This is a genomic window from Ancylobacter sp. Lp-2 (assembly GCF_020523795.1).
GTDB lineage: Bacteria > Pseudomonadota > Alphaproteobacteria > Rhizobiales > Xanthobacteraceae > Ancylobacter.
Genome location: NZ_JAJALI010000005.1, coordinates 1 through 55521, shown reverse-complemented (window position 1 = coordinate 55521; position 55521 = coordinate 1). Strand labels below are relative to the sequence as shown.

55 protein-coding genes (1 of these 55 only partly in view) are annotated in these 55521 nt (G+C 68.1%); 42 read left to right on the top strand and 13 right to left on the bottom strand.

Annotated elements, in window-relative coordinates; translation table 11 throughout:
- The 8 genes in view from LGR54_RS13845 to LGR54_RS13810 are tightly spaced (at most 29 nt apart) and all read left to right on the top strand, a layout consistent with a single transcriptional unit that may run on beyond the window.
- Window positions 1-1613: the 3' portion of an ABC transporter permease gene (locus LGR54_RS13845; RefSeq protein ID WP_230362567.1), read on the top strand. It extends 415 nt beyond the left edge of the window; the window shows 1613 of its 2028 coding nt (coding positions 416-2028); its start codon lies off the left edge, out of view; it ends in the stop codon at window positions 1611-1613.
- A complete protein-coding gene (locus tag LGR54_RS13840) occupies window positions 1610-2392 on the top strand; it encodes an ABC transporter ATP-binding protein (RefSeq protein WP_230362566.1) in 783 nt (260 codons plus the stop codon). The genes LGR54_RS13845 and LGR54_RS13840 overlap by 4 nt, the downstream gene beginning before the upstream one ends.
- A gap of 5 nt (window positions 2393-2397) precedes the next feature.
- Window positions 2398-3165, top strand: coding sequence for an ABC transporter ATP-binding protein (locus LGR54_RS13835; RefSeq protein ID WP_370638203.1), 768 nt, complete (start codon window positions 2398-2400; stop codon window positions 3163-3165).
- A 29-nt stretch (window positions 3166-3194) separates the two neighbouring features.
- Window positions 3195-4115: an arginase family protein gene (locus LGR54_RS13830; RefSeq protein ID WP_230362565.1), complete on the top strand. Its 921-nt coding sequence runs from the start codon at window positions 3195-3197 to the stop codon at window positions 4113-4115.
- 16 nt (window positions 4116-4131) lie between these two features.
- Window positions 4132-5280 carry an aromatic ring-hydroxylating dioxygenase subunit alpha gene (locus LGR54_RS13825; protein WP_230362564.1) on the top strand — a complete coding sequence of 383 codons (1149 nt, stop codon included), beginning with the start codon at window positions 4132-4134 and terminating at the stop codon, window positions 5278-5280.
- A gap of 1 nt (window position 5281) precedes the next feature.
- Entirely contained in the window at window positions 5282-6271 is a 990-nt protein-coding gene (locus tag LGR54_RS13820; protein ID WP_230362563.1) for a D-isomer specific 2-hydroxyacid dehydrogenase family protein, read from the top strand.
- A complete protein-coding gene (locus LGR54_RS13815) occupies window positions 6268-7131 on the top strand; it encodes an amidohydrolase (protein ID WP_230362562.1) in 864 nt (287 codons plus the stop codon). Before LGR54_RS13820 ends, LGR54_RS13815 begins: the two co-directional genes overlap by 4 nt.
- A 16-nt stretch (window positions 7132-7147) precedes the next feature.
- The gene (locus tag LGR54_RS13810; RefSeq protein WP_230362561.1) at window positions 7148-8752 is read left to right on the top strand and encodes a gamma-glutamyltransferase family protein; all 1605 of its coding nucleotides are present in this window, start codon (window positions 7148-7150) and stop codon (window positions 8750-8752) included.
- Window positions 8753-8777: 25 nt separating this feature from the next.
- Here LGR54_RS13810 and LGR54_RS25765 read toward each other — a convergent pair whose 3' ends face one another.
- A complete protein-coding gene (locus LGR54_RS25765; protein WP_255607622.1) occupies window positions 8778-8909 on the bottom strand; it encodes a hypothetical protein in 132 nt (43 codons plus the stop codon).
- A 345-nt stretch (window positions 8910-9254) separates the two neighbouring features.
- On the opposite strand from LGR54_RS25765, the gene LGR54_RS13805 reads away from it, so the two are divergent.
- The 9 genes from LGR54_RS13805 (at window position 9255) to LGR54_RS13765 (ending at window position 18710) form a co-directional block, all read left to right on the top strand.
- Window positions 9255-10229, top strand: a complete 975-nt coding sequence (locus LGR54_RS13805; protein WP_230362560.1) for an aliphatic sulfonate ABC transporter substrate-binding protein — start codon at window positions 9255-9257, stop codon at window positions 10227-10229.
- A gap of 1 nt (window position 10230) precedes the next feature.
- Window positions 10231-11079, top strand: a complete 849-nt coding sequence (locus LGR54_RS13800; RefSeq protein WP_230362559.1) for an ABC transporter permease — start codon at window positions 10231-10233, stop codon at window positions 11077-11079.
- A gap of 3 nt (window positions 11080-11082) precedes the next feature.
- Window positions 11083-11835 carry an ABC transporter ATP-binding protein gene (locus LGR54_RS13795; RefSeq protein ID WP_230362558.1) on the top strand — a complete coding sequence of 251 codons (753 nt, stop codon included), beginning with the start codon at window positions 11083-11085 and terminating at the stop codon, window positions 11833-11835.
- Window positions 11836-11852: 17 nt separating this feature from the next.
- Complete coding sequence (locus LGR54_RS13790) at window positions 11853-12191, top strand: LLM class flavin-dependent oxidoreductase (RefSeq protein WP_230362557.1); 339 nt, start codon at window positions 11853-11855, stop codon at window positions 12189-12191.
- A complete protein-coding gene (locus LGR54_RS13785) occupies window positions 12188-13600 on the top strand; it encodes an FAD/NAD(P)-binding protein (RefSeq protein ID WP_230362556.1) in 1413 nt (470 codons plus the stop codon). The genes LGR54_RS13790 and LGR54_RS13785 overlap by 4 nt, the downstream gene beginning before the upstream one ends.
- A 360-nt stretch (window positions 13601-13960) precedes the next feature.
- On the top strand, window positions 13961-15418 hold the full coding sequence (locus tag LGR54_RS13780; protein WP_230362555.1) for a DUF3300 domain-containing protein: 1458 nt from the start codon (window positions 13961-13963) through the stop codon (window positions 15416-15418).
- Window positions 15419-15439: 21 nt separating this feature from the next.
- A complete protein-coding gene (locus LGR54_RS13775) occupies window positions 15440-16390 on the top strand; it encodes a DUF2950 domain-containing protein (RefSeq protein ID WP_230362554.1) in 951 nt (316 codons plus the stop codon).
- A 47-nt stretch (window positions 16391-16437) separates the two neighbouring features.
- Window positions 16438-17301 carry a bile acid:sodium symporter family protein gene (locus LGR54_RS13770; protein WP_230362553.1) on the top strand — a complete coding sequence of 288 codons (864 nt, stop codon included), beginning with the start codon at window positions 16438-16440 and terminating at the stop codon, window positions 17299-17301.
- Window positions 17302-17438: 137 nt separating this feature from the next.
- Window positions 17439-18710: an alpha/beta hydrolase gene (locus tag LGR54_RS13765; RefSeq protein WP_230362552.1), complete on the top strand. Its 1272-nt coding sequence runs from the start codon at window positions 17439-17441 to the stop codon at window positions 18708-18710.
- A gap of 128 nt (window positions 18711-18838) precedes the next feature.
- On the opposite strand, the gene LGR54_RS13760 is transcribed toward LGR54_RS13765, so the two are convergent.
- From LGR54_RS13760 to LGR54_RS13740, 5 genes are all read right to left on the bottom strand, one after another.
- Complete coding sequence (locus LGR54_RS13760; RefSeq protein WP_230362551.1) at window positions 18839-19624, bottom strand: YbaY family lipoprotein; 786 nt, start codon at window positions 19622-19624, stop codon at window positions 18839-18841.
- Window positions 19625-19973: 349 nt separating this feature from the next.
- The gene (locus tag LGR54_RS13755) at window positions 19974-20519 is read right to left on the bottom strand and encodes a hypothetical protein (protein ID WP_230362550.1); all 546 of its coding nucleotides are present in this window, start codon (window positions 20517-20519) and stop codon (window positions 19974-19976) included.
- A gap of 11 nt (window positions 20520-20530) precedes the next feature.
- Window positions 20531-22576, bottom strand: a complete 2046-nt coding sequence (locus LGR54_RS13750; RefSeq protein ID WP_230362549.1) for an FAD-dependent oxidoreductase — start codon at window positions 22574-22576, stop codon at window positions 20531-20533.
- 79 nt (window positions 22577-22655) lie between these two features.
- Window positions 22656-23978 (bottom strand): FAD-binding oxidoreductase, encoded by a 1323-nt coding sequence (locus LGR54_RS13745; protein WP_230362548.1) that lies wholly within the window; start codon window positions 23976-23978, stop codon window positions 22656-22658.
- A gap of 28 nt (window positions 23979-24006) precedes the next feature.
- Complete coding sequence (locus LGR54_RS13740) at window positions 24007-24795, bottom strand: aspartate/glutamate racemase family protein (RefSeq protein WP_230362547.1); 789 nt, start codon at window positions 24793-24795, stop codon at window positions 24007-24009.
- A 186-nt stretch (window positions 24796-24981) separates the two neighbouring features.
- On the opposite strand from LGR54_RS13740, the gene LGR54_RS13735 reads away from it, so the two are divergent.
- The 9 genes from LGR54_RS13735 to LGR54_RS13695 all read left to right on the top strand — a co-directional run bounded on the left by LGR54_RS13735 (window position 24982) and on the right by LGR54_RS13695 (window position 33812).
- Window positions 24982-25662: a GntR family transcriptional regulator gene (locus LGR54_RS13735; protein WP_230362546.1), complete on the top strand. Its 681-nt coding sequence runs from the start codon at window positions 24982-24984 to the stop codon at window positions 25660-25662.
- A 219-nt stretch (window positions 25663-25881) separates the two neighbouring features.
- Window positions 25882-26634 (top strand): SDR family oxidoreductase, encoded by a 753-nt coding sequence (locus LGR54_RS13730; RefSeq protein ID WP_230362545.1) that lies wholly within the window; start codon window positions 25882-25884, stop codon window positions 26632-26634.
- Window positions 26635-26669: 35 nt separating this feature from the next.
- On the top strand, window positions 26670-27920 hold the full coding sequence (locus LGR54_RS13725; protein ID WP_230362544.1) for an FAD-binding oxidoreductase: 1251 nt from the start codon (window positions 26670-26672) through the stop codon (window positions 27918-27920).
- A gap of 8 nt (window positions 27921-27928) precedes the next feature.
- On the top strand, window positions 27929-28825 hold the full coding sequence (locus LGR54_RS13720) for an ornithine cyclodeaminase family protein (RefSeq protein ID WP_230362543.1): 897 nt from the start codon (window positions 27929-27931) through the stop codon (window positions 28823-28825).
- A gap of 91 nt (window positions 28826-28916) precedes the next feature.
- Window positions 28917-29888, top strand: a complete 972-nt coding sequence (locus LGR54_RS13715; protein WP_230362542.1) for a thiamine pyrophosphate-dependent dehydrogenase E1 component subunit alpha — start codon at window positions 28917-28919, stop codon at window positions 29886-29888.
- Between the two features lies 1 nt (window position 29889).
- The gene (locus LGR54_RS13710) at window positions 29890-30864 is read left to right on the top strand and encodes an alpha-ketoacid dehydrogenase subunit beta (RefSeq protein WP_230362541.1); all 975 of its coding nucleotides are present in this window, start codon (window positions 29890-29892) and stop codon (window positions 30862-30864) included.
- 10 nt (window positions 30865-30874) lie between these two features.
- Window positions 30875-32155: an acetoin dehydrogenase dihydrolipoyllysine-residue acetyltransferase subunit gene (locus LGR54_RS13705; protein WP_230362540.1), complete on the top strand. Its 1281-nt coding sequence runs from the start codon at window positions 30875-30877 to the stop codon at window positions 32153-32155.
- 33 nt (window positions 32156-32188) lie between these two features.
- A complete protein-coding gene (locus tag LGR54_RS13700) occupies window positions 32189-32902 on the top strand; it encodes an SDR family oxidoreductase (RefSeq protein ID WP_230362539.1) in 714 nt (237 codons plus the stop codon).
- A 22-nt stretch (window positions 32903-32924) separates the two neighbouring features.
- On the top strand, window positions 32925-33812 hold the full coding sequence (locus tag LGR54_RS13695) for a hypothetical protein (RefSeq protein ID WP_230362538.1): 888 nt from the start codon (window positions 32925-32927) through the stop codon (window positions 33810-33812).
- A 78-nt stretch (window positions 33813-33890) separates the two neighbouring features.
- Here LGR54_RS13695 and LGR54_RS13690 read toward each other — a convergent pair whose 3' ends face one another.
- The 3 genes from LGR54_RS13690 to LGR54_RS13680 all read right to left on the bottom strand — a co-directional run bounded on the left by LGR54_RS13690 (window position 33891) and on the right by LGR54_RS13680 (window position 35670).
- The gene (locus LGR54_RS13690) at window positions 33891-34412 is read right to left on the bottom strand and encodes a hypothetical protein (protein ID WP_230362537.1); all 522 of its coding nucleotides are present in this window, start codon (window positions 34410-34412) and stop codon (window positions 33891-33893) included.
- Between the two features lie 25 nt (window positions 34413-34437).
- Window positions 34438-34827, bottom strand: a complete 390-nt coding sequence (locus LGR54_RS13685; protein WP_230362536.1) for a Rid family hydrolase — start codon at window positions 34825-34827, stop codon at window positions 34438-34440.
- A 69-nt stretch (window positions 34828-34896) separates the two neighbouring features.
- Complete coding sequence (locus LGR54_RS13680; RefSeq protein WP_255607618.1) at window positions 34897-35670, bottom strand: SDR family NAD(P)-dependent oxidoreductase; 774 nt, start codon at window positions 35668-35670, stop codon at window positions 34897-34899.
- 310 nt (window positions 35671-35980) lie between these two features.
- Here LGR54_RS13680 and LGR54_RS13675 point away from each other — a divergent pair, with 310 nt between their 5' ends.
- The 4 genes from LGR54_RS13675 to LGR54_RS13660 all read left to right on the top strand — a co-directional run bounded on the left by LGR54_RS13675 (window position 35981) and on the right by LGR54_RS13660 (window position 39115).
- A complete protein-coding gene (locus LGR54_RS13675) occupies window positions 35981-36832 on the top strand; it encodes an ABC transporter substrate-binding protein (protein WP_230362534.1) in 852 nt (283 codons plus the stop codon).
- Between the two features lie 138 nt (window positions 36833-36970).
- Entirely contained in the window at window positions 36971-37747 is a 777-nt protein-coding gene (locus LGR54_RS13670) for an amino acid ABC transporter ATP-binding protein (protein ID WP_230362533.1), read from the top strand.
- Between the two features lie 10 nt (window positions 37748-37757).
- Window positions 37758-38429 carry an amino acid ABC transporter permease gene (locus tag LGR54_RS13665; RefSeq protein ID WP_230362532.1) on the top strand — a complete coding sequence of 224 codons (672 nt, stop codon included), beginning with the start codon at window positions 37758-37760 and terminating at the stop codon, window positions 38427-38429.
- Window positions 38430-38443: 14 nt separating this feature from the next.
- A complete protein-coding gene (locus LGR54_RS13660; protein ID WP_230362531.1) occupies window positions 38444-39115 on the top strand; it encodes an amino acid ABC transporter permease in 672 nt (223 codons plus the stop codon).
- Between the two features lie 59 nt (window positions 39116-39174).
- Here LGR54_RS13660 and LGR54_RS13655 read toward each other — a convergent pair whose 3' ends face one another.
- Complete coding sequence (locus LGR54_RS13655) at window positions 39175-40110, bottom strand: fumarylacetoacetate hydrolase family protein (RefSeq protein WP_230362530.1); 936 nt, start codon at window positions 40108-40110, stop codon at window positions 39175-39177.
- 113 nt (window positions 40111-40223) lie between these two features.
- On the opposite strand from LGR54_RS13655, the gene LGR54_RS13650 reads away from it, so the two are divergent.
- Window positions 40224-41069: a sugar phosphate isomerase/epimerase gene (locus LGR54_RS13650; RefSeq protein ID WP_230362529.1), complete on the top strand. Its 846-nt coding sequence runs from the start codon at window positions 40224-40226 to the stop codon at window positions 41067-41069.
- An 11-nt stretch (window positions 41070-41080) separates the two neighbouring features.
- Window positions 41081-41515 (top strand): heme-binding protein, encoded by a 435-nt coding sequence (locus LGR54_RS13645; RefSeq protein ID WP_230362528.1) that lies wholly within the window; start codon window positions 41081-41083, stop codon window positions 41513-41515.
- A 10-nt stretch (window positions 41516-41525) separates the two neighbouring features.
- On the opposite strand, the gene LGR54_RS13640 is transcribed toward LGR54_RS13645, so the two are convergent.
- Window positions 41526-42233: a FadR/GntR family transcriptional regulator gene (locus tag LGR54_RS13640; protein ID WP_230362527.1), complete on the bottom strand. Its 708-nt coding sequence runs from the start codon at window positions 42231-42233 to the stop codon at window positions 41526-41528.
- Window positions 42234-42386: 153 nt separating this feature from the next.
- Here LGR54_RS13640 and LGR54_RS13635 point away from each other — a divergent pair, with 153 nt between their 5' ends.
- Window positions 42387-43382: an ABC transporter substrate-binding protein gene (locus LGR54_RS13635; RefSeq protein ID WP_230362526.1), complete on the top strand. Its 996-nt coding sequence runs from the start codon at window positions 42387-42389 to the stop codon at window positions 43380-43382.
- A gap of 64 nt (window positions 43383-43446) precedes the next feature.
- On the opposite strand, the gene LGR54_RS13630 is transcribed toward LGR54_RS13635, so the two are convergent.
- Together LGR54_RS13630 and LGR54_RS13625 are read right to left on the bottom strand one after the other, a co-directional pair.
- Window positions 43447-44211, bottom strand: a complete 765-nt coding sequence (locus LGR54_RS13630) for a hypothetical protein (RefSeq protein WP_230362525.1) — start codon at window positions 44209-44211, stop codon at window positions 43447-43449.
- Between the two features lie 24 nt (window positions 44212-44235).
- Window positions 44236-45444 (bottom strand): LVIVD repeat-containing protein, encoded by a 1209-nt coding sequence (locus LGR54_RS13625; protein WP_230362524.1) that lies wholly within the window; start codon window positions 45442-45444, stop codon window positions 44236-44238.
- 219 nt (window positions 45445-45663) lie between these two features.
- On the opposite strand from LGR54_RS13625, the gene LGR54_RS13620 reads away from it, so the two are divergent.
- The 9 genes from LGR54_RS13620 (at window position 45664) to LGR54_RS13580 (ending at window position 55403) form a co-directional block, all read left to right on the top strand.
- Window positions 45664-46500: a GntR family transcriptional regulator gene (locus LGR54_RS13620; protein WP_230362523.1), complete on the top strand. Its 837-nt coding sequence runs from the start codon at window positions 45664-45666 to the stop codon at window positions 46498-46500.
- A 54-nt stretch (window positions 46501-46554) separates the two neighbouring features.
- The gene (locus tag LGR54_RS13615; protein WP_230362522.1) at window positions 46555-47928 is read left to right on the top strand and encodes an NAD-dependent succinate-semialdehyde dehydrogenase; all 1374 of its coding nucleotides are present in this window, start codon (window positions 46555-46557) and stop codon (window positions 47926-47928) included.
- A gap of 30 nt (window positions 47929-47958) precedes the next feature.
- Entirely contained in the window at window positions 47959-48381 is a 423-nt protein-coding gene (locus LGR54_RS13610) for a cupin domain-containing protein (RefSeq protein WP_230362521.1), read from the top strand.
- Entirely contained in the window at window positions 48381-49469 is a 1089-nt protein-coding gene (locus tag LGR54_RS13605; RefSeq protein WP_230362520.1) for an Ldh family oxidoreductase, read from the top strand. Before LGR54_RS13610 ends, LGR54_RS13605 begins: the two co-directional genes overlap by 1 nt.
- Window positions 49470-49683: 214 nt before the next feature.
- Window positions 49684-50670, top strand: coding sequence for a tripartite tricarboxylate transporter substrate binding protein (locus LGR54_RS13600; protein ID WP_230362519.1), 987 nt, complete (start codon window positions 49684-49686; stop codon window positions 50668-50670).
- 60 nt (window positions 50671-50730) lie between these two features.
- Complete coding sequence (locus tag LGR54_RS13595) at window positions 50731-51228, top strand: tripartite tricarboxylate transporter TctB family protein (RefSeq protein ID WP_230362518.1); 498 nt, start codon at window positions 50731-50733, stop codon at window positions 51226-51228.
- Between the two features lie 21 nt (window positions 51229-51249).
- Window positions 51250-52755 carry a tripartite tricarboxylate transporter permease gene (locus LGR54_RS13590; protein WP_230362517.1) on the top strand — a complete coding sequence of 502 codons (1506 nt, stop codon included), beginning with the start codon at window positions 51250-51252 and terminating at the stop codon, window positions 52753-52755.
- Between the two features lie 37 nt (window positions 52756-52792).
- Window positions 52793-53872: a GTP-binding protein gene (locus LGR54_RS13585; protein WP_230362516.1), complete on the top strand. Its 1080-nt coding sequence runs from the start codon at window positions 52793-52795 to the stop codon at window positions 53870-53872.
- 61 nt (window positions 53873-53933) lie between these two features.
- The gene (locus LGR54_RS13580) at window positions 53934-55403 is read left to right on the top strand and encodes an MFS transporter (protein ID WP_230362515.1); all 1470 of its coding nucleotides are present in this window, start codon (window positions 53934-53936) and stop codon (window positions 55401-55403) included.
- The last annotated feature ends 118 nt before the right edge of the window (window positions 55404-55521 follow it).

Here is a 55521-nt window from a genome sequence, read left to right as displayed (position 1 = left end):
CCACCCTCGAGCCGGTGGTGCTGTTCGATTCCATCTATCTCTCGGTGATGGACCTGGTGGTGATGGCCACCGCCGTCGTCGCCATGCTCGGCCTGTCGCTGTTCATCGCCCGCTCCTCGCTCGGCCGCGCCATGCGCGCCAGCGCCGAGGACCAGACGGCGGCGATGCTGGTCGGCATCCCCGTCAATCGGGTGGTGGCGGCGGCCTTCGCCATCGGCTCCGGCTTCGCCGCGCTGGCCGGCCTGCTCTATGCGCAGACCTATGGCTTCGCCCATTCCAGCATGGGCTTCCTGCCCGGGCTGAAGGCGCTCACCGCCGCCGTGCTCGGTGGCATCGGCTCGGTGCCCGGCGCGGCGCTGGGCGGGCTGATCCTCGGCCTCGTCGAGGCGCTGGGCGCCGGCTATCTGCCCAACGGCACCGCCTGGAAGGACGCCATCAGCTTCGTGCTGCTGGTCGGTCTGCTCTATATGCGCCCGCAGGGCCTGCTCGGCCGTCCGGAACTGAACTCGGCCGGGCGCGGCAGCCTGCTCGGCGGCGCCTCGGCGGCCGGCGCCGGCTGGCTGCAGGCGATCTTCGCCCGCGGCGACGCGCTGCTCGCCCGCGGCGCGGCGGCCGGCACCCCGGCGGCATTCGGCCTGCTGGCTGTCGCGGTGATCGTCGGGCTCATGGTGCCGTCGGACTACTGGCTGCGCATCCTCACCATGGTGGTGATCTACGGCATGCTGGCGAGCGGGCTCAACGTCATCGTCGGCTTCGCCGGCCTGCTCGACCTCGGCTTCGTCGCCTTCTGGGCGGTCGGCTCCTACCTCACCTCCATCCTGTTCGTGCTGGTGCTGAAGGACGGCTACGGCGTCGCCCCGCAGGAGGTGTGGTGGCTGCTCTATCTCAACCTGCCGCTCGCCGGCCTGCTGGCCGCCGGCTTCGCGGTGCTGCTGGGCACGCCGACGCTGAAGCTACGCGGCGACTACCTCGCCATCATGACGCTGGGCTTTGGCGAGATCGTCCGCGTGGTCGCCATCAACTGGATGGACCTGACCAACGGCCCGATGGGCATTCGCGGCATCCCGGCGCCGAACCTGTTCGGCATCGCGCTCGGCTCGCCGCGCGCGCAGTTCTTCTTCGCTCTCGCTTTAGCGGTGGTGGTGGTGTTTGCGGTCGCCCGGCTGGTGCGCTCCTATGTCGGCCGCGCCTGGGTGGCGATCCGCGAGGACGAGGAGGCGGCCGAGGCGATGGGCGTGCCCACCGCACGCTACAAGCTCTACGCCTATGCCACCAGCGGCTTCGTCGGCGGCTTCGTCGGCGTGTTCTACGCCCACTCGCAGCAATATATCAGCCCGCTGAACTTCAGCCTGTTCGAGAACATCCTGCTGCTGATGCTGGTGGTGCTCGGCGGCCTCGGCACCTTCCTCGGGCCGTTCGTCGGTGCGCTGATCTGGATCGTGTTCCTGCAGCTCGCCCTCGACCTGCCCTTCGTGCAGGCCTATCCCGAGACCCGCTTCGCGCTGCTCGGCGTAGTACTCATCGTGCTGATGGTATTCCGTCCGCAGGGCCTCGCCGCCAGCGCCCGCGTCGGCCTCACCATGCCCGGCGCGCGGGCGAAGGAGGCCGCATGATGGGAGCAGAGACCGGCGCGCTCCTCGAAGCCCGGCAGGTGATCGTCCGCTTCGGCGGGCTGGAAGCCGTCGGCGGCCTCGACATGGCGGTCGCGCGCGGCGCGATCCATGGTCTTATCGGGCCGAACGGCGCCGGCAAGACCACGGTGCTGAACGTGCTCACCGGCTTCATCCGGCCGACCGCCGGGCGCCTCGTCTTCGACGGCGAGGAGATCGGCGGGCTGAACGTCAACGGCTTCGCCCGGCGCGGCCTCGCCCGCACCTTTCAGAACATCCGCCTGTTCGGCGCCATGACGGTGCTGGAGAGCGTGCTGGTGGGGGCGCATCAGCGGTTCTCCGCCTCGGCGCCGGCGCTGATCTTCGGTGCCCGCACGGCCCGCGCCGCCGAGCGGGCGATGATCGCCCGCGCCCATGAGTTGCTCGCCTTCGTCGGGCTGGGGCGCGACGTCGCCGACCGCGTCGCCACCACCCTCTCCTATGGCCACCAGCGCCGGGTCGAGATCGCCCGCGCGCTGATGTCCTCGCCCAAGCTGCTCCTGCTCGACGAGCCGCTCGCCGGCATGAACGCGCTGGAGAAACAGGAGATCGCCGACCTCGTCCGGCAGGTGCGGGCGCAGGGCATTACCGTGTTGCTGATCGAGCACGACATGCAGATCGTCCGCAGTCTGTGCGATCACCTGACGGTGCTCGAATACGGAAAACTGCTCGCCGACGGGGAGCCGGAGCAGGTGCTGGCCGATCCGGCGGTGCAGGCCGCCTATCTCGGCCGGGCGAGGTGATCGACATGGCGGAGATCGTTCCCATCATCCACCCCACTGCACACGCCGAGCGGCCGGTCGAGCCGCTGCTGAAGGTCTCCGGCCTGTCGGTCGCCTATGGCCGCATCCGCGCCATTGACGGGGTCGACCTCACGGTCGAGCCGGGCCGCATCGTCTCGCTGGTGGGCTCCAACGGCGCCGGCAAAACCACGACGCTGATGGCGCTGTCCGGCCTTTTGCCGCTGGCGGCCGGCAAGATCGTGTTCGCCGGCGAGGACATCACCGGGCTGGCGCCAGAGCTGCGCGTCGGGCGCGGCATCGCCCATGTGCCTGAACGGCGTAGGGTTTTCGCTGGCATGAGCGTGCGCGAGAACCTGGTGCTCGGCGCCTATTCGCGCGGCGACGCCATGGAGATCGCCGGCGACATCGAGCGGCTCACCAGCCTGTTCCCCATCCTCGGCAAGCGGATGAACCAGGCGGCGGGCACGCTGTCGGGCGGCGAGCAGCAGATGCTCGCCATCGCCCGCGGGCTGATGTCGCGCCCGCAATTGCTGATCATGGACGAGCCCACCATGGGCCTCGCCCCGCAGATGATCGACCTGATCCTCGACACGGTGCTGGAGATCCGCAAGCTCGGCACCACCGTGCTGCTGGTCGAGCAGAACGCCATCGAGGCCATCCGCCTCTCCGACCACGTCTATGTCATGCGTCTCGGCCGCGTCGTCCACGAGGACAGCGGCGCCGGCATCGATCCCGAGCGTGTGAAAGCCTTCTACATGGGAGTCGACGCATGACGGAATTCTCTGGCGCATCAAAGCCTAAGATGCGCCTGGGCACCTTTCTCGGCGTGCCGCCGGCCACGACGGCCAGCGCCGGACAGATCGCGGTGATCGGCCTGCCCTTCGATTGCGGCACCCATGCCACCCGCATCGGCTCGCGCCAGGGGCCGGCGTCGTTCCGCGCCATGTCGAGCGAGGTGCGGCCCTATTATCCGCCGCTCGCCGACGTCGATCCGCGCGCCGGCGGCAAGGTCGTCGACCTCGGCGACGTCGACGTGGTCGCCTCCGACATCGGCCCCTCGCTCGCCACCATGGAAGCGGCGGTGCTTGAGGTGGTGCAGGCGGACGCGGTGCCGCTCTGCGTCGGCGGCGACGGCACGGTGACGCTGCCGGTGCTGCGCGCACTGGCGCGGCGCTATCCCGAGCTGGTGCTGGTGCACATCGACGCCCATACCGACGCCTATCCGGGCGAGGAGGTCAACACCGGCACCACCTTCACCCAGGCGGCGCGCGAGGGGCTGATCGACACCAGGCGCTCCTTCCACATCGGCGCGCGCGGCACCATGCCGGTGCCCGGCGCCTATGACCACACGCGCGGGCTCGGCTTCCGGTTGGTCAGCGGCGAGGAGGTGCGCCAGCGCGGCGCCGCCGCCATCGCCGCCGAGGTGCGCGAGGTGGTCGGCACGCGCCCGGTGCACCTGTCCTTCGACATGGATTACTTCGATCCCTCCGCCGCCCCCGGCGTCGCGACTCCCACCTGGGGCGGCCCCCCGGTGGCGGAGGTGTTCGACCTGCTGCACGGGCTCAAGGGGCTCGACCTCGTCGGGGTCGACATCAACACGCTGAGCCCGCCGCACGACGTACAGGGCATGGCGGCCATGCTGGCCGGCCATGTGGCGGTCATCGCCCTTCATCTCGTCCAGCTCGGCCAGGCGGAGCACCGCCTGAATGCCGGGCACCGCTGAACGGAGGCACACGGTCATGAGCATCGAGACCACTCTGGTCCCCGAACCCTATGTCTGGAGCGAGCCGCCGCTCGGCGACGCCAAGAGCGCGCCGACGCGCTTCTACACCGACCCCGCGGTGTTCGCGGCCGAGGTGAAGCACATTCATCTGAAGCAGTGGTTCTTCGCCGGGCGCGTCGAGGAGGTGCAGAACCCCGGCGACTACAAGGCGCTCGACAGCGTCGGCGGCCCGGTGCTGCTGGTGCGCGGCGAGGACGGCGTGCTGCGCGCCTTCGCCAATGTGTGCCGGCACCGCGCCTCGATCCTGCTGGAAGGCTGCGGGCACGCCAAGAACATCATCTGCCCCTACCACGCCTGGAACTACCGGCTCGACGGCACGCTGGCCGGCGCGCCGGGCATGCGCGAGGTGCCGAAGTTCGAGAAGCCCCCGCACGGGCTGATCCCGATCCGGCTGGAGGTGTGGGAAGGCTCGATCTTCCTCAATTACGACGACGACGCCGCGAGTCTGATGACGCATCTCGGCAACATGCCCGAGCTGATCGGCAGTCATAAGCTCGGCGAAATGGTCCGCACCTGGCACATGGAGATCGAGACCAGGTGCAACTGGAAGCTCCTGCTCGAAAACGCCATGGAGACCTACCACACCGGCGTCGTGCATGCCGCGACGGTGGGCGCCCAGCGCTCGGTGAGCTTCCCGACGCAGGGCGAGTGGCACGTCATCCAGGTGCAGGCGAACCGCTCCATCGCCGTGCTCGGCCAGGAGCCGCCTTTCCCGGTCATCGACGGGCTGTCGGAGCAGTCGCGCAAGGGCACCTATTTCACCGTCATCGAGCCGACCGTGCAGTTCGCCTGCGCGCAGGACTGCATGTGGTGGCTGGCGGTGCGGCCGATCAGCGTCGACCGCTCGGTGCTCTCGGTCGGTGGCTGTTTCCCCAAGGCCTATACCGAGCTGCCCGATTTCGAGGAGCGCGCCGCGCCCTATTACAAGCGCTGGGAGGCGGTGGCGCTGGAGGATGTCGGCATCCTCGAGAAGCAGCAGATCGGCCTGTCCTCCTGCCTCGCGCGGCCCGGCCCGCTCTCCTGGCGCGACGACATGGTGCTGGCGATGAACCGCTGGGTGATGGCGCACCTGCCGGCCCACATCGTCGACGGGATGGCTGACTGAGATGCGCGTTCTGCTGACCCATAATCGCGACCTGCTCAAGCATTTCTACGGCTTTCGCGCCGTGGAGGCGTTGAAGGCGCTGCCGATCGACCTCGTGATGAACGACAGCGACACGCCGCTCTTCGGCGATGCGCTGGTGAAGGCGGCGGAGGGCTGCGCGGTGGTCATTTCCGACCGCCTCGCCGCCGGGCCGCGCGAGGTGCTGGAGCGGCTGAAGGACGTGAAGCTGTTCACCCGCTGCGCCGTCGACATGCGTAACATCGACGTCGCCGCCGCCTCCGATGCCGGCATCCTCGTCTGCAACTGCTCGTCGGGCTATGCGGATGCGGTGGGCGAGCACGCGCTCGCCTTGATGCTCGATCTCGCCCGCAACATCTCCCGCGACGCCGCGCGCTACCATGCCGACGATGCCGGCCATCCCATGGTGTTCGGCCGGCAGATGGCCGGCGCCCATGTCGGGGTGATCGGCTACGGGTCGATCGGCCGGCGCATTGTCGAGCTGGCGCTCGCCTTCAAGATGAAGGTGTCGGTCTACGATCCCTATGCGTGGATGGACAATGGCGCGGTGAACAAGGTCGGCCTCGACGAGGTGCTGTCGCAGCCGGATTTCGTGGTCTGCGCCGCCTATGCGACCCCCGAGACCGAGCGCATGATGAACGCCTCGGCCTTCGCGAAGATGCGCCGCGACGCCTTCTTCATCAACATCTCGCGCGGCATCCTCGTCGACGAGACGGCACTTGAGGAAGCCTTGGTGTCGGGCGCCATCGCCGGTGCCGGGCTCGATGTCGGCGACGGGCCCGACCAGCAGCCCTCGCTGCGGCTGGCGCGGCTGTCCAACGTCGTCGCCACGCCGCATTCGGCGGCGCTGATGATCGAGCCGTCCGAGTTCCAGGCCATGGAGACGGTCGAGCAGGTCAAGGCTGTGCTGGCCGGACGCCTGCCGATCCACGCCAAGAACCCCGATCGCGTGCCGGGATGGCGGACCCGATGAGCGCGCTCCTTTCGGCGCAGCGCCCCGGCTTTCGCCCGCCCCCCGGCGCGTGCGACTGCCACATGCACATCTATGGCCCGGCGGATGTCTATCCGCCGGCGCCGAACTCGCCATTCCCGCCGGTCGCCGGCGGCGACATCGCCGCCTATCTCCAGCTGAGGGAGATGCTCGGCCTCACCCGCGCGGTGGTGGTGCAGCCTTCCGTCTACGGCTTCGACAACCGGGCGACGCTGCACGCCATGGCGGTGCTCGGCGAGGACGCGCGCGGCGTCGCCGTCGTGCCGCCCGATGCGAGCGAGCGCGAGCTCGACTGGCTCACGCAGCAGGGCGTGCGCGGCATCCGCTTCTTCATGATCGGCGGCGGCCTCTTGGGCTGGGACGATCTGGAGACGCTGGCGGCGAAGACCGCCGAATTCGGCTGGCATGTGCAGCTGCAGATGGACGGGCGGCTGCTGCACGAGGCCGAGGCGCGCCTCGCCAAGCTGCCGGGCCGGCTGGTCATCGACCATAACGGCAAGTTCCTGGAGCCGGTCGGCCTCGACCATCCCGGATTTGCCGCGCTGCGCCGCCTGCTCGACAACGGCCGCACCTGGGTGAAGACCTCCGGCGTCTACGAGACCTCGCGCATCGGCGCGCCCGACTACCCGGACGTCGCCGCGCTCGCCCGCGCGCTGATCGCCCACGCCCCCGAGCGCTGCCTGTTCGCGACCAATTGGCCGCATCCTTCCAAACCCGGCCAGCCGCCGGACGATGCGCGGCTCGTCGACCTGTTCCGTGACTGGTGCGGCAGCGATGCCGTGGCGGGCCGCATCATGGTCGACAATGCCGCGGAAGTGTACGACTTTCCGTCCCCCACCTGAACAGGGCGTCCGACACGTGATCTCGACCCGCCGCACCGATTTCTTCGGCCCCTCCCGCCCGACCGTGTTCGCGCGCGATGCCGCCATCGCCACCTCCCATCCGCTTGCCACGGCGGCGGGGCTGGAGATCCTCCAGGCGGGCGGCAACGCCATGGATGCGGCGCTGGCGGCGGTGGCGGCGCAGTGCGTGGTGGAGCCGGCCATGACCGGAATCGGCGGCGACTGCTTCGTGCTCTACGCGCCGAAGGGCAAGCCGACCGTCGCGATGAATGGCAGCGGCCGTGCCCCGGCGGCTGCCAGCGTGGAGGCGCTGAAGGCCGCCGGCCTCACGGGCGAGATTCCGCGCACCAGCGCCCATGCCGTCACCATCCCCGGCGCCATCTCGGCCTGGACGAAGCTGCATGCCGATTACGGCAGCCTGCCGCTCGACCGGCTGTTCGCCCGCGCCGTCGATTATGCCGAGAACGGCTATCCGATCGCCCAGCGCGTCGCCTTCGACTGGGCGGACGAGGCGCCGCTGCTGGCGCAGGACGAGAACGCCAGCGCCTTCTTCCTGCCGGGCGGCAAACCGCTGCTGGCCGGCCAGCGCCATGCCCAGCCGCTGCTCGGCCGGCGCCTGCGCGACATTGCCAGCCGGGGCGCGGCTGCCTTCTACGAGGGCGAGACCGCCGCCTCGCTGGTGGCCTACCTCAATGGGCTCGGCGGATTGCACACGCTAGAGGATTTCGCGGCGATGAAGGACGGCGCGTTCTACACGACGCCGATCTCCACCGAGTATCGCGGCTACACCGTCGAGGAGTGCCCGCCCAACGGCCAGGGCCTCGCGGCGTTGATGCTGCTCAACATCCTGCGGGAATTCGACCTCGGCGAGGGGCTGTCGCTGGCCGACCGCGTCCACCTCCATGCCGAGGCGACCAAGCTCGTCTACCACAACCGCGACGCGCTGCTGGGCGATCCCTCGGCGATGACCGTGCCGGTGGAGACGCTGCTGGCGCCGGAGACCGCCCGGCGCCTCGCCGCTCATATCGACATGGGCCGCGCACAGCCTCCGGTCTACTGGGACGAGCCGGAGCACGCCGATACGGTGTATCTCTGCGTCGTCGACCGCGACGGCAACATGGTGTCGTTCATCAATTCGATCTTCCACGCCTTCGGCTCGACGCGGATCGACCCGGCGACCGGCGTGCTCTTGCATTCGCGCGGCAGCTCGTTCCGGCTGATCGAGGGCCATCCCAATGCCATCGCGCCCGGCAAGCGGCCGATGCACACCATCATTCCCGGCCTGCTGCGGCGCGACGGTGAGGCGGTCGGCGTGTTCGGCGTCATGGGCGGCCAGTACCAGGCGGCCGGCCAGGCGGCGCTGCTCTCCGGCCTGTTCGATCGCGGCCTCGATCCGCAGACCGCCATCGACGCGCCGCGCTCCTTCGCCTTCGACGGTGAGCTGGAGCTGGAGCCGGCCTATCCCGAGGCGGTGCTGGCCGACCTCGCCGGGCGCGGCCACCGGCTGAAGGTCGCCGTCGAGCCGATCGGCGGCGCGCAGCTGATCGTCCGGGATCCGACGAGCGACCTGCTGCTCGCCGCTTCCGACCCCCGCAAGGATGGTTGCGCGCTCGGCGTCTGATCGGTCCGGGGCCTTCGCCCCGGCCTCAGTCGTTGCCCTTCAGCGCCCACCAGACGCCGCTGATGCCGACGACCAGCAGATAGAGCAGCACCGCCGTCAGCGCGATGAGCGGGGCGGACAACGCCGCGATCAACATCAAAGAGATGGTCTCGATCATCGAATTTAGCGGCTCGTTCAAGGCACGGAAGGGACGTTCGCGGCGACGGCCGCCAGCGGATTAAACCCCGAAACGGCAGTAAAACCAATGGCGAACGGGCGCGAAGGGGCGGCCCGTCCTCGCTTTCCCACGCCCGGTATGGGGCGCGTGGACGGTGCCGGCGCGGGGCGGCTGCGTGTGCCGACGCGGTTCATCCCCCACGTTTCCTGCTCGGGGCTCTGCCCGCCGCACCGGATTCCCAGCGATCGCGGACATCGGAGGCGCCCCCGCGCGGCGCCGATTCCCCCTTGCATCGATTAGTCTGTTAATCTACCGATATTATATAAAATAACGATGGATCCTTCGATGCCCTTGCTCGTCAATCGCCGCGCCGCCCTGGCGGCTTTCGCCGCCGGCTCGCTGCTGGCCTCCATGGGGGCGGTCAAGGCCGCGCCTGCCGAGATCCGCGTCGACTGGGCCACCTACAACCCGGTCTCCATCGTCCTCAAGGACAAGAAGTTCCTCGAGGAGGAGCTCGCCAAGGACGGCATCGCGGTGCGCTGGGTGCAGTCGGCCGGCTCCAACAAGGCGCTGGAATTCCTCAATGCCGGCTCGCTGGATTTCGGCTCGACGGCCGGGGCGGCGGCGTTGATCGGCCGCATCAACGGCAACCCGATCAAGTCCGTCTATGTCTATTCGCGTCCGGAATGGACGGCGCTGGTGACGCGCAAGGATAGCGGCATCGCCAAGGTTGCCGATCTCAAGGGCAAGAGCGTCGCGGTGACGCGCGGCACCGATCCGCACATCTTCCTCATCCGCGCGCTGGCGGCGAACGGCCTCACCGACAAGGACGTGCGCTTCGTGCTGCTGCAGCACGCCGACGGCCGCCTCGCGCTCACCCGCGGCGACGTCGATGCCTGGGCGGGGCTCGACCCGATCATGGCTTCCGCCGAGATCGACGACGGCGCGGTGCTGTTCTATCGCAACCCCGCCGCCAATAGCTGGGGCGTGCTGAACGTGCGCGAGGCCTTTGCGCAGGAAAATCCGGAGATCGTCCGCCGGGTGCTGGCGGCCTATGAGAAGGCGCGCCTGTGGTCGGTTGAGCATCCCAAGGAGCTCGCCGAGCTGCTGGAGGCCGCCACCAAGCTGCCGCCGGCGGTGATCGCCCGCCAGCTGGAGCGCACCGAGCTGACCCACGGCCCGATCGGCGCGGCGCAGAAGACCACGCTGGTGGAGGCCGGCAAGGCGCTGCAACAGGCCGGCGTGGTGGCGGCCGAGGTCGACGTGCCCGGCACGGTGGAGGTGCTGATCGATCCGGCCTATCTCAAGCCGGGTCTGTGAGATGAGCGCCGTCGAGGGCGTGGCGGCGGTCGCGGGCGAGGCGTCGTCCGCCCGGCGCCCGCGCTTCAGCGCGCTGCGCCTCGTGCTGCTCGGGGCGGTGCTGCCCGTCGGGGCGGCGCTGCTGTGGGAACTGGCGGTGCGGGCGGGCCTGGTCTCCGGCCGGCTGATGCCGCCGCCGAGCATCATTCTGGCCACGCTCGCCGAACTGGCGCGCAGCGGCGATCTCGGCCTGCATGTGCAGGCGACGCTGGCGCGCGTAGCCGCCGGGTTCGCCCTCGGAGTCCTCGCCGGCACGGTGCTGGGCGTGCTGGCCGGCGCCTCGGCGCGAGCGCGGGCGCTGATCGACCCGACGCTTCAGGGGTTGCGCGCCATTCCCTCCATCGCCTGGGTGCCGCTGTTCATCCTCTGGCTGGGCATTTTCGAGGCCTCGAAGGTGACGCTGATCGCGGTCGGCGTTGCCTTCCCGATCTATCTCGGCACGCTCGGCGCGATCCTCTCGGTGGATCGCAAGATCATCGAGGTGGGCCGCAGCTTCCGGCTGACCCGGCTGGAGCTCGCCACCCGCATCCTGCTGCCGGCGGTGCTGCCGCAATATGTGGTGGCGCTGCGCGCCGGTCTCGGGCTTGGCTGGATGTTCGTGGTGGCGGCCGAGTTCATGGGGGCGTCGGAAGGGCTCGGCTACCTGCTGGTCGACGGCCAGCAACTCGGCAAGCCGGCGCAGATCGTCGCCGCCATCGTGGTGTTCGCGGTGCTCGGTAAGCTCACCGATGCGCTGCTGGTCGCCGCCAGCGCGCCGCTGCTGCGCTGGGAGGACACCGACACCCACGCCGCGGCGACGCGGGAGGGCTGAGCCATGCTGCGCCTCGAAGGCCTCGCCAAGACCTATCCGACCGGTACCAAGGCGCTCGCCGGCCTCTCCCTCGATATCGGCGCGGCGGAGATCGTCGCGGTGGTGGGTGGCTCCGGCTGCGGCAAGAGCACGCTGCTGCGCCTCGTTGCCGGCCTCGACCGGCCGAGCGCCGGCCGGGTGCTGGTGGATGGCGAACCGATTTCCGCGCCGCATCCCTCGGTCGGCATCGTGTTCCAGGAGGCGCGGCTGCTGCCCTGGCGCAGCGTGGCGCAGAATATCGCCTTCGGCATCGCCCACCTGCCGCGCGAGGAGCGCGAGGCCCGCGTCACGACGGCCCTGGCCCGCATCGGCCTGGCCGAGCACGCCCGCCGCTGGCCGCGCGAGCTCTCCGGCGGGCAGGCGCAGCGCGTGGCGCTGGCCCGCGCCCTCGTCGCACGGCCGCGTGTGCTGCTGCTGGACGAGCCGTTCTCCGCCCTCGACGCCTTCACCCGCGCCGATCTGCAGGAGCATCTGCTGGCGCTGTGGGCCGACACCCGCCCGACGCTGCTGCTGGTGACGCATGACATCGAGGAAGCGCTGGTGCTGGCCGACCGGGTGGTGGTGATGCAGCCGCATCCCGGCCGCATCGCCACGGTGCGCGCCGTGGACCTGCCGCGTCCGCGCGCGCCGGGTACGCCGGCCTTCGACGCGCTGAAACGCGATATATTGGATGTTCTCGGCCCGACCCGGCGTATCATGTCCACCGCTGCCGAATGAGCGGGGGAGGGCCACCCATGAGCGAAGCTGCCGATGCCGCCGCTTCCGGCGGTTCGGACGTCTCGTGGTTCCTGCCGGCGCATGGCGACGGTCGCTATCCGGCGGCGGTGCGTCCGAGGTCGGCCTCGCCCATCCTCCATGCCGGCACAACCGCCGCCCTCTACCCTATCTCCGAGGACCGGCTTTTTATCGACCTCGTCACCGGCGGGCCCCCGGTGGGGAATGCCGGTGCTGGCATCTTCCGCGATCATGACGCTCGTCACGAGGTGACGCGCGCCTTCCTCGACATCTGCCGGCCGTTCGGCGAGACGGCCGCCAATGACCGTCGTCCGGCAGAGCAGGCGGCGCAATCATGAGCGGAGCGGAGATCGCGGTGCCGGTCGCCATTCTCGGCGGCGGCTTTTCCGGAGCGGCGGTAGCCTTCCATCTGCTGCGGCTGCGGCCGGAGCTCGACCGGGTGGCGATCGTCGAGCCGCGCGGCGAGATCGGTCGCGGCCTCGCCTACAGCGCCGCCGATCCGTCGCACCGCATCAACGTGCCGGCGAGCCGCATGTCGCTGGATCCGCAACAACCGGACCAGTTCAACGACTGGCTGGAGGCGCTGGGCCGGCTCGACGCCGATCCGGCGGCGCGGATGGCGGATGGCCGCAATTTTCCGGCGCGGGCGGTGTTCGGCGCCTATGTGGCGGAAGCGATGGCGGCGCAGGGGGCGCGCCTCGTCCATGTCCGGGCGCGCGCCTTGCGCGTCGAGCCGCTGCCGGCGGGCGGTTATCGCATCCACACCTCCGATGGCGGCAGCGTGCGCGCGCAGATCGTGGTGCTGGCGGTGGCGCATGCGCCGCCGAGCCCGCCGGCGCCGTTGCAGGCGCTGGCCGGCCATCCCGGCTTCATCGCCGATCCGTGGGCGACGGAGGCGCTGGCCGCGCTCGCTCCCGACAGCCGGGTGCTGATCGTCGGCACCGGGCTTTCCATGGCCGACATCGTCGCGAGCCTCGACCGGCTCGGCCATCGCGGCGAGATCGTCGCCGTCTCGCGGCGCGGCCTGCGCTCGCGCGGCCATCCCGCCACCGTCGACGATCCCTATGGCGATTTCGCCACCGATCCGGCGCGCACGACGCGCGAACTGGTGCGGCGGGTGCGCGCCACGGTCCGCGCCGCCGGGGCGGAGGGGAAGAGCTGGCATTGCGTGCTTGATCAGGTGCGGCTGCAGGGTTCGGCGATCTGGCAGGCTCTGCCGCTCGGCGAGCGGGCGCGGCTGCTGCGCCATCTGCGTCCGTTCTGGGATGTGCATCGTTTCCGTATCGCGCCGCAGGTGGAGGCCGCGCTCGACCGGCGCTTCGCCGCCGGCACGCTGACGCTGCGCGCCGCTTCGCTGCGGGCGGTGGAGGCGCGGGAGGGCGACATCCGCATCCGCCTGCGTGACCGCCGCAGCGGCGCGGAGGATGTGCGGGAGGTCGATGCCGTCGTGGTGGCGACCGGACCGGCGCATGGACGGGTGTTCGCCGACAATCCGCTGCTTGCCGCGCTGGCGGCGGACGGGCTGGCGCGACCGGACCCGCTGCGGCTCGGGATAGACGTCGACCGGCAGGGGCGGGCCTTCGGCGCCGATGGAAGGGCGCGGCCCGACCTCTTCGTCGCCGGGCCGCTGGCGCGTGGCACCGTCGGTGAGCTGATGGGTCTGCCGGACGTGACCAATTACGCGATCCGCATCGCCGGCGAGGTGGCGGCGCAACTGGCGCGCGGGGACGCCGACCACGCCGCCTAGCCGCGACGCGAGGCCTGCCCTCCGCATCCATGCGCCGGCCCATGGTATCCCAGTGTCGTGACCGGGCCGGGTCGGTTCTCGGATGGAAAGAAAAGGCGTCTCCTGCGGCCAAGAGTCGGGCGAGCCAAAGAACTACGAAAACTCCCCGAATATTTCCGTGTGGCAATAATCGCAAAACGAATTATTTTGGCGTGCGCCGGGCCGCAAGGTTCGAGGTGGCGACGGCCACGGGGGAGTAGCATGAGCGTTCAAGCTTGCCGCAGCGTTTCAACCGAGGTTCCTCGCGCGCTTTCCGCGCCATTACCCCGCAGGACCAAGGATCGCTTGTCGTTCCGACGCGGATGGCGGGCCCTGCTCAGCATGGTCCTTGCCGCCGTCCTGATGCTCGGTCCGGCAGCCATCGACCTGTCGCGGGCGCAGGGCCAGGCGGCGCAGCCGGCACCGGCCGCCGCGCCCACAACTCCTGCCGACGCGGCGCCCGAGCCGCTCAGCGAGCAGGAGCTGGAGGTGCTGGTCGCCCGCATCGCGCTCTATCCGGATGAGCTGGTGGCGGTGATCTCCGCCGCCTCGCTCTATCCGCTGCAGATCGTCGAGGCCCAGCGCTTCCTCGATGCGCGCCAGAAGGATTCGAAGCTGCAACCCAAGACGAGCTGGGACGACAGCGTGATCGCGCTGCTCAACTACCCGCAGATCGTCAAGATGATGAGCGACGACCTCGACTGGACGCAGCAGCTCGGCGACGCGCTGGCCAACCAGCAGAAGGATGTGCTGGTCGCCATCCAGCAGTTGCGCGACCAGGCGGTCGCCACCGGCATCATCAAGTCGGACGACAAGGTCAAGGTGACGACGGAGAATGACAATGTCATCATCCAGGCCGCCAATCCCGAGAAGATCTACATCCCGCAATACCCGCCGGAGATGCTCTACGAGCCCGGCTACGCCCCGGCGCCGGTGACCTATTACGCCGATCCCTATCCGTCCTATTTCTGGCCGACAGCGACCTTCTTCACCGCCGCCGTCACCGGCGCGATCTGGGCGGCGACGGTCGACTGGAACGATTGGGGCGTGTGGGGCGGGCGCTGGCGCGGCGACGCCGACTTCGACTGCAACAACTGCTTCAACAACCGCAACTTTAACGGCCGGGTCAACATCAAGGATGTCGACTGGCGCAATGTCGATCGCAGCAAGCTGAATTTCGACCGCAACCAGCTCAACAAGATCGACCGCACCAATATCCGCAAGGGCCTCGAAGGCGATCGCGGCAACAATCTCAAGAACAAGGCCGGTGACATCCGTCGCAACAATCCCGGCGGCGGGCAGCGCCCCGGCGGCGGCCCGGGCCCGGTCGGCGACGTGCGCAAGAGCACGCTGGACGGGCTGAAGGCCGGCGGCGGCAACCGGCCGGGCGGCGGTGGTCCGGGCGGCGGCGCGGGCATCGCCCAGCGCCCGAATGTCGGCGATCGCCCCGGCGGCGGCGACCGACCCGGCGCCGGCCAGATCAACCGCCCCTCCGGCGGCCAGGCCAACCGCCCGGCGGGTGGTCAGGTCAACCGGCCTGCGGGTGGCCAGGGCAATCGCCCCGGCGGCGGTCAGGTCAACCGTCCGTCCGGCGCTCCCAAGCCCGGCGGCCGGGTCGATAATCGCCCGCGCACCCCCTCGGGGCTCGGCGAGGTGCGCTCGGGACGCAGTGCGCAGATGCACTCCAGCCGTGGCGCGGCGGTGCGAGGCGGCGGCCAGCGCGCCATGCCGCCGCGTGGCATGGGCGGCGGCGGCGGACGCGGCGGTGGCGGCGGCCATCGTGGCGGCGGTCGGCGTTGAGACGGAGGGAGGGACATGATCATGCTGAACACTCTTCGTCGCGGATTGATCTGCGGTCTTGCCGTCCTGGCCGTCTCGGCGGGCGTCGCCTCGCTTGGCGCGCCGGCGGCGCTGGCACAGGGGGCGCCAAATGTCGTCGCCAGCCAGCCGGCGCCCGGCTTCGACGACCCGGCCAAGGCGGTCGAGGCGTTCAAGGCCGCGCTGGCCGCCAATGACTTCGACGCCGTCGCCAAGCTGCTCGGCCTCGATGCCGTCAAGCTGCGCGCCAGCGACAGCGCCAGCGACACCTTCGACAAGATCCGGCAGGGCGCAACGGAGCGGCTGGAGGTCGAGGACGTCGCGCCCGACCGCAAGATCCTCGACATCGGTCGGGAGATCTGGCCGTTTCCCTTCCCGCTGGTGAAGTCGGCCAAGGGCAGCTGGGCGTTCGACACCGCCGCCGGGCTCGACGAGATCGAGAACCGGCGCATCGGCGAGAATGAGATCGAGGCCATCGCCACGCTGCGCGCCTATGTCGATGCCCAGAAGACCTATGCCACGGTGGATCACGACGGCGACGGCGTGCTGGAGTTCGCCCAGAAGCTGATCAGCACGGCGGGCGAGACCGACGGTCTCTACTGGCCGTCCGAGCAGGGTGATGGCGACAGCCCGGCCGGCGCTTCCATCGATACCGGCGCGCTGGAGAAGGCCAAGCAGGGCAAGGGCTATTTCGGCTACCGCTTCCGCATCCTGCGCGGGCAGGGCGACAATGTCGCCGGCGGGCGCTACGACTACGTTATCAACGGCAACATGATCGCCGGCTTCGGGCTGGTCGCCTGGCCGGTCGTCTATGGCGAGACCGGAGTGCACACCTTCGTCGTCAATCAGGCCGGCATCGTCTACGAGAAGGACCTCGGCGCCGACACCGAGGCTCTGGCCGCGAAGATCCGCCGCTTCAACCCGGACAAGAGCTGGGAGGTCTCGGGCGACTAGCCCGGACTGGCTGGCGCTCCGGTCGCAAGCCGTGCGGAGAGGCGTCGATGCTGGCTGTGCTGCCGATCGTGATCAAGGCGGCCATGGTCGCCCTGATCATGGCCATCGGTATGGGGGCGTCGATCGCCGACGTCACCCATCTGCTGCGACGTCCGGGGCTGCTGCTGCGCTCGCTGCTGGCGATGTATGTCGTCGTGCCGGCGATCGCCATGCTGCTGGTCTGGCTGCTGCCGCTCACGCCGGGCGTCAAGGCGACGCTGCTGGTGCTCGCCGTCTCGGCGGGCGCGCCGCTGCTGCCGCGCAAGCTGAAGGGCATCGGCCGCAATGCCTACGGTTTCAGCCTGGTGGCGCTCTCCTCGCTGCTGGCGATGATCGTCACGCCGGCATGGGTGGCGGTGCTCGCCCGGCATTTCGGCGTGGCGGCCGAACTGGCATGGCTCGACGTGGCCCGCGCCATCGGCCTGGCGTTCTTCGTGCCGCTGGTCGCCGGCATGGGGCTCGGGCGCGTGCTCGCCCGCCTGCTGCCGACGCGCGCCGACCGGATCGCCGACGTGCTGGGCGCCACGGCCATGCTGGTGTTGACGCTGTCGGCGGTGGTCCTGCTGGCCAGCCAGTGGGCCATCCTGTTCGACGTCCGGCTGGTCGGGCTGCTGGCGCTGACGCTGTTCATGGCGCTGGCGCTCGGCATCGGCCATTACTGCGGCGGCCCGGGAGAGGATGAGCGCACCACGCTCGCCGTCGCCTGCTGCACGCGGCATATCGGCATCGCGATCATCGTCGCCACGCTGTTCCACGGGCCGGGAACGCTGGTGTTGCTGGCCGTCTACATCCTGGTGTCGACGGTGGTGACGGTGCCGTATCTGCGGTGGCGGCGTAAAAAGCGGCTGTCCTCGCCGCAGGCACCTGTCTAGCGGCGGCATAGCCGAGGCATTTTTCCAGCCGAGCGACTGTTCTCGTAAACCAACACCACAAAAGATTCGGGCCCGGAACCCTTGCCAATCCGGACGTTCTCGGGGATGAGAGATCGGCAGTTGGGACAGAGGCCCGGATGATACTCCTGTCGAGAAGCATCGTTTTCGCCGTGCTGGGGTTGACGCTGGCTGCCTGTGCCGGGCCGCCGGAAGGTGTGCTGGCGCCGGTGGCGGAGACCACCGTGACCAGCGCCGGCACCTCCAAGGTCGACATGGTGGTGGCGACCACGCGCCTGCCCTCCGACAATCCCGGCAACATGTATACCGGCGAGCGCGGCCGCCCGACGCTGTCCTTCGCCCGCATCACCGTCTCCATCCCGCCGGAAACCGTCCGCAAGGTCGGCGAGGTGCAATGGCCGAAGCGGGTGCCGGGCAACCCGCAGACCGATTTCGTCACCACCCGCGCCGAGATGATCGACCGCGACCAGGCGCTGTCCTGGTTCAGCGACCGGCTCAAGGCGACGCCGAAGCGTCGGGTGATGGTGTTCATCCACGGCTTCAACAACCGCTTCGAAGACGCGGTGTTCCGCTTCGCGCAGATCATCCACGATTCCAACGCGCCGGTGGTGCCGATCCTGTTTACCTGGCCCTCGCGCGCCAGCGTGCTGGCCTATGGCTATGACCGCGAGAGCACCAACTATTCGCGTGACGCGCTGGAGCGGTTGCTCGGCTACATCGCCGCCGATCCGGATGTCGGCGAGATCACCGTGCTGGCCCATTCGATGGGCAACTGGCTGACGATCGAGGCGCTCAGGCAGATGGCGATCCGCGACAAGCGCATCGCGCCGAAGATCCAGAACGTCATCCTCGCCGCGCCCGACGTCGACGTCGACGTGTTCCGCACCCAGCTCTACGACATGGGCCAACCGCGGCCGAACATCACCGTCTTCGTCTCCCGCGACGACCGGGCGCTGTCGCTGTCGCGCCGGGTGTGGGGCAGCACCGACCGCCTCGGCGCCATCGACCCCGACAAGGAGCCGTACAAGACCGAATTCGAGCGCGACAAGATCACCGTGGTCGACCTCACCAAGCTGCGCACCGGCGATCCGCTCAACCACGGCAAGTTCGCCGAGAGTCCGGAAGTGGTGCAGATGATCGGCCAGCGCCTCGCCGAGGGGCAGAGCATCAACGATTCCCGCGTCGGGCTCGGCGACCATATCATCGAGATGTCGGCTGGCGCGGCGGCGGCGGTCGGCACCGCCGCCGGCGTCATCGTCGCCGCCCCGGTCGCGGTGGTGGATGCCAATACCCGCAAGAACTACGACGCTCAGCTCAAGAACCTCAGCCACAGCGTCACCGGCGTCACCGACGAGCAGAAGCCGCTGGCGCCGCCTCCCGCGCCGGAATGAGGCCTCTCCGGCCGGCTGCGGAGTGAGATCGCAAGGTCGCGGCCGGCCGCATGGTGTGCGCGCGGCCGGCGCGGGACATCCTTCGGCGCACCGCGTTCCCGATGCCTCGTCCCCGGTAGCTTGCGCCGCTACATCCGCGCCAGCACGATGACGGGGCGGCCCGCCGCGTCGAGAAGCACCAGCTTGCCCCGGGCGGCATCCAGCCGCCAGCCGCGCGCCTCGGCGAGCCCGGCGAAGAATTTGCGCTCCTGATCCATCGCCGCCGGCGTGCAGGCCATGTTGGTGCTCGCCAATTGTCCGAAATCGATGTGCTCGTCGTCGATGCGGGCCTTGCCGGTCATCCGGTTGCAGCCGCCGGAACCGCTGATCGCGCCGTCGTCGGCGATCTCCAGCACGCTCTGCAGGCGATCGATCACGCCGCCGCCGCCGATGTCTTCCGCCAGCCAGCGTCCGGCCGGGGAGGTGGCGGGCTTCGACTGTGCGTGCCCGGCGGCAGTGCCGACCCGCTGGACCAGAATGTCGGTCCGGTCGGGGCCGCCCGCGAAGACGGGATGGTGCGTGGTCGAGGTGAACCAGATCCTGCCGCCGACGAGAATGCTGGCCCGCAGCGCATAGCGATGGCCGGGCAGGATCCGCGCGGCATTGACACTCAGCTCATAGGGGATCGGTACCTGCCCCTGCGGGCGTATCCGCGTCCGGGCGAGGGTGCGCGCGGGCGCGTCGGCCTTGGAGACATCGAGCAGGCGCACCTCGACGATCGCCCCCGGCGGCAGGGCTATCCGTTCGCGATAATAGACCGTGCCGCTCAATGTTTGCCGCGCCGCCACGTGGATGACGAGGCTGCCCGGCCGCTCCCCCAGGGTGGGCGTGACCAGGAAGCCGGCCTCCGACGACGCGACGAGGGCGAGCAGCATCACCATCGCGCCGGAGAGGGAGCGCTTCCATCGAACATGACTCATTCCGCGACTCCCTCCGAGGCAACTGGCTACATCGCCAGAAAACCCTGTCGCGAAGGATTATGCCAGTCCCTGCCGATGCCATGGCTGTCCGCCCCGGGGAGCCACCGTGGCGACCCACTCGGAAGCCGCGCTGTTGACGGCTCCGGGTGGCCGCAGTCGATGGACGGTGGCACCGTCTCCACCGGTGAGGTCCGCGCGGGTCGCCTTCAGAGGTCCACCGGCCGTGCCGCCGTGATGGACGTCAAGCCGCGATGCCGCCGCCCCCCGCCAGCACCCTGCCGTCATGCGCCGGCGGCGGCCGGTCTCAGCCCGTCGCCGTCCTGGCTGCGAGATTGCGGAAATACATCACCTCGATCTCGCGCAGCACCGCCTTCGGCTCGTCGTGGTAGCTCTCCGAGAAGGTGCCGGCGTCGCTCTCCACCGTCAGCGCCCAGTGGCCGCGATGCGGATTGAGCGCGCAGTCGGGAAAGTTCATGTGGTGGTGCCAGTGCACGCCCTGCGCATCGATCTCGCGCAGCCGCTTCAGCAGCGCCGAGCCGGCGACCGCCGCCGGATCTTCCGCTGCCGCGGCGGTCGCGTCGAGGATGTCGTCGCCATGCAGCATCTTCACGAACTGCTTGTCGACCTCCGGGAAGCCGTCGGACGGGGCGATATAGGCGACGTGCTCGGCATCGTCCTCGACGACGATGGCGTAGAGCGTCGGGTAGGGATTGAAGGCGCAGCCCGGCGAGAGCACGTGCGAGTGCCACTTCTTGCCCGCCGCGATGAAGCCCTCGACGAGGCCGAGGCAGTCTTCCAGCGCGATCGTCCGGTAGGTGACGTCGCCCTGGGCGAGGGTGGTTGCGGTCATGAGCGTTCCTGTCAGAGCGGGTGGGTAAGGCGCGCGGCGTCGAGCATGGCGGCGTGCAGATTGCGCGAGGACCAGGCGTCGCCGACCTTGTAGAGCGCGAAGCGCCCCTCCGGGTTGCTGACGATGGTTTGCTCGCGGGCATCGGCCAGCGCGCGCAGATCCACCTCGCCGAGATTGCGCGACAGCGGCTTCAGCGCGAAATAGACGTCGTCGTTCGGCAGCGTGCCATTGTCGCCGATCACCTGGTCGACGGTGAGCTCGCGGCGCTTCTCGCTGTAGGTGTTCTCCACCGTGGCGACCAGCTTGTTGCCGTCGCGGCGGATGGCGACGAGGCGGGTATCGGTCTCGATGGCGACGTCGTGCTTGTAGAGCTCGCTCATATGCGCGCCGAGATTGGTGCCGCCGATCTCGCGGCCGAATTCGCGGTCGGGGGTGACGATGTGCACCTTGCCGCCCTTCGCCGCGGCGAATTCGGCGGTGGAGGCGACCGAGGCGGTGCCGTTCTCGTCGGCGATCAGCACCGAGCCGCCCACGGCGGTCTGGCCGGAGAGCACGTCCCAGGCCGAGACGGCGAATTCCAGCCCCTCGAAACGGCCGAGATTGGGCAGGCCGCCGGTGGCGATGATCACCGCGTCCGGGTGTTCCGCCAGCACGTCCTCGGCCTCGGCATAGGTGTTGAGGCGGACATCCACCTTGAGGATTTCCATCTGCCGGGCGAGCCAGGCGGTGATGCCGGCGATCTCGCGCCGCCAGGTCGCCTTGGCCGCCAGCAGCAATTGCCCGCCGAGGTCGCTCGCCGCCTCGAACAGCACCACCTCATGGCCGCGCCGGGCGCTCACCCGCGCCGCCTCCATGCCGGCCGGCCCGCCGCCGACCACCACCACCTTCTTCTTCACCGCCGCCGGGCGCACCGCCTGCGGGATGGTGGCCTCGCGCGAGGTCGCGACATTGTGGGCGCACAGCGCGTCGATGCCGCGAATGGCGCGGTCGACGCAGTAGCCGACGCCGACGCAGGGGCGGATGTTCTCCTCGTCGCCGGCCTTCAGCTTGTTGGCGTAATGCGGGTCGGCGATGAACACGCGGGTCATGCCGACCATGTCCACCGCGCCGCTCTTCAGCGCGTGCTCGGCGGTGGCGGCATCGGTCATGCGGGTGGCATGGAATATCTTCACCTGTCCCTGCACCTCGTCGCGGATCGCCTTGGCCAGCGGCAGCCAGGCGGCGGAGGGCACCCACATGGTCGGCCAGATGCGGGCTTCCGACTTGTAGTCGCTCGCCTGCCCGCCGACGACGCTGATGAAGTCGATCAGGCCGGAAGAGGCATAGGTCTTGGCGATGGTGAGGCAGTCCTCCTGGGTGAGGCCGCCCTTCAGCATCTCGTCGCCCGGCATGCGGATGCCGATCACGTAGTCATCGCCGAGCCGGCGGCGCACCGCCTCGAGGATTTCGAGGCCGAAGCGCATGCGGTTTTCGAGCGGGCCGCCATAGCCGTCGGTGCGGTGGTTCATCGCCGGCGACCAGAACTGCTCGATCAGCGTGCCGGCCTGGCAGGAAATCTCGACACCGTCGACATCGCCCTCGCGCACCCGTGTCGCCGCCGCGACGTAGTTTTCGATGGTGCGGCGGATGTCGTAATCCTCCATGGTCGCCGGGAAGGTGCCGTGGATGATCTCGCGCAGCGGCGAGGGCGAGAAGGTCGGCAGCCAGTTGGTCAGGTCCCAGCGCTCGCGCCGCCCGCCATGGGTCAGCTGCACCGTGCAATGGGCGCCGTGCTCGTGGATCGCCGCCGCCATCTTGCGAAACTGCGGGATCACCTTGTCGACCGAGCCGTTGATCTGCCCGTAATAGAACGAGTTTTCCGCCGACACGGCGGTCGCGCCGCCGAACTGGGTGAGGCCGATGCCGCCTTTGGCCTTCTCGGCCTGGTAGGCGATGTAGCGGTCGGTGATGTCGCCGGCCAGCACGTAGCCCGGCTCGTGACTGGTGGAGAGGAAGCGGTTGCGGATCGTCAGGTTACGGATCTGCAAGGGCTGAAACAGCACGTCATAGGCGGCCATGGTGCGCTCCGGTCGGCCGGTCGTGGAAAGACACCGCACCGTCCGCGCTCCCGGGCGCGAGCGGCGCGGCGAGGTCGGCTCAGCTGAGGCCGAGCCGGTCCTTGGCTTGGTAGAGGGGGAAGACGAGGCGCGCGGCGCGCACCTTGAGCGACCAGTTGGCGATATCGCGGCGCTGTTCGATCACCGCCACCGGCACCTCGTCCAGCGTCCGGTTGCCGGCGGCGAACTCGCCGACCACCCGGCCGAGATTCTGCGCCAGGTTGACGCCGCGCGTGGAGAAGCCGACCACCGAGAACACTTCCTTGCCGAGGCGCTGCACATGCGGCAGGTAGCTCTCGGTCACCGCGCAATAGCCTTCCCAATAGTCGTCGAACTGCATGTCGGCGTCGGTGAGCTGCGGGAACAGCAGCTTCATGCGGGCCCTCGCATGGGCGAAGCCATAGGCCTGCTTGTCGCCGAGGGCGAACACCGCGCCGCCGGAGATCAGCCGCCCGGCCTCGTCGAGCCGGCCGAAGCCGCCGGATTTGCGCAGGTCGGTGAAGCACAGGCCGGTGGGCAGGATGGAGGCGCGCAGCTCCGGGCGCAGCGGCCTGGTCGCGGCATGGTAGAGATAGACCGGCACCACCGAGCGCTGCACCTGCGGCAGGAAATCGCCGGTATAGGCATTGGTGGCGACGATGGCGCGCCGCGCCCGCACCCGGCCGGCGCCGGCCTTCACCGTGACGCCGCCCGGTCCTTCCTCGATGCCGTCGACCGGGCTGCGCTCGAAGATGCGCACGCCTTCCTGCGTCGCCGCGCGGCCGAGGCCGATGCTGAGGCTGTAGGGGTTCACCGTCCCGCCGGTCGGGTTGGACCAGCCGGCGATATAGCCGGCGGCGCCCAGACGGCCGGCGACCTCGTCGGCGGACAGCCAGGTCACGTCGGCGCCCCACGCCTTCCACTCGTCGAACACCTTGCGCACCTTGGCGAGCGACGTGTCCGAGTGCGCCGGCTGGATCCAGCCGCTCTGCTGCGCCGAGCAGCTGATCTGGTAGGCGTCGATCTGGCGGAACACCGCGTCGGCGCCGCCGAGCACCAGCTCGGACAGCTCGCGCCCCTTCTTCTTGCCGATCGCGCCCTCGACGGCGGAGGGGGTGACCGGGCCGGGGAAGTGCGGCACGTTGTAGCCGCCATTGCGGCCGGAGGCGCCGTTGCCGACGATGCCGGCCTCGATCAGCACCACCTTCTGCCCAGCCTTGGCGGCGTGCAGGGCGACGTTGAGCCCGCAATAGCCGGCGCCGACCACCACGAGATCGGCGATCTCCTCGCCGGCCAGCGGGGGATAGGCGACCGCCGTCTCCTTCAGCGTGCGTTTCCAGACCACGCCCTCGAGCGTGCTGTCGATCGGGGCGGTCAGCGCCATGGCATCGCTCTCATCTGCATGGGAGGCATCAAACCAGCGACAGGCTGCGGCGCGCGCCGTCCAGCGCCTCGCGGGCCGGCGGGCGCAGCTGCAGCCGCGTGCTCTTCACGATGCCGGTCTTCATGGCGATGTCGGTCATCGCTTCCAGATATTTCAGCGCGACCGTCGAGGAATCCACCACCGGCACGCCGGTGCCGGGCACCTCGGTATAGCCGGCGAGGCGCAGCAGCGGCCCGTAGTAGGCGCAGCCGATCAGGATGACGTCGGCGCCGTCGCGGATGCACTCGCGCGCCACTTCCTCGACACGCGGGATGAACTCCCGGTGCGGGTCGTCCACCGCGCCGAGCAGCAGCGCGGCGTCGGATTCCGGCAGGATGGTGCGCACCGGCCGCACGATGGCGCGGTCGCGCAGCCCGTAGGCCAGCAGGTCGTTCTCGATGGCCACCGTGGTCTTCTGGGAGACGGTGACGACCGCCAGCCGCTTGCCCATGGCGAGCGCCGCCAGCATGGATTGCTCGCTCACCGAGCCGACCGGGATGGACAGCACCTCGCGCGCCTCCCATAGCGGGTCGTTCCAGCAGCCGAGGAAGACGCCGTCATAGCCGTCCGCCTCCGCCTGCAGCGCCGCCTCGACGATGTGCACCGAGTTGATGTGCTCGGCATAGAGCGAGCGCACGAAATTGCCGCTCTTGGGCAGGAAGCGGAAGTCGAGCCCGGTGCCGACATGCAGGGCCGGGCGCACCGCCTCTTCGAGCCGGGCCCAGAGCGGAGCCAGCGCGTCATTGGCGGTGGTGGGATGAATCCAGCAGAGTCTCACGTCGCAACTCCGTTCGCATTCGGATTGTGGCGAAGCGTAATATGTTATAAAATTTTTGCAACAGGTGGCTGATATCCCCATGTCGAAACCGCGCCGGGCGCGGCGGGGCGGTTCGCATGAGGGTTAGGAGCTTGACGCAACTGATGCATATCATAACAAACGAGAAACACGGCCGAGGACGCACCTATGGTTGACGCGCTTGCAAATTTCTCTCCCTTCCAACGCACCGAAACCCTCGGCGTGCGGGTGCGCGACCAGCTGCGTCACGCCATCATGGCGGGGCTGTTCCGGCCGGGGGAGAAGCTGACGCTCCGTGCCGTCGCCGGCTCGCTCGGCGTCAGCCTCACCCCGGCCCGGGAGGCACTGTTCAACCTCGCGGCGGAAGGGGTGCTGGAGCTCGGCGGCAACGGGTCCATCTACATTCCCCGTCTCGACGAGGAAAAGATTACCGAGCTGGTGAAGATCCGCAGCTCGCTGGAAAGTCTGGCAACGCGACAGGCCATGCCCAATCTTACTCGCGAGGACATCATCCAGATCAGCGCGATCAACGATCGTCTCATCGAGGCGAATCGCGAGAAGAACTATACGTTGCTGACCGAGCTTAACTGGAGCTTTCATTTCACCATTTATGAGGCGGCGAAGATGCCGTTCCTCGTCAAGATGATCGAAAGCTGCTGGCTGCGCACCGGCTCCTATATCAAGATGATCTACCCGTCCTTCTCGCAGACGGATGACGGTATCCTGAACCATATCGCCATCATCCGCGCCATCCGCGAGGGCGATGGGGAAGCCGCGGCGGAGGCGGTCGCGCACGACATCGCCTTCTCCTCGCAGGCCTTCTACGCCGCCATCCGCGAAGAGGATTAGGCAGGCCGCGCGCGGGGATCGCGCGCGTTCCGCGCTGCCCGGGCGCCGGGCCGGCCTCCCGCCGGCGGCGCCTGGCCGCGCCTGCCGCCCTTGCGCGTTCGCCCGCCTGCCCGTCGTCGGCCTGTGCGCCCCGCAGGATGCAAAACAGCGCTTGACGCTGTCTTGATATAACAAATAACATCTCCCTTGCGCTGAGGGCGTATCGAAGAGGGGATGACCATGCTTGAAAAAGGAATGCGCGCGCTCATCACCGGCGGCAGCGGCGGCCTCGGCTCGGCGATGGTGCGCATGCTGGCCGGGCACGGCGTCCACGCCATCGCCCTCTCCAACGACCAGCCGAAGCTCGACGCGCTGAAGGGGCTCGACAATGTCGAGACCGTCTTCATGGACGTCACCGACGCCGAGGGCATGAAGGCAGCCTTCGCCGGCCAGCCGATCGACATCCTCATCAACGCCGCCGGCGTGCTCGGCGTCACCGGCACGCTCTATTCGGTGCCGACCGCCTCGGCGCAGCGCATCCTCGACGTCAACGTCATGGGCATCCACAACGCGCTGTCGGTCACCGTGCCGGGCATGGTGGAGCGCAATCGCGGCCACATCGTCAATTTCGGCTCGCTGGCCGGGCCGTATCCCTCCGCCGGCCAGCCCATGTACAGCGCCTCCAAGGGCGCGGTGCACAATATGAGCGCCAACCTGCGCATGGAGCTGTTCGGCACCGATGTGCGGGTCACCGAGATCCGCCCCGGCCGCGTGCGCACCGGCATGCATGCCGAGATGTTCGACGGCGACCATTCGAAGTCGGACGCGCTGCTCTACGATCCCTATGAGTGCCTGAAGGCGACCGACATCGCCGATGCGGTGGAATATGTGCTGGGTACGCCGCCGCATGTCTGCGTGTCGCAGATCGAGGTGGTGCCGACGCATCAGGTGGTCGGCGGTACCCGCATGTACAACCGGCAGCTCGGCAAATGAGGGCGGGCCACGCACGGGAGCGGGAGTAGCGGGTCATGCCGTCGCCGGAGGGACAGAAGATTGCGGTGGTGGGGGCCGGCATCGTCGGCATCTCCTCGGCCCTCTATCTGCAGCGGGCGGGCTTTTCCGTCACGCTGATCGACCGTCAGGAGCCGGGCCACGGCGCCTCCTTCGGCAATGCCGGGGCGCTGGCGCCGCACGCCTTCGTGCCGGTGAACAGCCCGTCGATCCCGCGCCGGCTGCTGCCGCTGATGTTCGCCGCCGGCAGCCCGCTCAGCATCAACTGGAGCTACGCGCCGCGGATGCTGCCCTGGCTGATGTCCTTCCTCGCCCATTGCGGCGAGGCGGAGGTCGGGCGGATCGCCGGGGCGCTGCACGCGCTTTTGTCGCGCAATCTCGATTATGCCCTGCCGCTGCTGCGCGCCAGCGGGGCGGACCGGATGATGCGCGCCGGCGGCTATCTGCATCTCTATGAAAGCGAAGCCGACTATGCGGCCTGCGCCGCCGAGATCGCGCTCTACAAGCGCCTCGCGGGCGATGTCGAGGAGATCGACGCTGCCGAGATCCGCCGGCTGGAGCCCAATCTCGCACCGGTCTTCGTCCGGGCGCTGCATTTCGGCTCGGCGCTGCATTATTACGGCAGCCCGGCCGGGGTGTGCCTGCGGCTGGCGGAGCATTTCTGCGCCGGTGGCGGCACGCTGCTGCGCGACGATATCCGCGCCATCGAGGCGCGGCCGGATGGCCGGCTGCGTGTCGCCGGCACACAGGACCGCGTCTACGACCAGGTGGTGCTCGCCGCCGGCGCGCATTCTCGTCGGCTGACTGGCGGGGCGATGGAGAAGCTGCCGCTGGAGACCGAGCGCGGCTATCACGTCGTCTTCGGCCAGGACGGCGACATCATCACCCGCACCTGCTCCAGCGCTACCGCTGGCTTTGCCATGACGCCGATGGCCGAGGGGCTGCGCTGCGCCGGCATGGTGGAGCTCGCCGGGCTCGACAAGGCGCCGAACCCGGCCTGCCACGCCTATCTGGAGCGCACCGCCCGGCGCTTCCTGCCGGCGCTCGCCGAGCGGCCGAGCTCCAGCTGGATGGGCTTCCGCCCCTCCATGCCGGATGCGCTGCCGGTGATCGGCCGCTCGGGCCGCACGCCCAACCTCATCCTCGCCTTCGGCCACCACCATGTCGGCATGTCCAGCGGCTGCGTCACCGGCGCCATCGTCGCCGCCATCGCCGCCGGCGAGCCGCCGCCGGTCGACATCGCCCCCTATTCGCCCGCCCGGTTCTGAGGAACGCGATGCTGCCCTATTACGACAAGACCCAGATCGCCGCCGCGCTCGACATCGACGCGCTGATCGACGCCATGGAGAAGGCGCTCGTCGCCTTCTCCACCGGCCGGGTGATCCAGCCGGTGCGCATGCGGGTGGTCGACGAGGCCGCCGGCGGCGACATGTGCCTGATGCCGGCGGTCACCGACATCTTCGCCGTCAAGCTGGTCGGCAATTACCCGCGCAACCACGACCGGCACCTGCCGAGCCACAATGCGGTGATCATCGTGTTCGACCGCGCGACCGGGCTGCCGCGCGCGGTGCTTGACGGCACCTACATCACCCAGATGCGCACCTCGGCCGTCTCGGCGATGGCGGCGCGCCATCTCGCGGCGCCGAATGCGAAGGTGCTCGCCATCCTCGGCAGCGGCGCGCAGGCGCGCGGCCATTACGAGACCATGCGGCGCATCCGCGATTTCGACGAGGTCCGGGTCTGGGCGCGCGATCCGATGAAGGCCGCCGCCTTCGCCGCCGAGATCGGCGCGACGGCCTGCGCCAGCGCGGAGGAAGCTGTGCGCGGCGCCGATGTCGTCGCCACCACTACCTCGGCGAAACAGCCGATCGTCCGGGGCGAGTGGCTGAAGCCCGGCGCGCATCTCAGCGCGGTGGGCTGGAACGGCCTCGACGGACGCGAGCTCGACGACGGCGTGATGGCCAATCTGGTCCTCGTCGAATCCCGCGAGGCGGCGAGCCAGGAATCCGGCAACATCCTGGTCTCGGGCGCCGCCATCCATGCCGAACTCGGCGAGGTTCTGGCCGGTCGCGTCGCATGCGACACCACCCGTACCACCGTCTTCATCTCGGTCGGCATCGCCACCGAGGATGCCTATGCCGCCGATCTGGTGCTGTCCGCCCTGACGCCGTGAGCCGGCCGCGCGAAGCAGAGTCGTCTTGTCTGAAAAAATGTTACAACATACATCATATGACGATGTCAGATCGACGTCGGAGGTGCACGGAATGAAGAACTCGCCATCGATCGAGGAACAGCTCGAGATGCATCGCAAGATGGTCGTCGTGCGCCGGCTGGAGGAGCGCCTCGGCGATCTCCACAAGGCCGGCAAGACGCGCGGGCCCATCCATCGCTGCGACGGCCAGGAGGCGGTCGGCGTCGCCGCCACCGCCATGCTGGGCACCGGCGATTTCGTCACCAGCACCCATCGCGGCCATGCCCACTACATCGGCAAGGGTGTCGGGGTGAAGGGCGTGGCGGCGGAGATCCTCGGCCGCGCCACCGGCATCTGCGGCGGGCGGGCCGGCCACATGCTGATCGGCGACAAGGACAAGGGGATGATCGGCGGCAATGCCATCGTCGGCGGCTCGATCCCCGCCGCCACCGGCATGGCGCTGTCCATCCAGGTCCGCGGCACCCGCGACGTCGCCATGTGCTTCTTCGGCGACGGTGCCGCCCAGACCGGCATCTGCCACGAATCGATGAACATCGCCGGCCTGTGGAAATTGCCGGTGGTTTTCGTGCTGGAGCACAACCAGTTCGGTCTCACTGTCCACCACACTGTACAGTCGCCGGTCGCCGATCTGAGCATCCGCGCCGCCGGCTATGCGATGCCGTCGGAGATCGTCGACGGCAATGATGCGACCGCCGTCTACCGCGCCGTCGCGGTGGCGGTGGAGCGGGCGCGCCGTGGCGAAGGCCCGACGCTGATCGAGGCCAAGACCTATCGCATGCAGGGCTTCTCGACCTCCGACATGGGCGGCTACCAGGCCGAGGCGGACCTTGCCGAATGGAGCCGGCGCGACCCGATCACGGTCAGCCGCGCCGCGCTGGTCGAGGCCGTCGGCGCCGACCGCCTCGATGCCGTCGAGCGCGAGGCGATCGCGGAAGTCGAGGTGGCCATCGACGAGGCCCTGGCCGCCCCGCTGCCGAGCTTTGAGATCTTCACGAACAGCGCGCCTTACGCGCAGGCGGTGTGACATGGCGATGATGCGATACGCCGAGGCGCTCAACCAGGCGCTGCGCGAGGAAATGCAGCGCGATTCCAATGTCTTCCTGTTCGGCGAGGACATTGGCCGCTATGGCGGCGTGTTCAAGGTGACCCGCGGGTTGATGGACGAGTTCGGCGAAAGCCGCGTGCGCGACACCCCGATCTCCGAGCAGACGCTGGCCGCCATGGCGGTGACGGCCTCGATGACCGGCACCCGTCCGGTGCTGGAGATCATGTATGCCGACTTCATGCCGCTGGTGCTCGACGCGCTGATCAACCAGGCTTCGATCTACGAATATCTCTGGCAGAACGTCACCATGCCCTTCGTGCTGCGCACCCAGGGCGGCGGCGGCGCGGGGGCCGGCGCCCAGCATTCCAAGAGCCTCGATTCCCTCGTCGCCCATATTCCCGGCATCAAGGTCGTGGCACCGGTGACGCCGGCGGACGCCAAGGGTCTGCTGAAATCCGCCATCCGCGACAGCCAGCCGGTGGTCTTCCTGGAGCACAAGCTGCTCTACAATCTGCGCGACGAGGTGCCGGAGGATCCGGACTTCACCATCCCGTTCGGCACCGCCAAGACGGTACGGGAAGGCTCGGACGTGTCGATCTTCGCCACCTCGCGCATGGTGCTGGAAAGCCAGAAGGCGGCCGAACTCCTTGCCGCGGAAGGCATTTTCGCCGAGGTGATCGATCTGCGCAGCCTGCGCCCCCTCGACATCGACGCCATCACCGCCTCCATCGCCCGCACCCATCACGCGGTGGTGGTCAATGAGGGTTGGCGCTTCTGCGGCTACGCCGCCGAGCTTTCCGCCACCATCATGGACTACGCCTTCGACGATCTCGACGCGCCGGTCATGCGGGTGACGCTGCCCGACATGCCCATCCCCTACAGCGAGCCTTTGGAACTCGCCGTTCTCCCCAATGCCACCCGCATCGCCGACGCCGCCCGCGCGGCGCTGAAGTGAGGAGGAGGCCGTGACCGATATCACAGTCGTCGGCGCCGGCGGCGAATACATGGAATCCGTTGTGGTGGTCGCCTGGCACAAGCAGCCCGGCGAGGCGGTGGCGGCGGGCGATCTCGTCGTCACCGTCGAGACCGCTAAGGCCGCCACCGACATCGAGGCGCCGGCCAGCGGCGTGCTCGACCAGATCCGCGCGAAGATCGGCGAGGAGGTCGCCGTCGGATCGGTGCTCGGCGTCATCCGCGAGGCTGGGGCTCCGACGCCGGCCGAGACCATTGCGCCGTCCGCCGCCGTCCGCCCGCCTGTCCCCGCTTCGGTCGCGCCGGAGCCGCTCCTCAAGGCCACGGCTCCGGCTACCAAGGACCGGCTGAAGGCCTCGCCGCTGGCGCGCCGGGTCGCGGTCAGCGAGGGGGTCGACCTGTCGGTGTTGACGGCCTCCAGCCCCTCCGGGCGGATCAAGCTGCGCGACGTGGAGGCTTTCGTCCGCCGCCGTCCGTCGCACGCCGCGCTACCGGCCGCCACGGCCGCCGCCGGCGAGCTGAGCCTCACCCGTCGAGGTGGCCGCCACGGCACGCCCTTCGTGTTCCTGCACGGCTTCGGCGCCGACAGTTTTTCCTGGCAGCCGTTGATCGCCGCGCTGGGCCCGGACGTCGCCGCGGTTCTCGTCGACCTGCCCGGCCATGGCCGCTCCTCCGCCGTCGCGGGGCCGGTCAGCGTGGAGGCGCTCGCCGCAGCGGTGGCGGCGGCGCTCGCGACTGCTGGCATCGAGGAGTGCCATCTCGTCGGCCATTCGCTAGGCGGCGCGGTCGCCATCGCGCTGGCGGAGACCGGCCGGCTCGCCCTGCGCTCGCTCACCCTGATCGCTCCCGCCGGGCTCGGGCCGGAGATCGACGGCGATTTCCTCGCCGGCTACGGGCGCGCGCGTCGCGCCGAGAGCCTGCGGCCCTGGCTGCTGCGGCTGTTCGCCGACGCCGCCATCGTCACGCCCGGCTATGTGGCGGCGGCGCTCGCCGCCCGCACCGATGCGCTGAGGGCGACGCAGGCCGATCTCGTCGAGGCGGTGTTCCCGGACGGCACGCAGGCGACCGAGCTGCGCCCGGCGCTGCGCCGTGTCGCGGCGCCGCAGAAGATCATCTGGGGCGAGCGCGACCGCATCATCCCGATGCGGCATGCGCTGAATGCCGGCGCGGAAGCGGCGCTGCACTTCCTGCCGGAGATCGGGCATATGCCGCATGTCGAGGCGCCGGCGGTGGTGGCGCGCCTCGTGCTGCAGAATGCCCGCAGTGCCGGCTGAGCCGGCGCGCCGGACCGGAACGGGGGAGGCGACATGGGATCGAGGGTGATCGTAACCGGGGCGACGGGTGGCATCGGGCGCGCGGTCGTCGCACGTCTCGTGGCGGCCGGCCATGCGGTGCTGGCCCTCGGCACCAATGAAGGGGCTCTCGCCGCCCTGGCACAGGCCGCCGGCTGCCGGTCGCTCGCTCTCGACATCTGCGACGCCGAGGCGGTCGCCGCCGCGCTGGTGGGCGAGCCCGCCGACGTGCTCATCCACGCCGCCGGCCTGCTCGGCCCGCAGCTGGCGCTGCACGAGACGCCGCCGGCGGTCGCCCAGCGGCTGGTGGCGGTAAACATCATCGGCACGGTGAACGTGCTGCGGGCCGTGGTGCCGGCGATGAAGCAGGCGGATTCCGGCACCATCGTCCTGCTGGGCTCTATCTGCGGCACGGTGCCCGGCACCGGGCCGGCGCTGTACAGCGCCACCAAGGCGGCGATGCACGCCATGGCGGCCAATCTTCGGGTCGATCTCACCGGCAGCCATGTCCGGGTCAGCGAAATCCTGCTGGGCCGCGTGCGCACCGGCATCCACGATCAGCTCGGCGGAGAGGAGGAACTCTATGACGGCTATGCCTGCCTCGAGCCGGATAACGTCGCCGCCACGGTGCTGCATATCCTGGAAAGCCCGAGCTTTGTGGATCTCAGCACCATCGAGATGATGCCGACCCGGCAGGTGGTCGGCGGCGCGCATTTCTCCAAGGGATAAGAGTTACGGGGATCACGGTTACATGGCTTCGCTGTATTTCACGCTGGACGGCGCCTCGCACGAAATCGAGCTCTATCCGGACCTCGCGCCGGTGACGATCGGCAAGCTGGTGGCCAGCCTGCCGGCCCGGCTCGACATCCATTGCGCCAAGATCGCCGGCCAGCACATCTTCTGGCACGCGCCGGTGGTCGCCGACATCGAGAAGCCGGCGGACATCCTCACGCTGCCGGCCGGCACCTTCCTCTACTGGCCGGAGCGGCAGTTCCTCGAGCTCATTTATGGCGAGCTGCAGGCCGAGAAGGCGCAGGTCTCCGTGCTCGGCCGGCTCACCGGCGATATTGGCTGGCTGAAGGAGTATGGCCGCCGCGTGGTCGAGCGTCACGGCCAGGAACCGCTCGTCGCGGAGCTTTCCGCCGCCGCCGATGCCCTGCCGCTAGCCTTGCCCGAGAAGGATTTCGCCTCGCCCGGCCTCATCGCTCTGCGCGAGGCGCGCAAGGCGATCTGGCAGGCGCCGCCGGAGGAGATCTTCGTCCTGCTGCGCCGCGAGGGCATGATGCTGCCCTATGGCCCGCTCGCCATGGCGGAGGGCGAGCTGCGCAAGCTGCACGAGTTGATCTGGCGCCTGCGCCGCGAGGATTATGGCATCGGCCTCGCCGAGCGCGCGAGGGTCGCGACCTTCCTCATCGACGCGTTCAACGCCCGCATCGACGGCTTCTGCGCCCTGCACGAGATCGGTCGGGTGTTGGACAGCGCCAGGCCGCTGCTCGCCGATCCGGCGCTGGTCGGCGACGTCATCGAGGAACTGGTGCTGTTCACCGGGCGCGCCGCCGCGTGGCTCGACACCTACATTCCCTGGAACGCCCTGAACGAGACCACGCGGACCGCGCTCGTCCGGCAGGGCGTGCGCTGAACGCTTGCCCGTTGCTAAACGCGAAGCGGGCGTCCCGATTGCCGGGGCGCCCGCTTTGTCTCGAGGCTGTCGGGCGGTTCAGCTGAGGCCGAAATACAGCCGCTCGATGCGGTTCAGCACCAGCGACGGCTCGCTGTCATAGTCGCGGGTCGCCGGTGCCTTGCCGTCGATCTCGACGAACAGGCGCCATTTGCCGGACGGGTTGAGCCCGCAGGCCGGGAACATCATGTGGTGATGCCAGGCGGAACCGGCGCGTGCCGCCGCCTCGATCGCGGCTAGCAGCGCCTCGTCTTCCGCCTCAAGTCCCGCTCCGGGCGGCTTTGCCGCCAGCGCGTCGGCGCCGTGGAGCAGCGGCAGCAGCTGCTTGTTCACCGCCGTCGGCTTGTCGGGGTAGAAGGCGCACAACGCCCGCCCGGCATCGGTGAGTTCCAGCAGGAAAGTGTAGCCGCCGGGCCGGGGATTGAAGGTGCAGTTCGGCGCCAGCACATGGAAGTGCCACGCTTCACCGCGCCCGTGGGCCGCCGTCGCCGCGGCGACGATGCCGGCCTCCTCGACCGTCTCGAAGCTCAGGGGCAGGCCGGGCTGGCAGGATTGGCACATCGGGTCGCTCCGTTCCGCTCGCCGGTCATTCGCAGCCGATCACGGCGGTGGCCGCGATCTCGACCAACACGCCGGGCACCGGGAAATTCACCACCAGCGCGGCGTTGGTCGGCAGAACGTCCTTGAAGATGATGCCGAGCTCGGGCCCGACTTCCTTGAACACCTCCGGCGCGCTCACATAGGTGGTGATCTGCACGATGTCCTTGAGCGAGCCGCCGGCGGCGGCCAGCGGCAGCTCGAAATTCTTGATGATCTGCCGCAGCTGGCCGACGGCATCCTCCGGCATCTTGCCGGCGGCGTAGTCCATGCCGATCGTGCCGGAAATATAGAGGGTGTCGCCCGCCTTCACCGCGCGCGAATAGCCATAGGCCGTCTCGAACTGCGAGCCGGACGAGATGTTCTGACGCTTGACCATCTTGGTCTCCTTGGTCTGGAAGCTATGATCCGGGGCCGCCGCGGGCGGGGGGCCGGCGGGCGGGGCGCGCTATTTCGGCGCCATGAGGTAGCCGTTCGCCAGCCAGCCCCCATCGACCGGCAAATGGTGGCCGGTGATCATCGCCGCCTCGTCGCTGGCGAGAAAGCAGCAGGCCGCGGCGATCTCCTCGGGCTCGGCGATGCGCCGGAGCGGGGTGCGGCGGGAAACGGCGTCGACATCGTAGATGCCGCGGTCGATCAGCCCCTGCACCATTGGGGTGCGGGTGCCGGTCGGCGCGACGCTGTTGACGCGGATGCCGAGCGGGCCCCATTCGACCGCCAGCGAATTGGTGAGGTTGATGACGGCGCCCTTGGAGGCGCAATAGGCGGTGCGGCCCGGCGCGCCCTGGAAGCCGTAGACCGAGCTGATATTGACGATCGCCCCGCCGCCCTTGCCGGCCATGTGGCGCGCCGCCGCTTGGCAGACGATCCAGGTGCCGGTGAGGTTGACCTCCATCACCTGGCGGAACAGCTCGAGGCTGGCGTCGAGGGCCGGCTCGACCGCCACGATGCCCGCTGAATTCACCACGGTGTCGATGCCGCCGAAGCGCGCCACCATCTCGTCGGCGGCCTCGGCGATCGCCGCCTCGTCGGTCACGGAGGCCTCGCACAATATCGCCTCGGTGCCATCGGGCAGGCCGTCGCGGCTGCGCATCAGGCCCGCCCCGTCAATGTCGATCAGATAGAGCTGCGCGCCCATCTCCGCGAAGCGGCGGGCGGTTGCCATGCCGATCCCGTTTCCGGCACCCGTGACGAGAACCCGCCGTTTCCTGTGATCCACCATCGCCCAACTCCCCTGAAGAATTATATAACAAATGACATGTCCGCGATGAAAGGCAACAGGGTGTCGGCGACGGGTGCGGGCTCATCCCGTCGATCCAGCGGGAATTCCCGTGGAGGGTATCTTGATATTAATCGTTATAAAACATGATGTTATGTCTATGTGAGTGGCGTCACCCCACGGCTCGCCAAATCTCCATTTGACAGGCGGCTTCAGGTTTATACGATATAACAAAAAGAACGTCGGAACCTGACAGCGCTCAGTCAGAGCGGTCGTGCGTGCATATCGGCATCCGCAACGGGGAACATACAGCATGACTTTCACGCGTGTTTGGAAACAATTCGCAAAGGCTTGGACTCGCGGCGTCGGCGCGGGTGCTCTCGGCGTCGCCGCCCTCATCGGCCTGCACGCCGCGCCGGCCCATGCCGACGGGCTGTGGCAGGACGTACAGAAGCGCGGCACGCTGCGCTGCGCCTATGCCAGCGCACCGCCCTACCAGATGAAGGACCTGAAGACCGGCGAGTATGGCGGCGCCTATCTCGATCTGTGCAAGCAGTTCGCCGACGTGCTCAAGGTGAAGGTCGAGTTCGTCGACACCACCTGGGACAACATCGTCGCCGGTCTGCAGGCGGGCAAGTGGGACCTGTCCCCCTCGCTCAACCGCACCCCGAACCGCGCGCTGGCGATCAACTACAGCGGCATCGTCGGCTATGACGAGACCAATTTCGCCTATCTGAAGGCCAACGAGAAGGTGGCCAACCCGGCCACCGACCTGTCGACCATCGACCTGCCGACCGTGCGCGTCGGCGTCATGTCCGGCTCGGCGCAGGACCATGCGGTGACGGCGCGCCTGAAGAAGGCGCAGATCGTCCGCCTGCCGGATGCGAACGGCCTCAACCTCGCGCTGCTGTCCGGCCGCGTCGATGTCGCCGGCGCCGACTCCACCACCAACCTGCTGCTGCAGACCGCCAACCCCGACAAGGTGCTGCTGCTTGAGGCCCATCCGGCGCTGATGAGGCAGGGCATCTCCTACGGTCTGGCGCCGAACGTCGCCCAGCGCGACATCGACGTGCTCAACATCTTCCTCGAGGAGAAGATCGCCCTCGGCGTCGTCGACGACCTCATGAAGCACTGGAGCGAGGTCTATCTCGCCGGCGCCAAGTGATCGCGCCCATGGCCGGATCGGCGGCGCTCGTCTGAGCGTGGCCGATCCGGCTCGGCTATTCTGAGCCGAAGCGAAGCCGGAGCGGACAGCGCCCGTCGGGCGCCGTCCGCCTCTCATCGAGACGAAAAAGGGGTCGGCATGTCATCCAGCTTCCTGAACGTGCAAGGCCTGCGCAAGACCTTCGGCGGGCACCTGGTCGTCCTCGACGACATCAATTTCGAGATGCAGGCCGGGGAGCGCGTCGTCGTGATCGGCCCCAGCGGCAGCGGCAAGAGCACGCTGCTGCGCTGCGTGATGGGCCTCGAGAAGATCGACAGCGGGCGCATCGAGCTCGAAGGCACGCCGTATATCGAAGCCAATGCCAATCGCCGCAAGGACAATTTCGTCGACATCGCGGTGCGCAACAAGGTCGGCATGGTGTTCCAGCACTACACCCTGTTCCCGCACCTCACCGTGCTCGGCAATCTCATCCTGGCGCCGATGCGCGCCCGTGGCGAGGCTCGCGCCTCCGCGACCGACCGGGCGATGCAGTTGCTGCGGCGCCTCGGCCTCGAAGCCAAGGCCGGCGCCTTTCCCGGCATGCTGTCGGGTGGGCAGAAGCAGCGCGTCGCCATTGCCCGCGCCCTGCTGCTCGATCCGAAGATCATGCTCTTCGACGAGGTCACCTCCGCGCTCGATCCCGAGCTCGTCACCGAGGTGGAGGGGGTGATGCTGGAACTCGCCGAGCAGAAGATGTCGATGATGATCGTCACCCACGACATGTGGTTCGCCAAGCGGATCGCCACCCGGGTGATCTTCTCGGCCAATGGCCGCATCGTCGAGGATTGCCCGCCCGCCAAGATGTTCTCCAGTCCTTCAGAGCCGCGTACGGCGGACTTTCTGAAGAAGGTCCTTCACGTCGAAACCATTTCCTGAGGGCATCGCAATGGGCGGTTACACTTGGGACTTCTCGGCCATCACGCGGAACTGGGACCAGCTGATGGACGGCCTCGCCGTCACCCTTCAGCTGACCGGAATCTGCACCGTGATCGGCCTCGTCGGCGGCTTTCTGGTGTGCCTGATGGCGATGAGCCGGCTGGCGCCGCTGCGCTGGATCGCCGTCGCCTTCATCGAGCTGTTCCGCTGCACGCCGGCGCTGGTGCAGATCATCTGGATCTTCTACTGCGTGCCGTTCTTCTTCGGCGTGTTCTTCGACCCGTTTCTGATGGCGGTGCTGGCGCTGGGCATGAACATCACCGCCTTCAATGCCGAGGCCTATCGCGCCGCGATCCAGGCCATTCCGTCCTCGCATGAGGATGCCTGCACCGCTCTCGGCCTGTCGCCGCTCAAGAAGACCGTCTATGTGATCCTGCCGCAGGCGCTGCTGATGGCGACGCCGGTGCTGCTCACCAACACGATCGGGCTGCTCCAGCAGACCTCGCTCGTCGCCATCGTGGCGATCGCCGATCTGATGTACCAGGGCAAGACCCTCGCCACCCAGACCTATCGGCCGATCGAGATCTACACGGCGGTGGCCTTCATCTATTTTGCCTTCTCGCTGCCACTCTCGCAGGTCGTCGGCCTGTGGGAGCGGCGCCTGCGCTCGCGTCTGGCCTGAAGGAGGAGACGGGCATGAACATCTCCGCCGCCCTGGGCTTTCTGTGGGAGTATCGCCAGGCGCTGCTCATCGGGTTGGGCAACACGCTGTATTTCACCGCGCTCGGCCTTCTCGTCGGGCTGGTCATCGGCTTCGTCGTCAGCGTGGTGCGCACGGCCGGCCATCCGCTGCTGAAGCTGGTCGCCACCGGCTATGTGGAGGTGTTCCGCGGCACGCCGATGCTGATCCAGCTCTTCTGGTTCTTCTTCTGCCTGCCGGCGCTGCTCGGGGTGGAACTCGGCAATGTGTTCTCCACCATTCTCACCCTCTCGCTCTATATGGGAGCGATCTCCAGCGAGAGCTTCCGCGCGGCGTTGAAGGCCATCGGTACCGAGCAGCGCGACGCCTGCATCGCTCTCGGCCTGCCGGGGCGGGTGAGCGTGCCCTATGTCATCCTGCCGCAGACGGTCATGCGCGCGGTGCCGACTTTGCTGTCGAACTGCGTCACCCTCTTCAAGGAGAGCGCGCTGGTCTCGACGGTGGGCATGGCTGACCTGATGTATCAGGGGCAGATGATCGCCGATTCCACCGCCCGGCCGATCGAGATCCTCACCGCGACGGCGCTGATCTATTTCATCATCGCCTTCGCGACCACGCGCATCGTCACCTTCTACGAGCAGGGCTATCTCGCCCGCATGCGTCTCTAGCGAGGCCGACCGTGCGTCTTCGGCTGCGGCGGCCCGGTGTCACGACCGCAGCGGGGGGCTCACGCATCCACGACGGAATTGCGCAACGTGCCGATGCCGTCCACTTCGACCTCGATCACGTCTCCCGGCTTGAGCCACACCGGCGGTTGGCGGGCATAGCCGACGCCGGAGGGCGTGCCCGTGGCGATCACGTCGCCCGGTTCGAGAGTCATGACCTCCGAGAGTAGCGAGACGATCCGCGCGACACTGAAGATCATGTCGGAGGTGTCGCTGTCCTGCATGACCCGGCCATTGAGGCGGGTGCGGATGCCGAGGCCATGCGCGCCCGCCGGCAGGCCGTCGGCCGTGGCGATCACCGGCCCGAGCGGTCCCGTCGCATCGAAATTCTTGCCGGCGGTCCACTGGGTCGACTTGCGCTGATAGTCGCGCACCGAGACGTCGTTCATGAGGGTGTAGCCGAACACGTAGTCGAGGGCTTCCGCCTCCGGCACATCATGGGCCTCGCGGCCGATGACGATGACGAGTTCGCATTCGTAGTCGAGTTTTTCCGACACGCGCGGTCGCCGGATGGGTGCGTCGGGCGCCACCAGCGACGAGTGCACCCGGATGAAGAAGGCCGGGTAGTCGGGGATCGGGTTGCCGCCCTCGCGCGCATGGAGCGCGTAGTTCAGGCCGATGCACAGGATCTTTCCCGGGCGCGGCACCGGCGGCAGCAGTTCCACCTCGGAGAGGGCGCGGCGCGGGGCGGCGTGGCCGTCGCGAAGGACGGTCGCGAGTTCGCTTCCGAGCGTCGGCCATTGCCGGATGACCGTGATCATGTCGTCCGGCGCCCCGGGCAGCAGGTCGCGCAGGGCGAGGAGCTCGCCGCCCTCGACAATGCCGACGCCGGACGTGCCGCCATGGCTGAAGCTCGCCAGATGCATGGTGTGTTCCCCGATGTCGATGCTGGTGTCGATGTTGCCCTGTCTGGCCTGATCATACACCGCATCGAACACCGCATCGGTCCGGTGTGAGCACCCAATTGCCGAATTGGTTTATCCCGGATCGACGTTCGGGCGCGCTCCGTGGCGCTATCATTCCGCCGGTTCCATCGGATCGGGGAAGGATGATGAGCGACCGCTTTCGACTGGCGCTGCACAGCTGGACCACCGACACGACCCCCCTGAAGGACACGCTTCAGGCGGCATGTGCTGCCGGTTATGATGCCGTCGAGCTGCGCAGGCTCGACTTCGAGCGATGTTTCGAAGCCGGAGTGAGCCGGCCGGCGGCCATCGACATGATCGCTGCCGCGGGCATTTCTCTCGGCATTCTCGGCACCGAATATGGCTGGTTCTTCGCCGAGGGCGAGGAGCAGCGTCGGATGTTCGCCGTGCTGCGCGAGAGCTGTGAGATCGCCGTCGCGCTCGGCTGCGGCTTGATCATGAGCGCGCCGGGCATACCGTCGGGCACCGTGGCACAGGCCATCGCGGCGACCCGCATTGCCGGCGATATCGTCGGCGAATACGGGCTGCGTCTGGCGCTCGAGTTCAACTCGCAGCATCCGCTGGTCAACAACATCCCCGTTCTGCGTGAGATCATCGACGGCTCAGGTCACGCACATTGTGGCCTGCTCCTCGACGCCTACCATCTGCATCGTGGCCGCGGGGGCGCGCGCAGCCTCCTGGGGGTGCGGGGAGAAGAGATCCTTGTCTTCCAGTACAGCGATGCTCCGCCGGTGCCGGACACCGGCGTGCGCCGGCCCATCGACCGGCTGCCGCCCGGCGACGGCGTCATCGACTGGGACGAGATGTTCGGCCTGCTGCGGGCAACCGGCTATCAGGGCTACCTTTCCTATGAGGCGCCGAACCCGGCCCAGTGGAACCGGCCGGCGCGGGATGTGGCCGAGGAGGGCTTGCTCAAGACGCGGGCGCTTCTCGCCCGATTGCCCGCTTCCTCGCTTGATCGATCCGCTTAAGGAGCTTCTCCATGTCCGACATTACCTTGGCCCAGGCCGACGCCATCGTCGCCGCCGCGCTCACCGAGGCCCGCGCGCGTGCCTTCGAACCCCTCACCATCGTGGTTCTCGACGCCGGCGGCCATCTCGTCGTCGCCAAGCGCGAGGATGGCAGCGGCATCCTGCGCTACGACATCGCTTTTGCGAAAGCCTATGGCGCGCTCGGTTTCGGCTTCGGCTCGCGTACGCTTGCCGGCCGCGCCGCCAAGGCGCCGATGTTCTTCACCGCCGTTTCCGCGGTCGCGCAGGGGCGCATGGTGCCCGTGCCGGGCGGCGTTCTCGTGCGCGATGCGCAGGGGCGGGTGGTCGGTGCCGTCGGCATTTCCGGGGACACCGGCGACAACGACGAGGCGGCGGCCATCCATGGCATCGAACTGGCGGGATTGAGCGCGGATCCGGGAGCCTGACCGCAGGAGGCTAGCCGGGCTGCCGGTCCCCGGCCTTGCCTGGCAGCAGCCGCGAGCGGACCGAGGCGAGATGAGCCCGCATGAACCGTTCCGCCTCCGCGGCATCGTGCCGGATGATCGCCTCGCACAAGGCATCGTGCTCGGCGAAGCTGACATGGTCGCCGGGCGGCACGGTGTCGACGCGGAGCGTCTTCCACACCAGCGAGCGGCGCACGGCATTGAGCGTCTCGAACAGCGTCATCAGCAGCTTGTTCTTGCTCGCGGCGGCGACGGCATAATGGAGGCGGTTGTCCCATGATTCGAAGACCCGCCAACTCCGGGCCTCCCGGCAGCGCCGATTGCACAGCCGCAATTCGTTGACGTCGGAGCTGACGCCGTGAAGCGCCGCCAGCCGCGCGAGCTCCGGCTCGATGGCGAACCGCGCCTCCAGGATTTGCATCGGACTGGTGATGCTGCTGAGAAACCGCACATCGTCGAGATTCAGCACCGGCCGGGCGCCGATGAACGTACCACGCCCCACATGCCGCCAGACCTGTCCTTCCGATTCCAGCACCGCCATGGCCTTGCGAAGCTCGGCGCGGCTGACGTGAAGCCGCACGCACAGCTCCCGCTCCGGCGGCAGGCGATCATTCAGGCCCAGTTGCTGTTCGCCGAGATAGTGGCGCAGGCGAAGCAGCGTGTCGTTGTGATCGAGGGGCGGGGAGGTCGAGGAGGACATCGAAAACCAATAGCAGAATTGGCCTAACTTTGCCCTTCACCCGGGAGGCGGTTTCCGGCCAAGTTGACGGCAGGCGCACGTGGAGGGTTCCGCGTACCGCCATCGGCAAGGCCGGATCACTCAAGCAGCGCGCCGCGCGATGATGACACGCACATGACCAAACTCAGACTGTCGCTGGCCTGCACCCACACGGATCGCAGCGCGCCGTTGCTGGACGGCCGCATTGCCATAGAGGGCTGCGAGATCATCCCCTTGCCGGGCCAGACGCAGGACATCTTCCGTCGTACCTTGAGCGAACGGGCCTTCGACATCGCGGAGATGTCGATGTCGAGCCACATTGTGCAATGCGCGCGCGGTGTCACCGACTATGTCGGCATCCCGGTGTTCCTGTCGCGCGCCTTCCGTCACGCTTCGCTCTACATCCGCACGGATCGCGGCATCGCTCGCCCCGAGGACCTTGCCGGACGCACGATCGGCATCGAGCAGTTTCAGCAGACGGTCGGGCTGTGGGTGCGTGGGATGCTCGGCGACCAGCACGGTGTGCGCACGCAGGATGTCCAATGGCGCACCGGCGGGCTCGAAGCCCCGGGGGGCGGCGAACGCCTGGCACTCAGCCTCCCGCCGGAGATCCGGCTCGAACCTCTCGCGAAGGGCGAGACGCTGAACGCCGGCCTGGCGGAGGGATCGCTTGATGCTGTGATCGCGACCCGTCCCCCTTCCTGCTTCACATCCGGACATCCGCAGGTGGCGCGGTTGTTTTCCGATTATCGCACCGCCGAGATCGCGTATTTCAAGGCATCCGGCCTGTTCCCGATCATGCACGGGCTGGTGCTGCGCCGCCGTTTGGTCGATGAGAATCCGTGGCTCCCGGTCGAGGTGTTCCGCGCCTTTGCCAAGGCCAAGCGGCATGCCCTGAGCGAGTTGGAACAGATGAACGTTCCGCGGGTCAGCTTGGCCTGGATCGCCGAGAATGTCGCCGAGACCCGGGCGATACTGGGCAAAAGCCTGTGGGCCTATGGTCTGGAGGAGAGCCGGCGGGAACTCGCCGCCATGCTGCGCTATGCGGCCGCAGATGGGCTGACCGCCACCGAGATCGCTCCCGAAACACTGTTTCATCCCTCGACGCACGGATTGCGGGACGGGGAGTGATGCCGCGCATCCCTGCGCGGCATCTGCGGGGGGGCGGGGTTGCGTGATTCCGGTGGTCGGAACGCTAGAGGCCGGCGGCGAAGGCCGCATCCGCGCGGAACAGGCCATAGGGCAGTGTGACGTCCGCGGCGAAGCCGGCGAGCAGTTCTCCGAGCCGGCCGGTAAGGGCGGCCGGTTCGCCGCGCCGGGTTGCCGGAATACGAACGATCTCGACGTCTGGGAATTCGGCCTCCAACCGTTCAAGGGCCCGCCGTTCGCTCGGAAGCGGCATATTGTGGCTGTCGAACAGCACCGCGACGAGGGTTTGCCCGGTCCAGAAGGCACAGTCGATGTGGGCGAAGGCCGGCTCCGCATCGGCATCCGCTTCCGCCAGCAGAACATGGGCGTTGGGAAGCGGCAGGAAGCCCGAATAGATCCAGTCGCGATAATCGAGCATTCCACCCGCGACGGGTAAGCCGACCGCTTCGAGTTTGGCTTCCAGCGCGTCGCGGTCGAGCTGGATCCGCTGCTGCAGGAAGGCGATGTAGTTTTCGAGGAACGGCCGCAGCGCCCCGGCAAAGAGCGGCACGGAGGTCCGCAGGCGGGCTGCGCAGAACCCGACGCGGTCGGCATGGGCGCCAAGCTCTGCGGCTTCCTGCGGACGCAAGGCGAACCAGCCCCGCGAATTAAGCCGGAGCGCGGGGGACCCCGCGCTCACCAGTGCCGCTCCCTGTCCCAGCCCGAGGCCCGACTGCCTGAGATCGGCAAGCGTGTGCCGTGCCGCAACGGCGGGATCGCGGATCGCGCCGAAGACGATGGCCGCGCAAGGTCGGGTACGGTGCACGTTCAAGGACGCATCCTTTGCCGGCGGAGATCAGATATTGGCTTCGAGGCAATAAAGACCGCCGGTCCAGCGCTCGCCGGCATAGATCACCCCGCGCTCGTCGACATAGATGTCGTTCATCTGGGCGGTCGGCACGCGGGAGTTTTCCGGGCCCGGCGGCACGAAATAGGCGATGGTTTCCGGGCGATAGGGATCCTTGATGTCGTAGACGCGCAATCCGGCATTGAAGAAGCAGCCGAAGATCACCTCTTCGCTGCGGAAGGAGGGGCCGGGGCGATTTTCGTGGATGTTGTGCGAGCCGAAGCGCCCGCCCTTATGGCCATATTCCTCCACCGACGGAATCGGGAAGGTGGCGATCGGCACCAGATTGGTCTCCAGCCGCGCGTCGAGCATCCAGGTGAGCTTGGGCCAGTCCTTGGCATCGTCCTGGATGCATTCGTCGGTGACGACGATGAGGCCGCGCTCGAACAGCGGCATCACCGTGTGCGTGAAGCCCGGATAAGGCGGGTGCGGATTCCAGGCGCTTACCACCTTGGGGGCGGACTTGTCGGAGATGTCGAGGATGAAGGCGCCACCGTCGATATAGCCGATATAGGCCCGGTCCGGCCGCTCGGGATAGACGTTGGCATTGTGCAGGCGGAACGCATCGCCGCCGCGAATGACATCGAGCGGCACCGGGTTGAGGCGCGGCGGCGGCGGCGCATCGTCTCCCTCGCGGGTTCCGGGCAGCCACCAGCGTCCGGCCTCCTTGGGGTTGGCCGGGTCGCGCACGTCGATGATCATGTAGAACTGGTCGTCGCGCGGATGCCGCGGCACGAAGTCGGCGGCGGCGCCGGAGCAGTGGATGAATTCGCCGTCGACGAACCACAGGCAGTGGGCGCCGCGCGAATGCGGTCCGGACATGTCGAAGAAGGAAATCGAGCGCGGATTTTCCGGGACCGAAATGTCGAACAGCTCGACGCCGGCCGGCTTCATGCCGTGCTTGGCGGTTTGGTAGCTGACGGCGAGAAGATCGCCGCAGACTTCGAGGGAATTCGACCGCATGTTGTTGTGCGGCAGCTTGGTCTGCGCGACCACCGAGGGACGGCGCGGATCGCTCACGTCCACGCCGGTGAAGTTCATCGGCGGCCCCTCATGCGCCACCCACATGATGCGCCGGCCATCGGCGGCGATCTGCATGCTCATGCCTTCGCCAATGCCGCCGAATCCCCTCAGCACGTCATGGGAAAGAAGTTTCATATTCTTGGAAAGCGCGCCTTCCATTCTGAGTCTCCGGACGTGAAAGAGGGAGGTGTGATGCCGCGACGAATATACAAAAAATTGGAATCGGAAAAGAGATTTATAAATTATCTTGACCGATGGCCGCTGCCTGTGCCCTTCTTGAAGCTGCCGGGACGGGCCGGATGGTCGGCGAGGGCATGACGAGGGTTATCGGCGCGTGGCGGCCTGCGGCCGGGCATGCCGGGCTGTCGTCGATTTGCGTTCGCATCTCATGAAAACGAGCCGCAACAGGGTGTTACGATGAGTGCTCGGGGAAGCATGGACGACAAGAAGCCCGCTTCCTTGGCGGAGCTGGCCTATGGGCTGCTTTACGCCGACATCACCAATGGCCGTCTGGCACCGGGCCAGAAACTCCTGCCGGCCGAGCTGAGCGCCAAATACGCGGTCGGTCTCAGCCCGCTGCGCGACGCGCTCAACCGGCTATGCGCCGACGGGCTGGCGGTGAAGCGGGAGCAGAAGGGCTTCTTCGTCGCCGACCTCGACGAGGCCGAGTTCCTGAAGATCACCGATGCCCGCCTGGTGGTGGAGGAGGCGGCGCTTCGGCTGTCGATCGCCAAGGGCGATCAGCGCTGGGAGGACGGTGTCGTGCTGGCCTTTCATCGCCTCGCGAAGGTGGCCGCCGCCGGGGGCAAGTTCGTGCTTACCCCGGAATGGTCGGCCTGCCACGAGGAGTTCCATTTCAGCCTGCTGGCGGCTTGCGACAATGAATGGCTGCTGAGCTTCTGCCGCAAGCTGTACGAGCAGTCCTCGCGCTATCGCGCGCGGCGCCGGTTGATTTCCGCGAAGGGGTCGATCCCGGTCCAGCGCAACCTGGTCAAGGCGCATCGCGACATCATGGAGCGATGCATCGCGCGTGATGCCGACCAGGCGGCGGATCTGCTGGTCAATCACTACCGGAAAACGTTCGAGCTGGTCATGGGCAGCCGGTACCGCGTCCTCGACAACCCCCGCCGCCTCGTGCCCGACGCGGAGGGGAAGGAAGCCGGTTTCCCGTTCGACCTCATTGAAATCTAGGCGGCCCGGATCGCGCCGCCGGTGGCGGCCTGTGGCCTCAAAGTGAGCAATGGCATGTTTCTTTCGATCAATCCCGCGACCGGTGACGAGCTCGCACGCTATGAGCCGCATTCGGCGGCCGATATCGATCAGGCGCTCGGCGAGGCGGTCGCCGCCCAGCGGGCCTGGCGCAAGACCCGCATGGTCGAGCGCTGCGCCCTGCTGCGCAAGGTCGCGCAGGCGCTGCGCGCCGAGCGGGACGCCTATGCGCGCCTGATCACGCAGGAGATGGGCAAGCCCATTCGCGAGGCCGAGGCCGAGATCGAGAAGAGCGCCTGGACCTGTGAATTCTACGCCGAGCACGCGCCGCGCTTCCTCGCCGACGAGCTGATCGCGAGCAACGCCACCGAGAGCCGCGTGGTGTTCGATCCGCTCGGCGTGGTGCTGGCCGTCATGCCGTGGAACTACCCGTTCTGGCAGTTTTTCCGCTTCTTCGCCCCGGCGATCGCGGCAGGCAACGGTTCCATCCTGAAGCACGCCGCCAATGTGCCAGGCTGCGCCCTGGCGATCGAGCAGGCGTTGGCCAGGGCCGGCGTCCCGGCCGGGCTGTCGCGCTCGCTGCTCATTCCCTCTTCCGCCGTCGCCGGCCTCATCGCCGACGACCGCATCGCCGCGGTGACGCTGACCGGCTCGACCCCGGTCGGCCAGCTGGTGGCCGCACAGGCGGGCAAGCACCTGAAGAAGCAGGTGCTGGAGCTCGGCGGCACCGATCCCTTCATCGTGCTGGCGGATGCCGATATTGCCCGCGCGGCGGAATTCGGCGCCCGCGCCCGCTTCCAGAACACCGGGCAGAGCTGCATCGCCGCGAAGCGTTTCATCGTGGAGGAGAAGGTCGCCGATGCCTTCACCGAGCAGTTCCTCACGCATGTCCGGGCCCTGCGTACCGGCGATCCGATGGACCGCGATACCCAGGTCGGGCCGATCGCCCGCGCCGATCTGCGCGACGACCTGCATCGCCAGGTGATGCAGTCGGTCCGCGAGGGTGCCCGCGTGGCGCTCGGCGGCGACGCGCTCGCCGGGCCGGGCGCCTTCTACGCGCCCACCGTGCTGGACCATGTCGAACTCGACATGACCGCCTGTCGCGAGGAGATCTTCGGCCCGGTCGCGCCGATCATCCGGGTGCGAGATGCCGAGCAGGCCGTCGCGGTCGCCAACGACACCGAATACGGCCTCGGTGCTGCGCTGTGGACCGGCGACCTGTCCCGTGCCTACCACCTCGCGCGGGACATCGAGGCCGGTGCGGTGTTCGTCAACGGGCTCGTGGCGTCCGACGCGCGCCTGCCGTTCGGCGGCATCAAGAAGTCCGGCTACGGCCGCGAGCTCGGCGTCTACGGCATCCGCGAATTCACCAACATCAAGACCCTGTGGGTCGGTCCGGTTCAAAGCTGAGCCGGCGAACAAGACATGTCAGGAGCGAACGTGAACAAGGACGGCGAAATCACAGGTGTCGTGCTGCGGCCGGACGAGATCCGGGCGGCGGATCGCGGCAATGGCGCCAAGACCATCCCGCTGGTGGTGCCTTCGCTGGGGGCGCGCAGCCTGATCAACGGCATCACCATCTTCGCGCCGGGCGCGGCGATCCCGCTGCACAGCCACAATTGCGAGGAGAGCGTGATGGTGCTCGAGGGCGAGGCCATCGCCGAGATCGACGGGGTGCAGCATCGCCTCAAGCCGATGGACACCACCTGGCTGCCGCCCAACCTGCCGCACCGGTTCATCAACGCATCCGCCGACAAGGAGATGAAGATCCTCTGGATCTACGCCGACATCGCCGCCACGCGGACGCTGATCGAAAGCGGCGAGACGCGCCCCATCGCGGCCGAGCACCTGAAGAGGCTGTGATGAGCACCGCCACGATCGAGAACAGCCGCCCGGCCGAGGATCTCGTCCTGCCGGCCGCGACGCTTGTCGCCTTCGCCACCCGCGTGCTGCACGCCCTCGGGGTCAGCGAGCCGGATGCCGAGGCTGCCTCCGAACTCCTGGTGGAGGCGGACCTGACCGGCGCCGACGCGCATGGCATTTTCCGCCTGCCGCAATACGCCACCATGATCCGTCAGGGCGCGATCAACCCGACGCCATCCATCACTGTGCATCGTTCGGCAGCGGCTACCGCCATCGTCGATGGCGGTGACGGCCTCGGCCATCTCGTCATGAAGAAGGCGGCGGAGACGGTGGTGGAGCTGGCGCGCGAAGCCGGCATCGGCTGGGTCGGCGTCCGCAATTCGAACCACGCCGGTTCGGCGTCGATCTGGGCGGCCTTGCCCGTCGAGCACGGCATGATCGGGCTCTATTCCGCGGTCGCCAGCGCCAACCACATGGCGATCTGGGGCGGTACCGAGCCGGCGCTCGGCACCAATCCGCTGGCGATCGGCCTGCCGGCGGGTGAGGGCAACCTGCTGATGCTGGACATGGCGACCACGGTCGTGTCCTACGGCACCATCAAGAAATACGCCCTGCACGGTAAGCCGCTGCCGGAAGGCTGGATGATCGACCGCCGCTCGGGCGGACCGCTCACCGACCCCAAGCAGAGCGCGGAAGGTCTGCTGCTGCCCATCGGCGGCTACAAGGGCAGCGGGCTCGCCCTGATGCTCGGCTTCCTGGCGGGGACGCTGAACGGCGCCGCCATGGGGCTCGACGTGATCGACTTCAACGCGGTCAGCAACCAGCCGACCAATACCGGCCAGTTCGTCGTCGCGCTCGACGTCAACCGCTTCCGGCCGCTCGCCGAGTTCGAAAGCGAGGTCCGCCGACACGCCGATGCGCTGAAAGCGGGCGCGCGGCTTCCCGGCGTCGATGCGATCCGGCTGCCCGGCGAAAATCGCAGCGCTCGCCGCGCCGAGCGGATCCGCCAGGGCGTGCCCATGCCGGCCCCGCTGCTGCAGCGCCTCAACAATCTGGCGCGGGAGCTGGGCGCCGCCCCGCTGGCCTGACGATCACGGCCGGGACTGCCACCCGGCCGCAAGACGATACGAAGACGACCCCTAGTCATAGAATTTGCGGCGATGTCGTATCGCCGCTGCCTGCCCTGACGGAAGAAATAAAATCTGTCTGAAGAGGCAGAAAATCCAAGAACGTTCGATCTTCGCCTCGCCGGCAAAGTCGAACAGAACGTCTCGAAAAGAGACGAGCATCGGGAGGAACAGGATGAAACATTTCAAGTCTACCCTTGCTGCGGGCCTGTTGTCCGTAGCGGCATTCGCCCTGCCGGCGGCTACGGTGCACGCCGCCGATTATCCGTCGAAGACCATCCGCATCGTCGTGCCGGTTCCGCCCGGCGGGCCGACCGACACCGCCGCGCGTATCGTCGCCGAGCGGCTGAACACCCTCTGGGGGCAGCCGGTCATCGTGGAGAACAAGCCGGGCGGCACCGGCGCGCTGGCCAACCAGACCGTCAACAACGCCAATCCCGACGGCTACACGATCCTGGTCGGCAATGTCTCGACCAACGCCATCACCTTCGCCACCGATCCGGAGAAGACCAAGGGCATCAAGCTGAAGGGGGTCAGCAACCTGATCCAGGTGCCGGGCATCCTGTCGGCGAATGGCGATCTGCCGGTCAATTCGATCCAGGATCTCGTCGCCAAGATGAAGTCGGGCGAGCTGAAGAACATCAAATATGGCTCGGGCGGCGTCGGAACCTACCCGCAGATCGACATGCTGCGCCTGATGACCGTGAACGGCCTCGATGCCACGCACATCGCCTATAAGGGCGCCGGCCAGATCCTGCCGGCACTGCTCGGCAATGAGATCCAGCTCGAATTCCTCAACGAAGCGAGTGGCCTGCCGCTGATCAAGTCCGGCCGCCTGAAGGGCCTCGCCACCACCTGGACCGAGCGGCTTCCCGAACTGCCGGACGTGCCCACCATGCAGGAGCTGGGCTATGGCGACATCGGCACCTCGGCATGGCATGGCATGTTCGTGCCGGAGAAGACGCCGCCGGAAGTGGTGAACAAGCTCTATACGGCCGTCTCGGGCATCATGAACGATCCGGACGTGCAGAAGAAACTGGCCGACCAGTACATCAAGGCCACGCCGAGCAAGTCGCCGGAAGACTTCTCCAGCTTCGTCGACGCCGAGCGGGCGAAGTGGCTCAAGATCATCCAGGACAACCATATCGAAGTCGCCCCGTAGGCGACCGCCAGCGGGAGCGCGCCAGGTGACGCGCGCTCCTCCTCTCCAGGGAGTTTAACGATGTCGCAACACGGACACCCGCCAGAGCCGCGCCCCCAGCGGGCCGCTCGCCGCCCCAATAACAGCCCGTTGTTCTTTTCTGGCCTTGTGTTCTTCGCGATCGGTGCCGCCGGCATTCTCATCGCGCGGAACTACCAGATGGGCACCGTGCAGAATATGGGCCCGGGCTATTTCCCCATCCTGCTCTCTTCGCTGCTGTGCATCATCGGCGTGCTGTCGGTGATCTCTTCGCTCGCCAGCGCGTCGCGGGAGGAAATGGCGGCCTGGCCGCTAGTGCCCACCTTCTCGGTGGCGCTGGGTGTCTTCGTCTTCGGCCTTACGGTCGAGCGCATCGGACTCCTGGGGGCCTCGGCGCTGCTCCTGCTGTGCATCGGCTACAGCCAGATCAGGACACGCCCGCTCGAATACCTGCTGCTCGCCCTCGCCCTGATCGTCTTCTCCGCGTTGATTTTCGTGAAGATGCTTGGGCTTCCCCTCGAGCTCTGGCCCAACTTCTAATCCGAGGCCGGGGAGGCTTTCATGGATATCTTCTCGCAGCTCGCGCATGGTTTCGGCATCGCGCTGACCATGCAGAACCTCACCTATTGTCTTCTTGGATCGATGATCGGGACGATGGTGGGGGTTCTGCCGGGCATCAGCCCGGTCACCACCATCGCCATGCTGTTGCCGCTGACGTTCCAGGTGCCGGCGGTGTCGGCGCTCATCATGCTGGCCGGCATCTATTATGGCGCCCACCATGCCGGTTCGACGACCGCCATCATGCTTAACATGCCGGGCGAGCCGAGTTCGGTGGTCGTCTGCATGGATGGTCATCCCATGGCCAAGCAGGGCCGCGCGGGCATCGCGCTGTGCGTGTCGGCGATCGGCTCCTTCTTCGCCGGGTGTGTCGGCATCATCGTCATCACCTTGTTCTCGCCGCTGCTGTCGGAGGCGGGCTTGCTGTTCGGTGCCCCCGAATACACCGCCCTGATCGCGGTCGCGCTGATGACGGCATCTGTGATGTCCAACGGCTCGGCGCTGTCGACCTTCGGCATGGCGGTGCTCGGCCTGCTCATCGGCACCGTCGGCACCGATGTGGGCAGCGGGCTGGAACGCTACACCTTCGGTCTGCCGGAACTGGCAGAGGGCGTCGACTTCGTGACGGTGGCCGTCGGCCTGTTCGCCTTCGCCGAGGTAACCCAGCATATCGGCGCGCCGGAGCGCCACGGTGCCCTGTCGGTGAAGTTCTCGGAGCTGTTCCCGCGCTTCGCCGATCTCAAGCAGGCCTTTCCCGCCATCTTCCGCGGTACCGGCATCGGTGCCGCGCTCGGTATCCTTCCCGGCACCGGGCCGCTGGTTTCCGCCTTCGTCGCCTATGCCGTGGAGCGGCAGGTGGCCAAGGACAAGTCCCGCTTCGGCAAGGGCGCCATCGAGGGCGTGGCGGCACCGGAAGCGGCCGACAACGCCGCCGCGATGACCCACTTCATCCCGATGCTCGGGCTCGGCATTCCCGCTGGCCCGGCAATGGCGATGATGCTGGGCGCGCTGATGATCCAGGGCGTGCAGCCGGGTCCGGAGCTGATGACCAACCATGCCGACCTGTTCTGGGGCGTGGTGGCCAGCATGTGGATCGGCAATCTGATGCTGCTGATCTTCAACCTGCCGATGGTCGGCGTGTGGATCAAGATGCTCACCACGCCCTACCGCTTCCTCTATCCCGGCATCATTCTGTTCTGCTGCATCGGCGTCTACAGCGTGCGGAACTCCACCTTCGACGTGCTGCTGGCCGCCTTCTTCGGTCTGTTCGGCATGGTGGCGCGGCAGTTCAACTGCTCGCCGGCGCCGCTGGTGCTGGGCCTCGTGCTCGGCCCCATCTTCGAGGAGAACTTCCGGCGCTCGCTGACCATTTCGAACGGCGATCCGATGATCTTCCTGGAGCATCCGATCAGCGCGGCCCTGTTCGTGCTCTTCGGCGTGTTCGTGATCGTCGCCATCCTGTCGGGTGCGCGCTCGCGCAAGCAGAAGCTGGTCGAGGAAAGCGCCTGACCGGGCGTGCGCAGGTAGCGGGAGAGACAATATGAGGATGGAGCGGCAATGGCGGGCCGGCGGCGACGCCGCCATTCCCATCTACCTGCTCACCGGCTTCCTTGGCAGCGGCAAGACGACCTTGCTCCGGCGCATCCTCGATGCGCCGGAGCTGGTGGATACCGCACTCATCATCAACGAATTCGGCGAGGTTGGCCTGGACCACAAGCTGGTGCAGTCCTCCGTCGAGAACGTATTGCTGATGGAGGACGGCTGCCTGTGCTGTTCGGTGCGCGGTGACCTGGTCGATGTCATCGGCGACCTGTTCGCCGGGGTGCGGAACGGCGAATTGCCGGCTTTCTCGCGCATCGTGATCGAGACCACCGGCCTCGCCGATCCCACCGCCATCATCCAGGATCTGACGACGGCGAGGGGGCTCGCCGGCCTCGTCCGGCTGGAAAAGGTCATCGTCACGGTGGATGGCCTGCTCGGCGGAATGCAGATCGCCGGCACCGACGAGATGCTCTCGCAGGTGGCGCAGGCCGATCTCTGCGTCGTCACCAAATGCGATCTCGCCGATGTCGATCAGGTGCTCGACCTCGTCGGCCAGCTGCGCGCGGTCAATCCGTTAGCGGAGATACTGACGGGCGACGACGAGGCGACCACCCCGGCGGCGATCCTCGATCTCGCCGGTCCACGCCTGGCGCGCCCGTCGCCCGGCTCCGCGTTCCGTTGCGACGGCGGCGAGACCTGCACGCATGCGCCGGGCATGCCCTGCACGGAACACACCCTCAGGGCGCCGGGCGGCGGGAACATGCATCGGAAGGTCCAGTCCTGGTCGATTCGCTGCGACCGGCCGCTCGCCTGGCCGCGGCTGCGGGACTGGCTCGATCTGCTCTATTCGAGCCGACCCTCCAATTTGCTGCGCATGAAAGGTATTCTCAGGATCGAAGGTACCACCGAGCCGATCGTCATCCACGGAGTTGGCGCGACCCTCAGCCGGCCCGAAACATTTCCCGCCGGAGCGGGGACGGCCGATCTTTCCGAACTGGTCGTGATCACGATCGATCTGCCGGCCGAGCAGGTGGATCAGACTTTCCGCGCGCTGGTGTTGCCGGCGGCAGTAGCCAAAAACTGAACCGCCGCTACAAGACACGTATGACGTCCTTTCCCGTTCGGGAAGGTACGAGCCCAATCCGGTGGACCTTGCCTTGCATCTTCCCGACACAGGCCGGACGCAGTTCCTGACCGTCTTTCCGGCCATCATGCTGCCCATGTTCCTGGCCGTCGTGGACCAGACCATCGTGGCCACGGCGCTTCCCAGCATCGGCCAGGAGCTCGGCAGCATCGAGCGTCTGTCCTGGATCATGGTGACCTATCTGGTCGCCCTCACCATTTCGGCGCCGGTGTTCGGGCTGCTTGGCGACAGCTTCGGGCGCCGCCGGCTGCTGCTGGTGGCTCTCGGCCTAGTCGCCGTCTTCTCGCTGCTATGTGCGCTGGCGCCGAGCGTCGAAATGCTGGCCGTCGGCCGCTTCGGACAGGGGCTTGGCGGCGGCGGGCTGATGACGCTGTCGCACGCGCTGATCGGCGAGACCGTGCCGCCTCGGCAGCGGGGGCATTTCCAGAGCTACACCGCGTCGGTCGCCGTCACCGCCAGCACATTGGGGCCGGTTCTCGGTGGCGTGCTGGCGGAGAGTTTCGGCTGGCCGTCCGTCTTTCTCGTCAATCTGCCGATCGTGGCGATCGCGGCCGTGCTGGTGTCGCGGCTGCCTGCCCATCACGCGACGGCGGAGAATTTCCGCTTCGACTATGCCGGCGTCGTGCTGTTCGCGCTCACCGTTTCCTGCGCACTCATCGCGCTGGAGCAATTGCAGAATCTCGCCTCCCTCTCACCTGTCCGCCTGGGGGGCTTCATCGTGGCGACGGCGGTGCTGCTGCCGCTGCTGATCTGGCGCGAACGGCGGGCGAGCGTACCCCTGCTGCCTCTCAGCCTGTTGGGGGCGCCGGCGATCTGGCGTAGCGACGCGCTGGCCTTCCTGCACGGCGCGTGCATCGTCTCGCTGATCACCTTCATTCCGATCTATCTGTGCGTCGTTCACGGCATGACGGTCGCGCGGACGGGCCTCGTCATGCTGCCGATGACCGCCTGCATCGGCCTCGGCTCGATCATGACCGGGCGTCTGGTGAGCCGCACCGGTCGCACGGCGATCTTTCCTTCCGTCGGTCTTACGCTGGCGGCGCTGTGCCTGCTGACCTTCGGGTCGCTGTCGCCCACCCTGTCGACGCTGGCGGCCTCGATGATGCTCGGCGTCGCCTCGCTCTTCATGGGCAGCGTCATGGGGGTGGTGCAGATCACCGTGCAATGGGCGGCGGGCGCGCATCACCTCGGCCGTGCCTCCGCTTCCGTGCAGCTGTCGCGCTCGCTCGGCGCGGCGTTCGGCACGGCGCTGGTCGGCACGGTGATCTTCATGATCATCAACCTTGCGGGAAGCGAGGCCACCGGCATGCTCGGCGAATTGCTGGGGCGCGACCCGCAGGCCCTGGCCGCGGTGACGCCTGCGCTTCGTGGGGACATCGCCGAAGCGTTCCGGGCCGGCTTCCTGTTGATCAGCACCTTCGCCGCGACGGCCTCGGTGCTGGCGTGGACGCTGCCGCTACGGCGCCTGTAATAAAATCATCAGGCCAATGGCCGATCTACCACTGCTGCGGAAGGGAACTGTTTCCATGGCGTCTTACATTTCCGACGACCTGCGCTCGGGCGCGCTGGTCTATCACCGGCTTCCGCGT

Coding starts and splice junctions, on each gene's coding strand:
- LGR54_RS13840 (WP_230362566.1), top strand. CDS start 1,610: ATGATGGGAGCAGAGACCGGCGCGCTCCTCGAAGCCCGGCAGGTGATC.
- LGR54_RS13835 (WP_370638203.1), top strand. CDS start 2,398: ATGGCGGAGATCGTTCCCATCATCCACCCCACTGCACACGCCGAGCGG.
- LGR54_RS13830 (WP_230362565.1), top strand. CDS start 3,195: ATGCGCCTGGGCACCTTTCTCGGCGTGCCGCCGGCCACGACGGCCAGC.
- LGR54_RS13825 (WP_230362564.1), top strand. CDS start 4,132: ATGAGCATCGAGACCACTCTGGTCCCCGAACCCTATGTCTGGAGCGAG.
- LGR54_RS13820 (WP_230362563.1), top strand. CDS start 5,282: ATGCGCGTTCTGCTGACCCATAATCGCGACCTGCTCAAGCATTTCTAC.
- LGR54_RS13815 (WP_230362562.1), top strand. CDS start 6,268: ATGAGCGCGCTCCTTTCGGCGCAGCGCCCCGGCTTTCGCCCGCCCCCC.
- LGR54_RS25765 (WP_255607622.1), bottom strand. CDS start 8,909: ATGATCGAGACCATCTCTTTGATGTTGATCGCGGCGTTGTCCGCCCCG.
- LGR54_RS13805 (WP_230362560.1), top strand. CDS start 9,255: ATGCCCTTGCTCGTCAATCGCCGCGCCGCCCTGGCGGCTTTCGCCGCC.
- LGR54_RS13800 (WP_230362559.1), top strand. CDS start 10,231: ATGAGCGCCGTCGAGGGCGTGGCGGCGGTCGCGGGCGAGGCGTCGTCC.
- LGR54_RS13795 (WP_230362558.1), top strand. CDS start 11,083: ATGCTGCGCCTCGAAGGCCTCGCCAAGACCTATCCGACCGGTACCAAG.
- LGR54_RS13790 (WP_230362557.1), top strand. CDS start 11,853: ATGAGCGAAGCTGCCGATGCCGCCGCTTCCGGCGGTTCGGACGTCTCG.
- LGR54_RS13785 (WP_230362556.1), top strand. CDS start 12,188: ATGAGCGGAGCGGAGATCGCGGTGCCGGTCGCCATTCTCGGCGGCGGC.
- LGR54_RS13780 (WP_230362555.1), top strand. CDS start 13,961: ATGGTCCTTGCCGCCGTCCTGATGCTCGGTCCGGCAGCCATCGACCTG.
- LGR54_RS13775 (WP_230362554.1), top strand. CDS start 15,440: ATGCTGAACACTCTTCGTCGCGGATTGATCTGCGGTCTTGCCGTCCTG.
- LGR54_RS13770 (WP_230362553.1), top strand. CDS start 16,438: ATGCTGGCTGTGCTGCCGATCGTGATCAAGGCGGCCATGGTCGCCCTG.
- LGR54_RS13765 (WP_230362552.1), top strand. CDS start 17,439: ATGATACTCCTGTCGAGAAGCATCGTTTTCGCCGTGCTGGGGTTGACG.
- LGR54_RS13760 (WP_230362551.1), bottom strand. CDS start 19,624: ATGCTGCTCGCCCTCGTCGCGTCGTCGGAGGCCGGCTTCCTGGTCACG.
- LGR54_RS13755 (WP_230362550.1), bottom strand. CDS start 20,519: ATGACCGCAACCACCCTCGCCCAGGGCGACGTCACCTACCGGACGATC.
- LGR54_RS13750 (WP_230362549.1), bottom strand. CDS start 22,576: ATGGCCGCCTATGACGTGCTGTTTCAGCCCTTGCAGATCCGTAACCTG.
- LGR54_RS13745 (WP_230362548.1), bottom strand. CDS start 23,978: ATGGCGCTGACCGCCCCGATCGACAGCACGCTCGAGGGCGTGGTCTGG.
- LGR54_RS13735 (WP_230362546.1), top strand. CDS start 24,982: ATGGTTGACGCGCTTGCAAATTTCTCTCCCTTCCAACGCACCGAAACC.
- LGR54_RS13730 (WP_230362545.1), top strand. CDS start 25,882: ATGCTTGAAAAAGGAATGCGCGCGCTCATCACCGGCGGCAGCGGCGGC.
- LGR54_RS13725 (WP_230362544.1), top strand. CDS start 26,670: ATGCCGTCGCCGGAGGGACAGAAGATTGCGGTGGTGGGGGCCGGCATC.
- LGR54_RS13720 (WP_230362543.1), top strand. CDS start 27,929: ATGCTGCCCTATTACGACAAGACCCAGATCGCCGCCGCGCTCGACATC.
- LGR54_RS13715 (WP_230362542.1), top strand. CDS start 28,917: ATGAAGAACTCGCCATCGATCGAGGAACAGCTCGAGATGCATCGCAAG.
- LGR54_RS13710 (WP_230362541.1), top strand. CDS start 29,890: ATGGCGATGATGCGATACGCCGAGGCGCTCAACCAGGCGCTGCGCGAG.
- LGR54_RS13700 (WP_230362539.1), top strand. CDS start 32,189: ATGGGATCGAGGGTGATCGTAACCGGGGCGACGGGTGGCATCGGGCGC.
- LGR54_RS13695 (WP_230362538.1), top strand. CDS start 32,925: ATGGCTTCGCTGTATTTCACGCTGGACGGCGCCTCGCACGAAATCGAG.
- LGR54_RS13690 (WP_230362537.1), bottom strand. CDS start 34,412: ATGTGCCAATCCTGCCAGCCCGGCCTGCCCCTGAGCTTCGAGACGGTC.
- LGR54_RS13685 (WP_230362536.1), bottom strand. CDS start 34,827: ATGGTCAAGCGTCAGAACATCTCGTCCGGCTCGCAGTTCGAGACGGCC.
- LGR54_RS13680 (WP_255607618.1), bottom strand. CDS start 35,670: ATGGTGGATCACAGGAAACGGCGGGTTCTCGTCACGGGTGCCGGAAAC.
- LGR54_RS13675 (WP_230362534.1), top strand. CDS start 35,981: ATGACTTTCACGCGTGTTTGGAAACAATTCGCAAAGGCTTGGACTCGC.
- LGR54_RS13670 (WP_230362533.1), top strand. CDS start 36,971: ATGTCATCCAGCTTCCTGAACGTGCAAGGCCTGCGCAAGACCTTCGGC.
- LGR54_RS13665 (WP_230362532.1), top strand. CDS start 37,758: ATGGGCGGTTACACTTGGGACTTCTCGGCCATCACGCGGAACTGGGAC.
- LGR54_RS13660 (WP_230362531.1), top strand. CDS start 38,444: ATGAACATCTCCGCCGCCCTGGGCTTTCTGTGGGAGTATCGCCAGGCG.
- LGR54_RS13650 (WP_230362529.1), top strand. CDS start 40,224: ATGAGCGACCGCTTTCGACTGGCGCTGCACAGCTGGACCACCGACACG.
- LGR54_RS13645 (WP_230362528.1), top strand. CDS start 41,081: ATGTCCGACATTACCTTGGCCCAGGCCGACGCCATCGTCGCCGCCGCG.
- LGR54_RS13640 (WP_230362527.1), bottom strand. CDS start 42,233: ATGTCCTCCTCGACCTCCCCGCCCCTCGATCACAACGACACGCTGCTT.
- LGR54_RS13635 (WP_230362526.1), top strand. CDS start 42,387: ATGACCAAACTCAGACTGTCGCTGGCCTGCACCCACACGGATCGCAGC.
- LGR54_RS13625 (WP_230362524.1), bottom strand. CDS start 45,444: ATGAAACTTCTTTCCCATGACGTGCTGAGGGGATTCGGCGGCATTGGC.
- LGR54_RS13620 (WP_230362523.1), top strand. CDS start 45,664: ATGCCGGGCTGTCGTCGATTTGCGTTCGCATCTCATGAAAACGAGCCG.
- LGR54_RS13615 (WP_230362522.1), top strand. CDS start 46,555: ATGTTTCTTTCGATCAATCCCGCGACCGGTGACGAGCTCGCACGCTAT.
- LGR54_RS13605 (WP_230362520.1), top strand. CDS start 48,381: ATGAGCACCGCCACGATCGAGAACAGCCGCCCGGCCGAGGATCTCGTC.
- LGR54_RS13600 (WP_230362519.1), top strand. CDS start 49,684: ATGAAACATTTCAAGTCTACCCTTGCTGCGGGCCTGTTGTCCGTAGCG.
- LGR54_RS13595 (WP_230362518.1), top strand. CDS start 50,731: ATGTCGCAACACGGACACCCGCCAGAGCCGCGCCCCCAGCGGGCCGCT.
- LGR54_RS13590 (WP_230362517.1), top strand. CDS start 51,250: ATGGATATCTTCTCGCAGCTCGCGCATGGTTTCGGCATCGCGCTGACC.
- LGR54_RS13585 (WP_230362516.1), top strand. CDS start 52,793: ATGGAGCGGCAATGGCGGGCCGGCGGCGACGCCGCCATTCCCATCTAC.